The organism is Kitasatospora sp. NPDC042419 (genome assembly GCF_056437345.1).
Genome location: NZ_JBWKAW010000014.1, coordinates 1 through 57,671 on the forward strand (window position 1 = coordinate 1; position 57,671 = coordinate 57,671).

Below are 57,671 nucleotides of genomic sequence, written 5' to 3' on the forward strand. Positions count from 1 at the left end.
TTGCTGGGGGGGGGGGGGGCGTGTTGTAGGGTGGGGGGCGTCCGGGGCCGCGGGCGCCGGCGCGGCGCCTGCTCGCCCCGGGCGGGCCGGGGGGGCCCCCGACGCCCGCCCCGAAGGGCGGAGGATCCGGACCGTCCGGTTGACGCCCGGTCAGGGCGCCGCCCGGGGCGGCCGGTCGTTACGACTGGTCAGCGGCCGAGTCGGCCGCGCACCATGCCCAGCATGGCGTTCAGCTCCTCGATCCGCAGCCGCTTCGCGATCAGCACGAAGACGGCCAGCTGGAGGCCGCCGGCCAGGACGACGGTGAGAATACTGCCCGCCCAGCCGTCGAGCACCTGCTGGACCGCCAGACTGACGCCGAGGCCGACCAGGGCGCCCGGAACGCAGGCCGCGGTCAGGCGGGTGTAGGTCCGGCTGATCCGCTTGGTGTCCAGGCCGCCGATCTTCTTCTTCAGCTTGGGCACCGCCACCATCACCCCGATGGCGTAGGCGAGGCCGTAGCCGAAGGCCATGCCGACCACCGTCCACTCGGCGGGCAGGGCGAACCAGCAGACCAGCGAGAAGCCGGCCTGGCAGACCGCCACCCAGACGGTGTTGGAGAACGGCGTGCGGGTGTCCTCGTAGGCGTAGAAGCCGCGCAGCATCACGTACTGCGCCGAGTACGGGATCAGGCCGAGGGCGAAGGCGGAGAGCATCAGACCGACGTTGGTCGCGCTGTCCAGCGCCGCCTCGCCGCCGCCCACCGCGTAGATCGCCCGGCCGATCGCCGGACCCAGCGCCAGGAAGAGGAAGGCGCCGGGGACGACCGCCACCGCGGTGGTGCGCAGGCCGTACGAGATGTCGTCGCGGACGGCGCCGGCGTCCTCGTCGGCGGCCGCCCGGGAGAGCCGGGGGAGGACCGCGCTCATGATCGAGACGGTGATGACGGCCTGCGGGAGCTGCCAGATCAGCAGGGCGTTGGAGAACGCGGAGAGGCCGACGCCGTTGTGGCCGCCCTTCTCGGCGGCGCTGCCGGCGGCGGTGGCCAGCTGGGTGATGACCAGGTAGCCGGCCTGGTTGGCGAGGACGAAGAAGAACGTCCACTTGGCCAGCCGGGCCGCCTTGCCGAGGCCGTGCCCGCGCCAGTCGAAGCGCGGCCGGTAGCGGAAGTCCGCCGCCCGCAGGTACGGGATCATCGCCAGCGCCTGGACGACCAGGCCGACCAGGGTGCCGATGCCGAGCAGCCGGACGCCCTCGGGGCTGATCGTCTCCGGGGTGACGTGGGTGGTGCCGAAGCCGCCGTAGACCCAGATGTAGGCACCGAAGGTGAAGATCACCACGACGTTGTTGAGGACCGGCGTCCACATCATCGCGCCGAACCGGCCGCGGGCGTTGAGGATCTGGCCCATCACGACGTGGATGCCCATGAAGAAGATGGTCGGCAGGCAGTACCGGGCCAGGGCCACGGTGGTGTCCGCGCGGGCCGGGTTGACCATCATCGGGTGCGAGATGACCTGGACCAGCAGCGGCGCCCCGGCCACGGCCAGCAGGACCACCAGGCCGAGCCCGACCATCACCAGGGTGAGCAGCCGGCTGGCGTAGGCGGTGCCGCCGTCCGCGTCGTTCTTCATGCTGCGGACCAGCTGCGGCACGAAGACGGCGTTCAGCGCGCCGCCGCCGATCAGGATGTAGAGCAGGGTCGGCAGGGTGTACGCGGCGTTGTACGAGTCACCCATCACGCCGACGCCGATCGCCGCCGTGATCACCATGGTGCGGACGAAGCCGGTGCCCCGGGAGACCAGGGTGCCGGCCGCCATGATCGCGCTGGAGTTCAGCAGCGAGGCGACCTTGCCGCCGCCGGCCGCCGGCGCCGGGGCGGGCGGCGCGGTGCCGGCGCGCTCCTCGGCGACGATGTCCGCCAGCGGCTCCACCGCGGGCGGCAGCTGCACCGCCGCCACCTGCATGGTGGCCTCCTCCTCGGAGAGCGGCGGGTCGAACTCGATCGGCGGCACGAAGGGGCGCGGCCCGTCCGGGCCGTTCCCGTAGCCCTGGCCGTGACCGTGGCCCTGGCTGTGACCCTGGCCGTGGCCGTGCGGCGCCTGCGGAACCTGCCCCGGGTACGCGCCGGCCGGGGGGTACGGCGCGGGCGGGGCGAACGGACCGGGCGCGGCGGGCGGCTGGGCGGCCGCCGGGCGGGCCGGGGGGTGCGGGGTCTGGGGGTGGACCGGGGACTGCTGGGCCGGCGGGCGGGGTGCCTCGGCGGTCACCTGGTTGCCGCCGAACAGCCCGTCCACCCCGACGTACTCGGTGGACTCCGAGTCCCAGGACGAGTGCGCGGGGCCCGGCTGCCACTGCGGCCGGCCGTCCCACGCGTCGGGAGCCGGTGCGGCGGGCGCGGCCGGTGCGGGCTGCTCCCAGCCCTGCCGGCCCTCCTGCCAGCCCGCCTGTGCCGGGGTGTCCCAGCCGGGCTGCACCGGCGGCACGGGAGGGGTGAACGGGGCCGGCGGCACCGGGGTCGGGTAGTCGCCGCCCTGCGGCGGCAGCTGCGGCGGCACGTCGTACGCCGCGGCCGGCTGCTGTGGTGCGGCGGGCCGGGCGGCCCGCAGGCCGTACGGGTCCTGGTCGCCCGGCCGGTCCTGGTACGCGTCGGCCGCGTACGGGTCCTGGGCGTAGGTGTCGGCCACGTACCAGTCGCCGGACGGCGACTCGGCGCCCGGACGGCCCTCTCCGCGGCCCGGAGGCCGCTCATCGCTGCGCCCGGTCATGTCACCTCTTCGCTGTCGTGGGGGAGGCCGCCCCGGAGTCGGGCGGTATCGGCGGTGTCAAGGACCAACCTTCTCATCACTGGTGGCCTGATCCCGGCCATCTGCGGTGCTGCCGCGCGGTGTCTGCGCCGCTCCTCCACGTTCCGGGTGCTCCGGGTGTTCCGGCTGCGTCGGGCGTTCCGAAGGGGCCACTGGGCCGGAGCCCTCCGGGCGCCCGGTGCCGGCGCCGTCGTCCGCGCCCGCCGGGCCGTCCGCCGTGCCGTCCGCCGGGGCCGTGCCGTCCGCCGGGGCGGGGGCGAGCGGGGCGTCCCCGACCGGCTCGTCGCCGTCGCCGTCGGCGGCCCGGCGCTTGCGCTGGCGGAAGAACCGCAGCGCGGCCAGCAGGAGCAGCACCAGGCCGCCGCCGAAGACGTACAGCACGCCGTTGGTCACCGAGGTGACCTCCACGGTGAACTGCACCGGGTCGCCGTACGGCTGCGGGTTCGGGCCGGTGGTGAAGAGCTGGGCGGTCATGCTCACCGGCCCGTTGTTGTGCGCCTCGGCCGGGAACCGCAGGGTGACGCTCTGCGAGGCGGGCAGCACCAGCTCCTCGGTCGGCACCTCGACCCTGAGCCGGTTGGCCTGGCTCGGGACGAGCACCAGCTTCAGGTTGGTGACCGTCTGGGTCAGGTCGTTGCGGACGCTGACCTGCAGCACGCCGGTGTCCCCGGCGAAGGTGATGACCCGCTTCGGCGGCACCTTCACGGCGTCGGTCAGTTCCTTGAGGTAGTGGGCCACGCCGTCCCGGTAGACGCCGCCGGCCGGGGCCTCCGAGCGCCACTCCGTGGACAGCGAGCGGACCATGGCCGCGCTGAACGGCCCGCGCACCCGCTGCGGCAGGGTCAGCACCCGCATCAGCGTGTCCAGGTCCGTCTGGATCCGGGTGGTGGCGGTCAGGTCGACGGCGGTCAGCTCGGAGTCACGCGTCCGGGCCGGGTAGTCGGCGGGCGCCGGGACGCTCGTGTTGGCCTTCGGGTCCGGTGCGAGCTGGGCCAGCGCGTCCAGCTTGACCGGCTCCACCCACTTCCCCTCGTGGGCCGCCTGGAGCGCGCCGGCCAGCACCTTGGCGGTCGTGGCGGTCAGGTCGCGCGGCGGCATCACCAGCAGGCCCCGCGGGTTCTGCGGCTCCTGCCGGGAGATCACGAAGGTCTCGGAGAGGAACCGCTGGACCGCCTGGGTCTGCGCCTGCGGGGTGACCAGGTCCTTCTCGAACAGCGCCGAGATCTTCTCGTCGGCGACCAGCGCCGTCTGCCCGTTGCCGAGCGGACGGGCGGCCGACGGCGTGTACTTCAGCGCGTCGGACTCGGGCATGCTCGCGCCGTTCACCAGCACCAGGTTGCTGCCGGTCTGCTGGGTGACGGCCGCGATCCGCTGGTCCAGGTAGCCCTGGTACGGCCAGGCGACGTCCGCGCGGGTGTCCACCGAGAGCCGGCCCTCGACGGTCAGCCGGCCGGCCGTGGCCGCCTTGCCGAGCGCCGTGTCGATGCCGTCCAGCTCGGGCGCGTTGTGGGCGATCGAGGCGACGTCCGGGTCGGCGTACGGCAGCGCCACCACCTGGCTGCCCGGCTTGGCGACGGCGGCCCGCAGCTTCTCCAGCCAGGCCGTGGCGGCGGCCGTTCCCGCGCCGATGGTGGTGTTGTCGTCCTTGGCCGCGTTGCCCGCCGTCCCGGGCTTCTGCACCCGGTACTGCTTGGTCATCGCGAACGCGGTGTCCAGCAGGTCCGGGTCGACCACCCAGGTCAGCCCCGGCAGCGTGGCACCGGTCTCGACCAGCGCGTACAGCCGCCCGCCCGGGGCGAACTCGGCGGCCAGGCTGTCGTCCCGCAGCACCGAGACGGTCTGGTCGTTCTCGGAGTAGGTCTGCGCGGCCAGCACCGGCGCGTGCACCAGCGGCCACAGGGTGGTGACCTTCGACGGCTGGGCGTCGGCCGGCGTCGGGTCGTAGGGCAGGAAGGTGCGGGCGATGCCCAGCGGGCGGTCGCGCTGGTTGTCGGCGGTCGAGCCCCAGACGTCCACCGCGAGCTCGTACACGCCCTCGGTGGAGAACTGCAGGTCGGCCACCGCGACGCTCAGCGTGTACGGCTGGCTCTGGCCCGGGCCGAGCTCGTTCAGCGCGTACTGCGGGCTGTCCAGCGAGATGCCGTCCGCGCCGACGGGGACGGTCCGGGCGGCCACCACGTCCAGGTCGCTGCGGGTGGTCAGCGGCTTGTTCGACCAGGGCTTGCGGACCGCGGCGTGGGCCGACTTGAGCACCGACTTGCCGCCGTTGGTGACGTGGCCGGCGATCGTCACGGTGCCGTTCTGGACGGCCACCGGCTTGTTCACCGACTCGATGGTCAGCATCACCGGGTAGTCGGCGGAGACCGCCGACTCGGTGGCCGGTCGCGAGCCGCCGGCCGGGCTCGCCGTCGCCGGGACGCCGGACAGCACCGGGACGAGCACCAGCGCGGCGCCGGCCGCGGCGGCCAGCCGCCTGGCGGCCGCCCCCAGCCGGGACACGCCCCCGCCCGCAACCCGGCCGGCGGTCCTGGCTCGCTCGCTTCGCTCGCTCATGCGCCCACCTCGCTGCGCTCGGCGGTCGCTTCGCGAAACGCGCCCCCACTCCTGGCTCGCTCGCTTCGCTCGCTCATGCGCCCACCTCGCTGCGCTCGGCGGTCGCTTCGCGAAACGCGCCCCTATCCCTGGCTCGCTCGCTTCGCTCGCTCACGCGCTTCGCCCTCGCCGTTCTCGATCGCTCGCTGCTTTGATGCCGTGCCGTGCCGTGCTGCTGCGGATGTCCCGCCGGCCGTAGGGGTCAGCCGTGGGGATCAGCCGTGAAGAAAAGGCGGTCGTCCGTCGTCCGGTCGGCCGTGCTGGCACGCCGCACCGCGGCCCGTTGCCGGCGCCCGAGACTCGTTCCACCGGCATGGTAACGATGTGGCGAGGGGTGCGGTGTTGCGGGCCTCGGGGTGAGGCGACGGAAACGCGCGGGCGGCGGGGCCTCCGGGCCACGTACCCTTGTGAGCCGTGTCCACTGCCAATGAGCCCACCGCCCACCAGTCCGGCGCCCATCATTCCAGCACCGCCGTGCAGGCCGTCGCCGGCCTGAGCGAGGCGCAGACCCTCGGTCTGCAGGAACTGCTGCGGGTCTCCCCGGTCGCCGACGAGATCGCCCGCCGATTCCAGGCGGCCGGTCACCGGCTCGCGCTGGTCGGCGGCTCGGTGCGTGACGCCCTGCTCGGCCGGCTCGGCAACGACCTCGACTTCACCACCGACGCCCGCCCGCACCAGGTCCTCAAGCTGGTCAAGGGCTGGGCGGACGCGGTCTGGGACGTCGGCATCGCCTTCGGCACGGTCGGCGCGCGCAAGGACACCCCGGAGGGGTCCTTCCTGATCGAGATCACCACGTACCGCTCCGAGGCGTACGACCGCACCTCCCGCAAGCCCGAGGTGACCTACGGCGACACCATCGAGGAGGACCTGGTCCGCCGCGACTTCACGGTCAACGCGATGGCCGTCGACCTGCCCGGCCGCGGCTTCGTCGACCCGCACCGCGGCCTGGAGGACCTGGAGGCCCGGGTGCTGCGCACCCCGGCCACCCCCGAGGAGTCCTTCTCCGACGACCCGCTGCGGATGATGCGGGCCGCCCGCTTCGCCGCCCAGCTGGACTTCGAACCGGCCCCCGAGGTGATCGCGGCGATGACCGCGATGGCCGAGCGGATCACCATCGTCTCCGCCGAGCGGGTCCAGGCCGAGCTGAACAAGCTGCTGCTCGCCGCCCACCCGGTGAAGGGCCTGCGGCTGCTGGTCGACACCGGGCTGGCCGACCACGTGCTGCCCGAGCTGCCGGCGCTCCGGCTGGAGCGCGACGAGCACCACCGGCACAAGGACGTCTACGAGCACTCGCTGACCGTCCTGGAGCAGGCCGTCGACCTGGAGCAGGACGGCCCGGACCTCACCCTGCGGCTGGCCGCGCTGCTGCACGACATCGGCAAGCCGCGCACCCGCCGCTTCGAGTCGGACGGCCGGGTCTCCTTCCACCACCACGAGGTGGTCGGCGCCAAGATGACCCGCAAGCGGATGCGGGACCTGAAGTACTCGAAGGAGCTCACCGAGGACGTCTCGCGCCTCGTCGAGCTGCACCTGAGGTTCCACGGTTACGGCGGCGGCGAGTGGACCGACTCGGCGGTGCGCCGCTACGTCACCGACGCCGGTCCGCTGCTGGAGCGGCTGCACAAGCTGACCCGCTCCGACTGCACCACCCGGAACCGGAAGAAGGCGGCCGCGCTCTCCCGCACCTACGACGGCCTGGAGACGCGGATCGGCGAGCTGAAGGCACGCGAGGAGCTGGACGCCGTGCGCCCCGCGCTGGACGGCAACCAGATCATGGAGCTGCTCGGTCTGAAGCCCGGTCCGTGGGTCGGCAAGGCGTACAAGCACATGCTGGAGCTCCGGCTGGAGCACGGGCCGATGGAGCACGACGAGGCGGTCGCCGCGCTGCGCACCTGGTGGGACGACCAGCAGGACGCCGCGCGGTAGCGGCCGCAGGACGGCAGGACGGCAGGACGGCAGCGGCGACGGCAGGGGGCCGGCGCCGCTGCCGTCGTCCAGCCGGAGAGCGCCCCGGAGGGCGCCCCGGGGAGGTGCCGGGGCACCCCCGCCGGGTCGCCGCGGGCGTCAGAGCTTCTTGAGGCAGAGGACGAAGCTGAGCGCCGGCGTGGTGGACTCGCGGGTGTAGGTGCTCTCGGCACCGGCGACGTTCTCGCAGGCCTTGTCGTCGTCGCTGGTGGCGTACACCTTCTTGAGCACCTTGTACTGGGCCCGCGAGTCCGTGCAGGGGAGCATCGTGATCCGCGGGTTGGCGTCGTGGGTGGCCGAGGTGCCGTTCTCGTTGCGCAGGCAGTCGCCGGCCTTGGCGGAGTCGATGTCACCGGCGGCCTTGGTCGGCGTCGGCATCGTCACGGTGGGGGCCGGGACGGGGACGGCCGGGGGCAGCGAGAAGGACGGCGAGAGGGGCGGGATCGTCGGGACCGTCGGGGCCGCGTAGGTCGGCTCGGGCAGCACCAGCGGCGGACGGTACGGGTCGCGGTCGTGCCGGCTGCCGACGAGTGCCCCGGTGGCGATCAGGATGATCATCGTGCCGATCGAGAGCACCGGCAGCAGCAGCATCAGCATGTGCGGCCGCTTGGTCAGCGGGACACCCGGGTCGAGCTGCGGGCCGTGGGTGCCGGGCACCGGCGGCGGCAGGTCCTTGATCTTGTTGTGGGCGGCCAGGTTCCGCAGCAGGGTGACCACCGTGAAGATCCCGGACAGGTAGCTCCACCAGCCCTGCACCAGGGTGCGGGCGGACATGTCGCGGACCACGGCGGTGCCGCAGGTGCGGCAGAACGGTCCCGGCTGCTTCAGGAACCGCATGATGATGATGATGCCCTGGTGGCCGCGGACGGTGGTGTCGACGGCCGGGTACCCGCCGCAGAACCGGCAGACCGGACCGCCCTGCGGGGCGTACCCGTAGGCCTGGCCCGGGCCCGGCTGCGGGCCCTGGGCCGCCGGCCCGGCGGGGTAGCCGTAGCCGGGCGGCGGCGGGGGCGGCGGGGCCGGGTAGCCATAACCGGGCGGGTTCGGTGCGGCGGGCGGCGGGGCCGGCTGGCCCGCGTACGGGTTGCCGGCGTACGGGTTGGAACCGCCGGCGGGCGGCGGCGCGCCGTACGGCATCTGGGGCGGAACGGACAACGGGATCCCCCGGAAAGGTCGAGGTGGCGTGCGGTCAGGACTTCTTGACCGGCGGGGCGCCGGTGAGCGGGCCGAGGCAGAGCACGTACCGCTTCTTGTTCCAGCGGCGGCCGCTCTTGCCCGAGACGGTGCTGGTGGTGCCGACGGTTTCCCGGCACCGGGTGGTGTCCGTGGTGGACTCGAACTTGGCCAGCACCTTGTAGTTCGCCTTGCCGTCGGTGCACTTGACCACGGAGACGTCGCGGGAGCCGGCGGCCTTGACGCAGTCGCCGGCCTTGGCGCTGCTGACGCTCGGGCCGGTGACGAAGTAGCCGACGATCAGGGCGATCACGCCCAGGACGATGCCGACCGCCTTCAGCCGGGCCTTGCCGCGGCCCTTGCCGGCCGGTTCGCCGGGCGGCGGTGACACCGGCGGGTAGCCGTGCTGCGGCGCCTGGCCGTAGGGGGCCGGCTGGTACGGCTGCTGGGCGTACGGCGGCTGGGCCTGCGGGTGCTGCTGGTACGGCGGCTGGGCCTGCGGGCCGGGCGGGTAGCCGCCCTGGGGGTGGCCGCCCTGCGGGTACGGGGGCGCGGGCTGGGCCGGCGGCGCGGCCGGGTAGCCGTAGCCGGGCGGCGGTGCGCCGTAGCCGGCGGGCACCGGCTGGGGCGGGTACGGCTGGGGGGCCGGTGCGCCGTACGGCTGCGCCGGCGGATGGCCGTACTGCTGCGGTGGCCCGTACGGGCCGGGCGGTGTGCTCATCAGATTGTCCCCCGAGACAGAGTGCTGTGGCTCCGACAGATCTGACGTACCTTAGCGACTCGCGCCGACGGGGCCCGGCCGCAGGGGGCCGCGGTGCTCAGGACGCCTGGTCACCGGGGAGCGGGCCGGTCCGCCGCGCCGTGCGCAGGTAGAGGACGGCGGCCAGCGCGTACACCGCGGACACCCCCAGGACGACCGCGACCGACCGGCCGGAGAGCGGCAGCACCAGTGCGGTCACCAGCGCGGCGGCCACGAAGGCGACGTTGAAGAGCACGTCGTAGATGGCGAAGACCCGGCCGCGGTACTCGTCCTCGACCGATTCCTGGACCACGGTGTCGGCGCAGATCTTGGTGCCCTGGGTGACCACGCCGAGCAGCAGCGCGGCGATCAGGCAGGGCACCAGGGAGAAGTTGAGGCCCAGCGCCGGGACGAAGACCACCGGAGCCGCCAGGCAGAGCGTCATCCAGCCGGCCAGCCCGAGCCGGCGGGTGCACCACGGGCTGATCACCGCCGCGATGAAGAACCCGGCGGCCGAGAGGCCGACCGCCTGGCCCAGGGTGACCAGCCCGGCCGCGCTGTCCGCGGGGTCGTTGAAGGTGTACCGGGCGAGCATCACCACGACGACGATCAGCACGCCGTAGCAGAACCGGGCCGCGGTGACGGCGGCCAGCGCGTGCGCCGCCGGGCGGCAGTCCCGCACCAGGTGGGTGACGGCCGCGCGCAGCTCGCGGGCCGCCTGGGCCAGCGCGCGGCCCAGCGCCGGACGGCCGGCGTGGTGCTCGGGGCCGAGCAGGTCCTTGTCCATCCGGAGCGCCGCCACCGCCGCCGACAGGTAGAGCAGCGCGGCGACGCAGACCAGGGCGGCGTCGGCCCGGGGGCCGGGGGGCAGCACCTGGTGGAGCAGGAAGCCCACCCCGCCGCCGGAGGCCGCGGCGACCGTGCCCAGGGTGGGGGAGAGGGCGTTGGCGGTGACCAGCTGCTCGGGGCCCACCACCCGGGGCAGTGCGGCGGAGAGGCCGGCCAGGATGAACCGGTTGAGCGCGGTGACCAGCAGGGCGGAGGCGAAGAAGAGCCAGGTCGGGGCCTGGGCCAGCAGCAGGGCGCCGGTGACCAGGCCGAGCCCGAACCGGGCCAGGTTGCCGACGTACAGCACCTGGCGGCGGCGCCAGCGGTCCAGCAGCACGCCGGCGAACGGGCCGATCACGGAGAACGGCAGCAGCATCACGGCCAGCACCGAGGCGATGTCGGCGGGGGAGGACTGCTTCTCCGGGGAGAACACCACGTAGGCGGCGAGCGAGACCTGGAAGACGCCGTCGGAGAGCTGGGAGAGGACGCGGGCGGTCAGCAGCCGGCGGAAGTCGCGCCCGCGGAGCAGGTCGAGGAGCGTGGCGCGGTGCGCGGTCTGGTGGGTGCTGCCGTTCTCCGTGATCGCCACCTGCCCAGGGTGCCATGGAACCGGTCTGTGTTTCATGTGAAACATTGGCCGGGAAAAGGTGAACGGGCCCACGGTAGTTGACCGTGGGCCCGTTCAGGTGCGGACGGGCGACCGGTTCAGCGACCGGTCACCGCGAACTCCGCTGAGCTCAGCGCTCGACCTCGCCGCGGATGAACTTCTCGACGTTCTCCTTGGCCTCGTCGTCGAAGTACTGGACCGGCGGGGACTTCATGAAGTACGAGGAGGCCGAGAGGATCGGGCCGCCGATGCCGCGGTCCTTGGCGATCTTCGCGGCGCGGACGGCGTCGATGATGACACCGGCGGAGTTCGGGGAGTCCCAGACCTCCAGCTTGTACTCCAGGTTCAGCGGGACGTCGCCGAACGCACGACCCTCCAGACGGACGTACGCCCACTTGCGGTCGTCCAGCCAGGCCACGTAGTCCGACGGGCCGATGTGGACGTTCTTGGCGCCCAGCTCGCGGTCGCGGATCTGCGAGGTGACGGCCTGGGTCTTGGAGATCTTCTTGGACTCCAGGCGCTCGCGCTCGAGCATGTTCTTGAAGTCCATGTTGCCGCCGACGTTCAGCTGCATGGTGCGCTCGAGGATGACACCGCGGTCCTCGAACAGCTTGGCCATCACGCGGTGCGTGATGGTCGCGCCGACCTGGGACTTGATGTCGTCACCGACGATCGGCACGCCGGCCTCGGTGAACTTGTCCGCCCACTCCTTGGTGCCGGCGATGAACACCGGGAGGGCGTTCACGAAGGCGACCTTGGCGTCGATGGCGCACTGGGCGTAGAACTTCGCCGCGACCTCGGAACCGACGGGCAGGTAGCACACCAGGACGTCGACCTGGCGGTCCTTGAGGACCTGGACGACGTCGACCGGAGCCTCGTCGGACTCCTCGATGGTCTCCCGGTAGTACTTGCCCAGGCCGTCGTGGGTGTGACCACGCTGGACGGTGACGCCGGTCGGCGGCACGTCGCAGATCTTGATGGTGTTGTTCTCACTGCTGCCGATGGCGTCGGCCAGGTCGAAGCCGACCTTCTTGGCGTCGACGTCGAAGGCGGCGACGAACTCCACGTCACGGACGTGGTACTCGCCGAACTGGACGTGCATCAGCCCGGGGACCTTGCCGGCCGGGTCGGCGTCCTTGTAGTACTCGACACCCTGCACCAGCGACGCGGCGCAGTTGCCGACGCCCACGATGGCTACGCGAACCGAACCCATTTCCGGTTGCTCCCTGTGATCTCATGAGCGCCGCCGGAGATCGGCGGAACTCGACCTGCTTCTTCGATGACTGCTTGACGGGCGCGAGGCGCCCACTCCTGCCGCGCGCGGCACAGGGCTGACGCGGTGTCAGCGCTCCTGCTCGGAGCGCCCCGGGCGGTCGTACGGTGGCCCGGGCGGGTCCGAGGACCCGTCCTCCTGGCCACGGCCGTCCGAAGTCTTGGGTACTGCGGGGCCGGTCCCGTCGGTGGACGGTCCGGTGCGGCCGGTGCGGTTGGCCCGCTCGGTCTCGATCAGCTCGTTGAGCCAGCGGACCTCGCGTTCCACCGACTCCAGTCCGTGCCGCTGCAGCTCGACGGTGTAGTCGTCGAACCGCTCGCGGGCGCGGGCCAGCGAGTTGCGCATCCGCTCCAGGCGCTCTTCCAGACGGCTGCGGCGGCCCTCCAGGACGCGCATCCGCACGGCCCGGTCGGTCTGGCCGAAGAAGGCGAAGTGCACACCGAAGTGCTCGTCCTCCCAGGCGTCCGGACCGGACTCGGCGAGCAGTTCCTCGAACCGCTCCTTGCCCTCGGGGGAGAGCCGGTAGACGATCTTGGACCGCTTGCCGTTGAGCGCGGTGGCCGGGACGTACTCGACGTCCGGGTTGTCCTCGGCGAGGAAGCCCTGGGCCACCAGGCTCTTCAGACAGGGGTAGAGCGTCCCGTAGGAGAACGCGCGGAACGAGCCGAGTAGGACGTTGAGCCGCTTGCGCAGCTCGTACCCGTGCATCGGGGCGTCGTGGAGCAGGCCGAGGACGGCGAACTCCAGCACTCCTGAGCGCCTGCCCACAGCTGTCGTCCTCCCTTCCCCGGCTGGTCCGCGACCCGTCGTCTCCGGCGGTATGCCGCTCCGATGTATCGGCTCGATATATCGAGAACAGTAAGCCTGGGTCCCCGAACGGGCAAGAGGGGCGCGCGTGAATGTGATCACAAGGCGACGCGCGGGTGTCCTTGGCAACGGGCGTGTAATGATCTGCAGTCGTTTTGCGGGTATTGGCGACTGATGCCCGATTAGTTCGGATTCAGTGCTGCGTACGCTGTCGCGTGTGCACGAGGACCACCTCCGGGGTTAGGGCGGTTGCGGGCATCGGACGTGAACCCTGCCTTCAGGCTCGACCGGCCTGGCGAGGAGTACCTGGAACATGAGCGAACGACGGCGGAGGTCGCCTGGCGGCGGGCAGCCTCCGGGCGGCGACAACGGACGCCCGAGCGGAGCCGGGCCCGACGAGGTCGCCTCGGAGGGCCTCGGCCGACGGCGCCCGCCCGGCATGCGGGAGACCGCCCAGCAGCCCCGGATGACCCGGGCCGAGATGCGCAAGGCGGGCCAGAAGGGCGGCGGCCGGCGCGGCGGTGCGGCCGGTTCCGGCCCCGCCGCGGGCGGTTCCGGCGGTGCACCCGGCAAGAAACGGTTCATCGACTACCCCCGCTTCGGCAAGCAGGGCTTCCGTCGCTGGCTGCCGTCCTGGCGGCTCTGGCTCAGTGCGTTCCTGATCGCCTTCGCGGCCTGTGTCGGCGGCATCTTCATCGTCTACCAGACCACGAAGATCCCGCCGCTCAACGCCCTGGTGAACGATCAGAACAACATCTACTACTGGGCCGACGGCACCGAGATGGTCCGCAAGGGCGAGACCAACCGGCAGATCGTCGAACTCACCGACATCTCGCCCAACCTGCAGAACGCGGTCATCGCGGCGGAGAACGCCACCTTCCGCACGGACAGCGGCATCGACCCCAAGGGCATGATGCGCGCCGTCCTCAACATGGCGCAGGGCGGCGAGACGCAGGGCGCGTCCACGATCACCCAGCAGTACGTCAAGAACGCCTACCTGACGCAGGAGCAGACCCTCTCCCGCAAGGTGAAGGAGTTCTTCATCACCCTGAAGATCAATCAGGACCAGTCGAAGGAAGAGATCCTCAAGGGGTACCTCAACACCAGCTGGTTCGGTCGCGGCGCGACCGGCGCGCAGGCGGCGGCCCAGGCGTACTACGGCGTCAACGCCAAGGACCTGGACCTCTGCCAGAGCGCGATGCTGGCGGGCCTGCTCAAGGGCGCCTCGTACTACGACCCGACGATCAAGGCCAACCAGGCCCGCGCCGAGGAGCGCTGGCAGTGGATCCTGAACCGGATGGTGGAGACCAAGAACACCACCCCCGAGGAGCGTGCCAAGTGCACGACCTTCCCCGCCCCGATCAAGCAGGTTCCGCCGGCCAACATGAACGGCCAGATCAGCTACCTGGTCGAGACCGCCAACAAGTTCGTCACGGTCAAGGACCCGACGATCGACCAGCGGGCGATCGAGAAGGGCGGCTTCAAGATCTACACGACCTTCGAGAAGGACAAGGTCGAAGCCCTCAAGAAGGCCGTGGACGACGTCAAGTCCGAGACGCTGAACCCGCAGAAGCGCCCCGACAACGACAACTTCGTCCAGTTCGGCGCGGCCAGCGTCCGGCCCGGTGACGGCGCGATCGTCGCCATCTACGGCGGCGACGGCGTCGAGAACGGGCACCACGACAACAACGCCGACGCCCAGGGCGTCCAGGTCGGCTCGACCTTCAAGCCCTTCGTGCTGGCCGCCGCCATGCAGACCGGCGTGCTGACCCAGACCGACGACAAGGGCAAGCCGAAGCGGATCAACGCCGACAGCCGCTACCTCTCCGACGACATGTCGGAGATCCGCAAGGTGGACGGCTCACTGGTGATGGGCGACAACGGCAAGCCGTACCGGCAGAAGAACGAGGAGAAGGGCAAGCGCGGCTACGTCTCGCTGCGGCAGGCCATGCAGTACTCGTACAACGTGCCCTTCGTCCAGCTGAACCAGGACGTCGGCGGCCAGAACGTGGCCGCGACCGCCGAGGCGATGGGGATCCGCAAGGAGAACCTGGCCGCCGAGGCGAACACCACGACCTTCCCGCTCGGCGTCTCCACCATCAGCCCGATCCGGATGGCCGACGCCTACGCGACCCTCGCCGCCAGCGGGAAGCAGGCGGACCCGTACTCGGTCACCAAGGTCCTGCTGGACGGCAAGGAGCGCCCGGGCTTCGGCAAGCACGAGACCAAGCAGGGGCTGGAGGCGGTCGTCGCCGACAACGTCACCGACGTGCTGGTGAACGTGGCGAAGAACGGTACCGGCAAGAACTCCAACGCGCTCGGCCGCCCGGTGGCCGGCAAGACCGGTACCACCGACCAGAACAAGTCGGCCTGGTGGGTCGGCTACACCCCGCAGCTGTCCACCAGCGTGGCGATGTGGCGCGAGGACCCGACCCAGCACGAGCGGCTCTCGCTCAACGGCACCGGCGGCAAGGACTCGGTGCACGGTGGTGACACCCCGACCGACGTCTTCACCCGGTACATGAAGGCGGCGCTGGCCAACGAGAAGAAGCTGGACTTCCCGGCCCCGCAGCCGGTCGGCTCCCAGGTCGACTCCTCGGGCGCGCCCAGCACGGCGACGGCCACGCCGACGCCGACCACGACCGAGACCATGCCGACCGTCCCGCCGGACCCGAACGCCCAGCAGCCGACCCAGCCGCCGGCCACCCAGGACCCGGTCTGCGTCCCCGGCGTGGACTGCCCGGGCACGGTGCCGGTCCCCCCGGCCCCGACCAAGACCAACCCGGCGACCACCGGCGGCGGTGGCGGCAACACCGGCGGCGGCAACACCGGTGGCAACACCGGCGGTGGCGGCACCACCGGTGGCGGTGGCAACACCGGCGGTGCCGGCGGCGTCTCGCCGACCTGCATCATCGGCAACATCGGCTGCACCACGCCCTCGACGGCGCCGCCGAGCCCGTCCACCGAGCCGGGCGGCGGTGCGGGCGGGGCCACCGGCGGCACCAGCCCCAAGCCGACGTCCAAGCCGCCGACCTCGCCGTCGGCGCCGCCGACCGGCAACTCGGTCGTGCCGTAGCGCGTCCGCGCCCCGAACGGCGGTGGCGGCCCTCCCCGGAGGGCCGCCACCGCCGTTTCGCCGTATTCGGCGCGATTCGTCACGCCCCCGGGGCCCGTCGGCGGGGCCGTGGCGGGGGCATCCTCGTCCGGGCGGGACAGGTGCGGCAGGATGTCCGCCATGACGTCCAGCGCTCGTGACGAATCCGTCGGCCAGACCGGGCCCCTCGACGCCGCCGGGCCGGCCTCCGGGGCACCGGCGACCGGGGCCGGAACCCCGACCGCGACGGCGGCCGGCACCGCGGTCGACACCGTGGCCGACGCCGGGCCGGAGGCCGGGGCCGGGCAGGTCGTGGCCAACACCGTGGTCGTACCGGCGGACGAGGATCCGGTGGCGGCGGCCGGCAGCGAGGTGATCGGCGGCCCGCCCGGGAAGCGCGCGCTGCTCGGCGTCTCCTGGTGGATCCCGGCGCGCTTCCTGGCGCTGGTGGTGATCGTGGTCTCGGTGCTCGGCATGGCGCAGAAGCTGCCCTGCTACAACGCCGCCTGGTTCCAGCCGGGTTCGCCGCAGTACGTGCACGCCTGCTACAGCGACATCCCGCACCTGTTCTCCGGACGGGGCTTCGCGTCCGGCCTGCACCCCTACGTGGACCGGATCCCGGGCACCACCGGGGACCTGCAGTTCCTCGAATACCCGGTGCTGACCGGTCTGTTCATGCAGGTCGCGGCCTGGCTGACGCCCGGCGGCGGCGCGCTCCCGGACCAGGAGCGGTGGTTCTGGATGATCAACGCGGGCCTGCTGATGGCCTGCGCCGTGGTCGCCGTGGTGGCGCTCTCGCGCACCCACCGGCGCCGCCCCTGGGACGCCCTGATGTTCGCGCTCGCCCCCGTCCTGCTGCTCAACGCCACCGTCAACTGGGACCTGCTGGCGGTCGCGCTGGCCGCCGTCGCGATGGCCTGGTGGGCCGGCTCGCGGCCGGTCCTGGCCGGGGTGTTCATCGGCCTGGCCACCGCCGCCAAGCTCTACCCGCTGCTGCTGCTCGGCCCGCTGCTGGTGCTCTGCTGGCGGGCCGGCCGGTGGCGCGACCTCCGCGGCCTGCTGGGCGGCGCGGTCGGTGCCTGGGTGCTGGTCAACCTGCCGATCATGATCGCGAGCTGGCAGGGCTGGTCGACCTTCTACGTCTTCAGCAAGCACCGCAAGGAGGACTACGGCTCGCTCTGGCTGGTCCTGATGCAGAACCGCGGCGTCGGCCTGGAGAACCTCGACACCTTCATCGCGATCCTGATGGTGCTGAGCTGCGCGGGGATAGCGTGGCTCGGCCTCGCGGCGCCCCGCCGGCCGCGGGTCGCCCAGCTGGCCTTCCTGGTGGTGGCCGCGTTCGTGGTGTTCAACAAGGTGTACTCGCCGCAGTACGTGCTCTGGCTGCTGCCGCTCGCGGTGCTGGCCCGGCCGCGCTGGCGGGACTTCCTGATCTGGCAGGCCTGCGAGGTGCTCTACACCCTGGGCATCTGGTCCCACCTGGGCTTCGTCACCGGGCCCAAGCAGCACGGGATCGGCGAGTCCTGGTACCACTTCGCGATCGTGCTGCACCTGCTGGGCACGCTCTACCTGGTCGGCGTGGTGATCCGGGACGTCCTGCTGCCGGACCGCGACCCGGTGCGCTGGGACGGCAGTGACGACCCGTCCGGCGGGGTGCTCGACCACGCCCCGGACGTCTTCGTGCTCGGCGCCGCCCGGCAGCTGCGCGAGGAGGCGAGCTACGCCGGGTACGCGCCGGCCGGCCCCGAGATCTGGCTCACCGAGCCGCCCGCCCCGGAGCCGGCCGAGAAGGTCTGACGACCGCCGGCGGCCGGTGGCGGACGACCGCCCGCCGGCCGCCGGTGCCGGTCAGCGGTCCACCACGCGGTCGAAGTGCGTGGTGGTGTGCCGCACCTGGAGACCGAGCTCGTCGCCGACCGCCGGCGGCTTGGTCTCGCCGTCCAGCAGCAGCAGGGAGACCTGCATGTGCGGCGGCTCGGCGAACCAGAGCTGCTTGCCCGCCCAGTTGTAGGGCGACTTGGTCTTGTTGACGGTCGCCAGGCCGGCCCGGGCGATGCCCTTGGCCCGCGAGGACATGCCCTGCACGTACTTGGGCGCCTCCAGCCCGATGCCGTGCGCGGTGCCGCCGGCGACCACCAGCAGGTGGCCGTCGGCCGGCGCCGGGTGCTGGCGGTAGCCGTAGCGGTCGCCCTTGGCGACCGGGGTGACGTCCAGCACCGTCGCCCGGACCTCCAGCGCACCGTGGTCGCCGAGCCAGAGCCGGGTGCCGATCCGGGCCCGGAACACGGTGTCCGGGAAGCGCTGGGCCAGCTGCTCCATGCCGGCCGCGCCGAGGTGGCTGACGTAGACGGTGTGCACCGGCACCCCGGCGGCCCGGGCGGTCTCCACCCAGTACGCGACCTCCTCGACGGGGCTGGAGCCGTCCGGCCGGTCCATCGGCAGGTGCAGTGCGAGGCCCTCGAAGGAGACGCCGTCCAGCTCGGCGGCGACCAGCGGGAGGTCGGCCGCCGAGACGCCGTGCCGGCGCATGGTGGTCATGCACTCCACGACCACCCGGGCGCCGTGCAGCGCGCGCACCCCGTCGACGCTGGCCACCGTCCGGATCACCCGGGCGTGCGGCAGCGGCAGCGCCTCCTCGCCGACCCGGTACGGGGTGAGCACCAGGAGCTCGCCGCCGTACCAGTCGGCCGCGTCGGCCGCCTCGTAGGCGGTGCCGACCGCCAGCATGCCGGTTCCGAGCAGGGTCGCCTCCTCGGCCAGGCGGTGGTTGCCCAGCCCGTAGCCGTTGCCCTTCGCCACCGGCACCAGGCCGGGGAACTCGGCCAGGACGGAGCGCTGGTGGGTGCGCCAGCGTTCGGTGTCGAGGTAGAGCGACAGCGTCATCGGGTCATCTCCCAGAGGGTGTTGGGCACGGGCGGCTCGGCGGCGACTGCGCTGCTGCTCAGCGGCGCGACATGTAGAGGTCGAGTGCCTTGTGCAGCAGCTTGTTGAGCGGGTAGTCCCACTCGCCGAGGTACTCGGCGGCCTGGCCGCCGGTGCCGACCTTGAACTGGATCAGGCCGAACAGGTGGTCGTTCTCGTCCAGGGTGTCCGAGATGCCGCGCAGGTCGTACACCCCGCCGCCGAGCGCGTACGAGTCGCGCATCATCCGCCACTGGATCGCGTTGGACGGCTTGACCTCGCGCTTGTGGTTGGCGGAGGCGCCGTAGGAGTACCAGACGTGCTCGCCGACCACCAGCATCGTGGTCGCGGCCAGCGGCTCGCCCTCGTGGTAGGCGATGTAGAGCCGCATCCGGTTCGGGTCCTCGGCGGTGAGGGCCTTCCACATCCGCTGGAAGTAGGACAGCGGGCGCGGGGTGAACCGGTCGCGCTCGGCGGTCACCAGGTACAGCTGGTGGAAGATCGGCAGCTCGTCGTAGCCGCCCTGGATCACCTCGACGCCGCTCTTCTCGGCCTTCTTGATGTTGCGGCGCCAGAGCTGGTTGAAGCCCTTCTGGATGTCGTCCAGCGAGCGGTTGGCCAGCGGCACCTGGAAGACGTAGCGCGGCTGGACGTCGCCGAAGCCGGCGCCGCCGTCCTCGCCCTGGAGCCAGCCGGCCTTGCGCAGCCGGTCGGCCACCTCGAAGGCGCGCGGCTCGTACCAGTCGGCCTCGACGTCGCGCAGGCGCTTGGCCTCCTTGACGGCGATGGCCTCCTTGATGGTGGGCGCGTTCCAGCGGCGGATGACCACCGGCGGGCCCATCTTCACCGAGAAGGCGCCCTGCGACTTCAGGTGGGCCAGCATCGGCTGCAGCCAGCGGTCGAGGTCGCGGTCGAACCAGTCGATCACCGGGCCCTCGGGCAGGTAGGCGAGGTACCGCTTGACCTTGGGCAGCTGCCGGTAGAGCACCAGGCCGGCGCCGACGAGCTGGTTGGACTGGTCGAACCAGCCGATCGACTCGGAGCGCCACTCGGCCTTCACGTCGCCCCAGGACGGCACCTGCATGTGGCTGGCCGAGGCGCGGCTCCTGATGAAGGCGAGGTGCTCCTCGCGGGTGATCGTCCTCAGGCGCAGGCTCATGCTCGGTGCTCCTCGTCGGTCGGGCTGCAGTGGGCCCTGGTTTCTCGGGGTGACCTTATCGTCCGGGGCCCCCGGGGCTGTGGGCGCGGCGGCGCCCCCGTCTCGTACCGGTCTGCCTTAGGTAGGTACGCGACGGGGGCGCCGAGGGTTCCTCGCGCGGGGCGGCTAACCCCACAGGCCTCCGCGGGCCATTCCGAGGTAGAAGCCGACCGCCGAGGCGCCGAGCCCGACCATGAGGATGAAGCGCTCCGCCGTGGTGACGGAGATGAACACCCCCAGCAGGCCGGCGGCGATCCCGAACAGGCCGGTCCACGAGGTGAGCAGATGCAGGTTGTGGAAGAACGAGGTGATGAAGGCGATGACGCCGAGGACGGCGGTGGCGCCCACGAGGGCGTTCTCCCGCGGGTGCGGGTGGCCGTCGGTGTTGAGGGTGAGAGGGGGCATCCGGTGGATGGTCTGGGCCATGAGTCCCACCTCCTGGCGAGGAGACGAACGGGCAGGAAACCCGTTCCGTCCAGATTGCGGCGGTTGGGCGGGTCTCACAACCCCTATGCATTTTGTTCGGCCGTCCGGGTGCAGGTAGGCTGTGCCGTCTGCACTGGTGTAGTTGTGCCTTCCTCTGCCCTCTTACGGGTGAGCGGAGTGAGGTTGTCGGACCCGGCCGCTACGGTGGGCCGGTGTCGTCACTGCTCCGGTGCCGACGCTGCACAACCCTCCTGCCACGGAGAGACCGTGGCCGCTGAGTCCAAAGGAGGTGGGTTACTCATGCGTCACTACGAGCTGATGGTCATCCTCGACCCGTCGGTCGAGGAGCGCGCTGTCTCCCCCCTGATCGAGAGCTTCCTCGCCGTCGTCCGCAACGGCGGTGGCAAGGTCGAGAAGGTCGACACCTGGGGTCGCCGCCGTCTGGCTTACGAGATCAACAAGCAGTCCGAGGGCATCTACTCGGTCATCGACCTGCAGGCCACGCCTGCGGTCGTCAAGGAGCTCGACCGCCAGCTTGGCCTGAGCGAGTCGGTTCTGCGGACCAAGGTCCTGCGCCCGGACACCCACTGAGCCACCTCTGAGGCCTTCGGGTCTCGGGTAGCTCGCGACCGTTGTTTCACGTGAAACAGCGGTGAACGGACATCTTCCCGAGAGGTCATCACCACCATGGCAGGCGAGACCGTCATCACCCTCGTCGGCAATCTCGTCGACGACCCCGAGCTGCGCTTCACCCCGTCGGGTGCGGCGGTCGCGAAGTTCCGTATCGCGTCCACCCCCCGCACCTTCGACCGTCAGACGAACGAGTGGAAGGACGGCGAGAGCCTCTTCCTCACGTGCAACGTCTGGCGGCAGCCGGCGGAGAACGTGGCCGAGTCGCTGCAGCGCGGCATGCGCGTCATCGTGCAGGGCCGACTGCGCCAGCGGTCTTACGAGACCAAGGAAGGCGAGAAGCGGACGGTCTTCGAGGTCGAGGTCGACGAGGTCGGTCCGAGCCTGCGCTCGGCGACCGCGAAGGTCACCCGGGCCAACCGGTCCGGCGCTCCCGGCGGCGGCGGCTTCGGCGGCGGCCAGCAGGGCGGCGGCCAGGGCGGTGGCAACTGGGGCGGCGGTGGCGGCCAGCAGGGCGGCGGCTGGGGTGGAAACTCCGGCGGCGGCCAGTCCGGTCCCTCCGACGACCCGTGGGCGTCCAGCGCTCCCTCTGGTGGCAACAACCAGGGTGGCGGCGGCTGGGGTGCCCCGGCCGGTGGCGGCTTCTCGGAAGAGCCCCCGTTCTAAGAGCTGACAGATTTCGTGCGGCCGGGCCGCCGGCGTCCTCGGACGCCCGCCCGGCCGTGAACCCCAAATGGAGCACACAATGGCGAAGCCGCCTGCTCGCAAGCCGAAGAAGAAGGTTTGCGTCTTCTGCAAGGACAAGGTCAACTACGTTGACTACAAGGACACGAACCTGCTGCGGAAGTTCATCTCCGACCGTGGCAAGATCCGTGCCCGCCGGGTCACCGGCAACTGCACCCAGCACCAGCGTGACGTCGCCACGGCCGTGAAGAACAGCCGTGAGATGGCGCTGCTGCCCTACACCAGCACCGCGCGCTAAGAGAGGGTGACCAAGTAATGAAGATCATCCTCACGCACGAGGTGCCGGGTCTCGGCTCCGCCGGCGAGGTCGTCGAGGTCAAGGACGGCTACGCCCGCAACTACCTGGTCCCGCGTGGCTACGCCATCCGCTGGACCAAGGGCGGTCAGAAGGACGTCGACGCGATCCGTCGCGCCCGCAAGATCCACGAGATCCAGACCCTTGAGGCCGCCAACGAGGTCAAGGGCAAGCTCGAGGGCGTCCAGGTCAAGCTGGCCGTTCGCTCGGGCGAGGCCGGCCGTCTGTTCGGCTCGGTGACCCAGGCCGACGTCGTCGAGGCCATCAAGGCCGCCGGCGGCCCGGTGGTGGACAAGCGCGCCGTCGCGATCGCCTCGCCGATCAAGACCGTGGGCACCCACAAGGTCTCGGTCAAGCTGCACTCGGACGTCCAGGCCAACCTCGACGTCGCCGTCGTCGCCGCCTGAACCCGGTAGCGACAGCTCCGTAGCAGTGGCCCGAGGGCCGGTCTCCCCCGCGTGGGGAGACCGGCCCTCGGTCGTTCCCCGGCGTGCTCCCGGCCGGCCCGGGGAGGGCCTGCGGGCCGTTCCCCGCCGGGCCCCGGTCAGCTCCGGACCGCTCCGGTGACCAGCCACCGGCCGCTCAGCGCCCGCCGGGCGAGGAAGCCGCCGCGGACCAGCATGAACAGGTTCATCGCCCACCAGAGCCCGGCCAGGCCGGTGCCGGAGGCCGGTACCGCGAGGGCGACCGGCGCGAAGACCGCCAGGGTGCCGAGCATCGCCCAGGCCAGGTAGGGGCCGTCGCCGGCGCCCATCAGCACCCCGTCCAGGACGAAGACCAGGCCGGCGACCGGCTGGCAGAGCGCGAGCAGCAGCAGGGCGGTGTCCAACTGGGCCCGCACCGACGGGTCCGGGGTGAACAGCGGCACGTACAGCGGCCGGGCGATCACCACCAGCAGGCCCAGCACCACGCCGGCGCCGACGCCCCACTCGATCATCCGCCGGGTGGCCGCCCTGGCCCCGGGGACGTCCCCGGCGCCCAGGTAGCGGCCGATGATGGCCTGGCCGGCGATCGCGATCGCGTCCAGCGCGAAGGCGATCAGGAGGAACACCGTCATGGCGATCTGGTGCGCCGCCATCCGGTCGTCGCCGAGCCCGGCGGCGACCGCGGTGGCGATCATCAGGATGGCGCGCAGGCTCAGGGTGCGGACCATCAGCGGGCCGCCGGCCCTCGCGCTCGCCCGGATCCCGGCCGCGTCCGGCCGCAGCGCGGCCTGCTCGCGACGGGCGCCGCGCACCACCACGTAGAGGTAGGCGGCGGCCATCCCGGTCTGCGCCAGGACGGTGCCCCAGGCGGAGCCGGCCACGCCGAGACCGGCGCCGTACACCAGGAGGGCGTTCAGGCCGAGGTTCGCGGTGAACCCGGCGACGGCGACCAGCAGCGGTGTCCGGGTGTCCTGGAGGCCGCGCAGCACGCCGGTGGCGGCCATCACCATCAGGACGGCCGGGATGCCGAGCGCGCTGATCCGCAGGTAGGTCACCGCGTACGGCGCGGCCGTCGGGGAGGCGCCCAGCAGCTCCGCCATCCACGGGGCGAGCAGCAGGGTCAGGACGGCCACCCCGGCCGAGAGCGCCAGCGCCAGCCATATGCCGTCGATGCCCTGCTGGATCGCGGCCCGGCGGTCCCCGGCGCCGATCCGGCGGGCGACCGCGGCGGTGGTGGCGTAGGCGAGGAAGACGAAGACCCCGGTGGCGGTGGTGAGCGCGGCCGAGGCGACGCCGACACCGGCCAGCTGCGCGGTTCCGAGGTGGCCCACGATGGCCGAGTCGGCCATCAGGAAGAGCGGCTCGGCGACCAGGGCGCCGAAGGCCGGGACGGCCAGGGCGAGGATTTCCCGGTCGTGCCGGCGGCGGTCGGTGGTGAGGGTCATGGGGTCAAGGCTACTCATCCACAGGTAAGAGTCACCAGGGTATTTCATCGCTTACTCGGAAGTGTGAGCGACCGGGGCGTCCGCGTCTGTGTCCACCGCCACCCGGCTGCGTGTGAAGAATTTCTCATGCACAGCCCCGGGACGGGGGAATCGCAGGTCAGCGAGTTGACGGTGGATCGATGGTCTGGTTATCCACAGGGCTTTCCACAGGGGCGTCCACAGGTTTGCGGCACTTCTCCACAGCCGTGGGCCGCTCGTCCACACCCCCTGTGGATAACCGCCTTGGCTGAAGGGCTCCCGGCGCCTTAGCGTGGGCCCTCCGCCCGACACTCCCACCCGCTCCGGCGTCCGATTTGTCGGTGCGGTGGCGTAGAAATGCGGTGGCACGGAAACCAGGCTCCGCCGCAGCAGGCCACCGGCAAGGACCGCTCCAACTCGCACCACTCGCTGATCGGGGAACACGCGTGACCGGCCCCCAGTACGACGACCACGACGCCCCGCCGCCGGAGGACGACTGGCAGACCGCCGACGACCCCTTCCCCGTCGGCGCCTTCGCCGACGCCCCGTTCCCGGACGGCCCCGGCGACCGGCTGCCGGTCTCCCGCGCGCACGGCGGCGGGCAGGGCCAGGGCGGTTCCGGCGGCTTCCAGAAGGGCGGCAAGGGCGGCTCCGGCGGTGGCGGGGGCTTCCAGCGGGACGGCGGCAAGCGGCGCCAGGGCGGCGAGGACGAACGCGGCGAGGGCGGCCTCGACGGCTTCGAGCGCGTCCCCCCGCAGGACCTCGCGGCCGAGCAGTCCGTCCTCGGCGGCATGCTGCTGTCCAAGGACGCCATCGCCGACGTGGTCGAGGTGCTCAAGCCGGCCGACTACTACCGGCCCGCGCACGAGCTGATCCACGGCGCCATCCTCGACCTCTACGCCCGCGGCGAGCCGGCCGACCCGATCACCGTGGCCGGCGAGCTGACCAAGCGCGGCGAGCTCCAGCGGGTCGGCGGCCCCGGCTACCTGCACACCCTGGTCAACTCCGTCCCGACCGCCGCCAACGCCGAGTACTACGCCGAGATCGTCCACGAGCGCGCGGTGCTGCGCCGGCTGGTCGAGGCCGGTACCCGGATCGCCGGCATGGGCTACGCCGCCGAGGGCGACGTCGACGAGATCGTCAACGCGGCCCAGGCGGAGATCTACGCCGTCACCGAGCAGCGCACCAACGAGGACTACGCGCCGCTCGCCGACATCATGGAGGGCGCCCTCGACGAGATCGAGTCGATCGGCTCCCGCAACGGCCAGATGTCCGGCGTCCCGACCGGCTTCGCCGACTTCGACGCCCTGACCAACGGTCTGCACCCCGGCCAGATGATCGTCATCGCGGCCCGCCCCGCGATGGGCAAGTCCACCCTGGCGCTGGACTTCGCCCGGGCCTGCTCGATCCACCACAAGCTGCCGAGCGTGATCTTCTCGCTCGAAATGGGCCGCAACGAGATCGCCATGCGCCTGCTCTCCGCCGAGGCCCGGGTGGCGCTGCACCACATGCGCTCCGGCTCCATGACGGACGACGACTGGACCAGGGTCGCCCGCCGGATGCCGGACGTCAGCGAGGCACCGCTCTTCATCGACGACTCGCCGAACCTGTCGATGATGGAGATCCGCGCCAAGTGCCGCCGGCTCAAGCAGCGCAACGACATCAAGCTCGTCGTCATCGACTACCTCCAGCTGATGCAGTCCGGCGGTTCCCGCCGGGCCGAGAACCGCCAGCAGGAGGTCTCCGACATGTCGCGAAACCTGAAGCTGTTGGCCAAGGAGCTGGAGGTCCCGGTGATCGCGCTCTCCCAGCTGAACCGTGGCCCCGAGCAGCGCACCGACAAGCGGCCGATGGTCTCCGACCTGCGTGAGTCCGGCTCGATCGAGCAGGACGCCGACATGGTCATCCTGCTCCACCGCGAGGACGCCTACGAGAAGGAGTCCCCGCGTGCCGGCGAGGCCGACCTGATCGTCGCCAAGCACCGAAACGGCCCCACCGCCACCATCACCGTGGCCTTCCAGGGCCACTACTCCCGCTTCGTCGACATGACCCGGGACTGACCCGGGGCTGGTGTGGGGTCCCAGATCCCCTGTCCTTTTCCCACCGGTGATGTCCATCGTGTGGCCAATAGGACAGGGGTATGGGATTCATGCCTCGTCAGCGAGTAGTTCCCCTCTTCGTGTACAAGAACCGCCCCGGCTGTCGTCTGTGTACGTGGCCGGGGCAGAACCCCGGCGTTCGGCGGCCCGCAGGGCCGCCTGGGAAAGCGCGGGGTTGGTGGTCCGATGGGTACAGCAGTGGCCACGCCGGTACGGCTGAGCGTCCGACGTGGTGACGAGGCAGTGGCGGAGAACCTGGACTGGCAGTCGGTGCCGCTCGGGGTCTTGCGGGAGGCCCGGCCGTGGCGGACGTTCCGGTGGTACAAGGGGCAGCAGCACTACTCGGGCACGTACTGGTCGGCGACCATGGGCGACCACGTGATCTACGAGTCCCGGCTGGAGCTGGGGAGACTGCTGTTCGCCGACTTCGACCCGCAGGTGCGGCACATCGTCGCCCAGCCCTTCCTGCTCAAGGCCGAAGTCGATGGCAAGGTCCGCAAGCACATCCCGGACTACCTGCTGCTGACGGACAACGGCCCGCTGGTCGTAGACGTCAAGCCACGCCACCGGCTTGAGAAGCCGGAGGTCGCCTTCACCTTTGCCTGGACGCGGGAGGCGGTCACGTCGCGCGGGTGGCGGTACGAGGTGTGGAGCGAGCCGGAACCGCAAGCGCTGGAGAACATCCGATTCCTCGCCGGCTACCGTCGTGACTGGCTTTTCGACTCCGACCTGGTAGCTGCACTGCGGGCCGCAGACCTTGACGGGATGTCGCTGGGTGAGGTCTTCCGGTTGCTGCCGGAACGCCCCCGGCCGTTGGTGAAGTCGGCAGCACTTCACCTGCTGTGGTCCGGACATGTGACGACCGCCCTGGACCGGCCGCTGAGCGCCGGACACGTGCTGCGGAGGGCCGCATGAGCGGGGCAGGGACGAAGCTGGGGGTCGGGACGCACTTCCGGCTGGACGGCGAAACGGTCGAGGTCGTGGAGTTCGCCAGCCTGGCCACGGGCCTGGAGGTCATCCTCAAGGACGGGCGCGACCGGCTGTCCCGGATGTCGCTGCGCGGGCTGCTGACCTCCGATCGCGCCGACCTGATCCACGACAGGTCAGGCCCGTCGTCCGCAGATGATGGAGATCTCGCGGCAGTGGTGCTGAACCGACTGACGAAGGACGAGAAGAAGGATGTCCTGGAGCGGGCTGAGCATGTCCGGGAGATGTTGACGGGCTACCGATCCGGCAGCGAGGACCTCGCCCAGGCTGATGAGCCGCGCCCTCAGTATGTCCCTGGCCTGCCTTTGACGGCCCGGTATGAGGCCAAGGCAATGGAGCTGGGGGTGGCCGAGCGGACAGTGCGCCGATGGGCCCAGGCCTTTCGGGAGTTCGGCGAGGCGGGACTGGTGCCGAAGAATGTGCAGGAGCGCGGCGTCCTTGGCAATGCCGATCATCGCTGGGTTGAGACCGCGGTGGAGGTGTTGAAGGAGTACGAGGAGGAGTCTCGGCCGTCGGTGAAGGTGGTGCTGGAAGAGGTCGAGGCCCGCGTCAAGACCAAGTTCAAGCTCATCAAGGTCCCGGTGCCGCCCCGGACTACGGCCTACCGGTGGATGCAGGAACTGGAGCGGCGCCATCCGACCTTCCGGCTGAGTACCCAGCGCAACCGGGACATCGCCGCCCGGCCGAGAGGGGTCTACGGGAAGCTACGTCCTACGCGGCCGGGCGAGTACGTGCTGATGGACACCACGCGGCTGGATGTCTTCGCGCTCGACCCGGTGACGCTGCGATGGATGCAGGCGGAGCTGACCGTCGCGATGGACTGGTACACCCGCTGCATCATCGGCCTGCGGGTGACCCCGGTGTCAACGAAAGCGATCGACGCGGCGGCCGTGCTCTACCAGGCATACCGTCCCCGACCCGTCCCGGAGAACTGGCCGAGAGAGGCGGCCTGGCCCGAACACGGCATTCCGCGCGGAGTGCTGGTGGAGGCCGAGGCCGTGCACGGGCCTGTCACCGGGGTCTGGGGGCCGAAGGTGGCGCCGGAGACGTTGATCGTCGACCACGGCAAGATCTACCTGTCGGCGCATCTGACCAGCGTCTGCCGCCGGATGGGGATCTCGGTGCAGCCGGCGAGGCTGCGTACGGGCCGGGACAAGGGACCGGTGGAGCGATTCTTTCGGACCCTCAGGGAAGACCTGCTCCAGAGGCTGCCCGGCTACAAGGGACCCAACATCCACTCGCGCGGCTTGAACCCGGAGAAGGACGCCTTCTTCTTCCACCACGAGCTTGAAGCGATCATCCGCGAGTGGATCGCGGTGGACTATCACCGCACGCCGCATGAAGGACTGCTCGACCCCCACCTGCCGAAGGTGGAACTGTCGCCAGCGGTGATGTTCGAGCACGGTCTCGCGCGGGCGGGTTACATCGAGGTGCCCCGCGATCCGCATCTCGCCTTCGAGTTCCTCGACGTCACGATGCGCACGGTTCAGCCCTACGGCGTCGAGATCAACGGCCGCCGATACAACGGTGGTTGCCTCGACGGGCTGCGGGACATGGCCAGCTCTGGCATCGACCTGGACAAGCGGCGGCTGCCATTCTTCGCAGACCCCGACGACGCCACCCGGATCCACTTCCGGGACCATGAACGTGCCTGGCACACCCTTGAGTGGGAGCACACCCCCGGCCTGACCATGCCGTTGAGCGAGGAAGCGCTGCAGTTCGCCCGGCGCCTGGCGGCGAAGGAATACACCTATCCCGACGACCGGCTGGCCATCGCTCTGCTGCTGAAGCGATGGAACCTCGGACTGGGTACTTCCCTGGTCGAGCGGCGGATGGCCCTGCGGCTCTCCCGGGAACAAGTTGCCCTGGAATTTCCCGAGCCGAAAGCCGACACCGTCAGCGCCCTGCCCTCGGTCGCACGTTTGATGTCCCTTCCCGACCAGCCCGCGCCTCCGGCGATCGAGGCCACTCAAGTCCAGGAACCGGAGTCGGGCGACGACGACGCCGACGGCCTGGAGGAGCTCGAAGAGGAACTCGACTTCTACGCAACCGCCTTGAAGGACATCGACGACGATGACTAGGCCGCCCTGGGCACAGGCCGAGGAAGCCGATCTGCGCTCCCGGCTGGACCATCTCACGCTGACCCGCAAGGAAGGCTTCGCCCGCCTCGCGGAGGCCCCGCGCCGGATCCGCCCGGAGCTTCTGTCCCGCAAGCAGCTGAAGGATCTGGTGGAGGAAGCGCTGGCCGAGTACAACCGCGCCCGCCGAAAGTGGCACGCGAACCTCGGCCCGCTGGGAACCCCGCAGATGAAGGCCCTGCACGAAGACCTCTGGGACATCTTCGACAGCAACGACCAGGACAGTGACCAGGTCAAGGGCGGGATCGCCCTCGATGCCTTTCCCGGACTAGGCAAGACGACTGCCGTGCTCGCCTTCGCCCGCAAGCTCCACCGCCGCATCATCCGCGAGGAAGGCAAGTTCACCGATGACGGACACGAACGCTGGCCTGTCTGCCGAGTCGGTCTGACCAGCAACACCGGGATGCGCGACTTCAACCGGGCCATCTTGGAGTACTTCGGGCATCCCGGCCGGCACCGCGGCACAGCTGCCGACTTCGGCTATCGCGCCCTCGACTGCGTCCTGTCCGGGGAGACGAAGCTGCTGATCGTGGACGACCTGCACTTCCTGAAGTGGCAGAACAAGAACGGGATCGAGGTCAGCAACCACTTCAAGTACATCGCCAACGAGTTCCCGGTGACCCTCTTGATGGTCGGTGTCGGTCTGGAGAAGCGGGGCCTGTTCAGCGAGGGAGCCACCTACGAGGACGCGGTCCTTGCCCAGACCGGACGCCGCACGACTCGCCTGGGCATGGAACCGTTCGACATCAAGACCGAACAAGGGCGTCTCGGATGGCGCGACACCCTCCTCGCGATCGAGGAACGCGTCATCCTCGTGAACAAGTACCCCGGCATGATCGCTGACGACATGTCGGACTACCTCTTCGCCCGCAGCACCGGACACATCGGATCGCTCATGACGCTGATCAACCGTGGCTGTCAGCGAGCCGTACGCACCGGCGCCGAGCGGCTGGACGAAGACCTGCTGAGCAGTGTCAAGAACGACGCGGCTGCTGAGGAAGCCCGCCGGGAGCTGGAGCTGGCCTTCGAGACCGGCAAGCTGACCAGCCGCCTCAAGCCCCGCCCCAGGACGGCTGCATGACAGACATGCTGCGGACTCTGCCGATCCGGGTCGCACCGCTTCCTGGTGAGGCCCTGGACTCCTGGCTAGAGGCGACCGCCCGACGCCTGCACACTCCCCTCGGCGACCTGACTCGTGCTACCGGGCTGCCGCGGGGCCAGGTGGATTGGACGGTCCTGCTTCAGCCGCAGCAGGCCGCAGCGGTCTCGGCCACGACCGGACTGGCCGACGCACGCATTCACTCGATGACGTTGCGGCACTACGACCAGCGGGCACTGACGATCGATACCGAGCGGCGCCGCGTTCGCATCACCGCGCTCTGGGGCCGCGGCAGCGGATCCCGGTTCTGCCCGGACTGCCTCTCCGAGCACGACGGACGTTGGATGCTGTCCTGGCGGCTGGGCTGGTCCTTCGCCTGCCTGCGTCACCGACGGCTACTGGCGGACTGCTGCCCGCACTGCGGGCGCATCCCTCGGCGCCGCCCCCGAGGCCCGCGTTCCATCCCCGACCCCGGCCGCTGCGGCAACACCCCCACCGGACCCGGCCGGTCCGTCACCAGCGGCTGCGGCTTCGACTTGGCGGATGCCGACACCCTTCGCCTGGACGAGGATCATCCCGCGCTCGCCGCGCAGGCCCTGATGCTGGACGTGATCGAGAAGAGCACGGCCACCTTCGGCACCTATGCGCTCGCTCCCCAGCCAGCACCCGCGGCACTGGCCGATATCCGGGCTGTCTGCGGACGCCTACTGTCCTGCCTCCCCGGCCAGGACCTCGCCCAGTGGGTGCCCGACGACATCGCCAACGCCCACCTCAACCCCGGCCCGGGCTGCACCCTCGCCGCCCGGGCAGAACAACGGCCCGGCTTCATGTCGCCACCGCGGGCCGTCACCGCCGCGACAGCCGTCACCGCCGCCCTGCGCGTGCTGAATCAGCCGGACATCCACCAAGCCGGAGCGGCCCTGCGTCCGCTACTCGAAGTCATCCGCGACGACGAGGCGCAAGTCAGCCCCACCACGATCTGGCAGTGGGGACGCAGCCTGAGCCCGGTCCTCACAGCCGTTCACCTCGCCGGGCTGGCCCCCTCATGCCGTCCCAGCGATCATCTGAGGCACCGCCTGCCGGCGCAGATACCCCGTCTTCCCGCGAGAACGAACACGGACATCACGCTGCGGAGCCGGAAGATCCCCAGCATGTTCTGGAACCCGTGGACCGTCCGGCTGGCCCCGCCCGAAGGCACGTTCGCGCGCATCCTGGCCCCGGCGCTGGCCGCCAGCCTTCTGACCGTCGATAGCCGCATCGACTTCGACACGGCCACACGCCGGCTCGGCAACGTGATCGAAGGCCACGATCTCTCCAGAGTTCTGCAACGACTGGACAACCACCCGGGCTGGGCCGACCTCGTCACCGCCCTGGTCCGCCTGGCCGATCACCTCGATGCCGTCGATGTCCCCATCGACTATGCACGCCGCCGCGGCCTGGACTACTCCGACCTGCTGCCGACCGAGCACTGGGCGGCAATCTGCCGCCGCACCGACACCCCGCCCGGCGGCGCTCTCCGCCAGCGGATCATGCGCTGCTATCTGTTCCAGCAGATCAGCGGCCTGCCGATCGAAGCCGCCCCCGGACACCCCGGAACCATCAGGGGCGAGTTCCGTGCCGAATACGCCCGCCGCACCGCCCTACGCACCCCAGAACTGGCCCAGGCCCTCCACGAGGAGGCACAGGCATTCCTGGCTTCCCGCCGAATCGACGACGAACCCGTCACCTGGCAGCCGCCCACCAGCCTGATGGACGGGCTCAACCTCCCCGGCCCGGACCCCGACCGCGTCGACATCCACCTCCTGCACAAGCTCGTCCGCCAGAGTGAGCACCCCGCCCAACACATCGCCCTAATCCTCGACACCAGTGTCGAAGCCGTCCGGCACCTGCTCGACCAGCACCCCGCCCCCGCGATCCCGGAGACGAAAGCCCAGGCCAGAGCCGCTGGCAGAGCCTTTAAGAAGGCGATGGAGGACCTGCCCAAGGCCGAACTGGCCCGTCTCTACCTCGGCGAACACTGCTCTCTCCAGCAGATCGCCGAGCTCACCGGTATCTCCCGCGGCTTGCTTGCCCGACTCGCCAGCCAGTACGGCATCCCCCTGCGACGCGGCGGTCTCCAGGAATACAAGCGCCATGCGGAGGTCGAGGCCGATTGGCTCTTCGAGCAGTACGTTCGCCGCCGGCGGACTCTGCGAGACCTCGCCCGGGAGAAGGGCATGAGCCCGGCTCACATGAACCGCTGGGCGAAAAGCCACAACCTCCCGCTGCGGCGGCGGGGTGGGGCCTCTCACAACGCCACCCTCCGTGCGGCGGAGCGCGCCACACAAGCGCCGGCCTTCCTTCGTGACGCCCTGACCAGTACATATGCATGGGACCGGTTGGAGCGGTTCATCGCCGCACTGTCCCACGACACCATGCAGAAAGCAGCCGAAGCTCTCGGCATCAGCCAGTCCACTCTGGTCACCCAGATCAACCGGCTCGAGCGGGACCTCGGCAAGCCCCTGATCGAACGAGCTCAACGAGGCCAGCCGATGCGTCCCACCGCGTTCGGCACCAAGATCGTGGCTGCTGTCCGAGCCCTGAACACCTACGGCGAAGACGTCTGACTGGAGGAAGAGGTCAGATTTCGTGGCCAAATCTCATGGTCGATGGCCAAGCGATGGCAGATCTGACACGAGTTTGAGATTGGCGAGGTCAGGCCCTTTACTCATATGGCTGAGCGGGGTCTGACGCCGCCCTGCTACGGAATCTGCGTCGACGACTGGCCGGAGCCTGGGGAGGCGTTCAAGGCTCACCGGCGGCTCCGTGCGGTCAACGGCGGCAGCGACGACGAACAGGAGGCGTGATGCAGAGCAGTGCGGAGAACATCGATGTTGTGCTCAGGATCGTGGACACCATGGTCGCCTACCGGAAGGCGCACGGATGCCTACCTGCCGACATGGACGGCCTTGAGAACATGGCCGTGGCGATCGTCGAGGCCCTGGAGCGCGACGACTTCCGCATCGTGGACGTTTTGAGCGGCAGCCGGACCGAGGCGCCCACACCCGAACCGGCCTGACGGCACGGCAGCGGGGCGCCATCCACTCCGGGGCCGGCGCCTCGCTTGCGTTCTGCACTCCGTCAGCTGGTGGTTAGCCAGCGAGCTGACGAGCCAGCAAGCCAGCTGCCCCGAGGATTCGGACACGATCGTGAGACTGGACCGCTGGCCAAGCCGTGAGACACGACGACAACTACCAGGTCACGGCACCGCCACTGGCCATGAGCGGCGAGACCCTACAGCTGGCGCGGGACTGGCGCGGGACTGGCTCGGCCGCGTCGCGGCCGCCGGCCCCGGAGGAGGGGCCCTGCTCCGGAAGCGGGGCCCTGTGTGGAGCCGGCCGCGACGGGCGACTAGTGTCCCCGGCGTGATGATACGAAGAAGACGCCTGGTGCCGGAGGGCGAGGGCAAGACACTCCAGGCGGGGAGCGGGGCCCGGCTCGGCTGGCTCGACGCGCTTCGCGGCATCGCCGCGCTGATGGTGGCCCTCCACCACTTCGAGGTGGTCAACATCCTGCCGTTCGGCATCGGCGGGATGATCTGGTGGCACTTCGACCTCGGGCTCTACGGGGTCATGCTGTTCTTCATCGTGAGCGGCTACATCATCCCGGCCTCGCTCGAACGGCGGGGTGATGTCAGGGCGTTCTGGATCGGCCGGCTCTTCCGGATCTATCCGGCACTGATCATCGGGATCGCCTTCGCGATCATGATCCTGCCCGAGGACGACGGCGCGGTGACGATCTTCCGGATCGGCCACAACCTGATCGCCCTGGTCGCCAACGGGACGATGCTCCAGGACTTCCTGGGCGTGTACAACGGCATGGCCGTGACCTGGACCCTCTGCTACGAGATGGTCTTCTACTTCGTGGTCACCGCGCTGTTCACCCTCAACTGGCACCGCAAGAGCGGCGCGATCTCGGTCGGACTCGCCGCGGTGGCGCTGGTCTTCGGCACCTCGATCGCCACCATGCAGCTCACCCGGAACATCGACGAGGTGCGCAACCTCGTCGCGGCGGCCGCCCTGATCATGGTGATGGGCCTGGCCTGCATGCTCAGCGGCAACGCGGTGCTGACCCGTACCGGTGCGGTCCTGGTGGCCGGCCTCGGTGTCGTGCTGGTGGTCAACAACAGCCGGGCGCCGGCCTTCGAGACCTGGATGATCTTCGCCACGATGTTCGCCGGCACCGTGGTGTACCGGGCCGAACGCGGGCAGATGGAGCGGCTCCCGGCCGCGTTCTGCCTCGGTTTCGTGATCGTCGCGGGCGCGGCCGTCGGGTGGATGTACAACAAGGGCGGCATGGAGTCGAGCACCTGGACGGCCGGCTGGGTCTCCTGGACCGCCTCGTACCTGGGCGCCTGGCTCAGCTTCGGCATCGGGATGGCGCTGCGCAACCGCAGGTTCCCGAAGGTGCTGACCTGGCTCGGCGCGATCAGCTTCTCGGTCTACCTGCTGCACAACCCGATCCTGCACACCCTCAAGTACCTGCTGGGCGTGCCCCCGCTGCCGGAGACGGGCGCCGGCCAGCTGCTCTGGACCGCGGAGTTCCTGGGCGCCACCCTGCTGGTGAGCTACCTGCTGTACCGGCTGGTCGAGATCCCGTTCCAGAACCTGGGCCGGCGCGTGACCAAGGCGGTGAGCGCCCGCTGGCCCGCGCAGCCGGTCGGGGCGGCGGGCGGGACGCTCCCGCCGGGCGGCCCGGCCGAGCCGGCGGGTGGAACGGCCGCGACGGTAGCGGAGCCGGCACCGGAACCGGTGGCCGCCGGGGCGGACCGCGGCCGGTAGCCGGACCGCGGAGCCGCGGAGGAACCGCGGACGGGACGACGGCCCCGGGCCGGGAGACGGGAACCTTCCCGCCCCCGGCCCGGGGCCGTCGGCGTCAGAGCGTGACCGTGGCGCGGAAGACGGTGGCGCCGCCGCCGGTGCCGGTGATGCGGGTGGTGGTGCCGTCGGCCGGGACGAAGACGGACTCGCCGCGGGCGAGGTCCAGGACGCCGCCGTCGGCGGCGGTCAGCCGGGCGGCGCCGGCGGTGCAGAGCAGGATCTGCGGGGCGCGGCCGTCCACCTCCCGCTCGCGGCCGTCCAGCGTGAACCGGGAGAGCCGGAACTCGTCGATCGGGACGGGGTAGAGCTCCTCGCCGGGCGTCCCGTCGACCGGGACGGGCAGCAGCGGTTCCGGCGCGCAGGAGGCGAACTCCACCACCCTGAGCAGCTCCGGCACGTCGATGTGCTTGGGGGTGAGCCCCGCGCGCAGCACGTTGTCCGAGTTGGCCTGCAGCTCCACGCAGACGCCGTGCAGGTAGGCGTGCGGCACGCCGGCGCCGAGGTAGAGCGCCTGGCCGGCCCGGAGCCGGACGTGGTTGAGCAGCAGGCCGGCGATCAGGCCGCGGTCCCCGGGGAAGTCCCGGCTGATCCGGGTGTACGGCGCGTACGGGCCGTCCGGGTCCTCGGCGGCGGCCTTGTCGACCGCCTCGGCGGTGTCCCGGACCGCGGCCTCGGCGGTCGGGCCGTCCAGGCTGAGGGCGGCGGCCAGGGCGCTGCTGAGCGCCTCGGACTCGTCCGCGGCCCCCAGCAGGGCGATCAGCGGCGCCAGCGCGGGCACGTCCAGCCCGGCCAGCAGCACGGCCGCCTCGGCCGGCCTGCGGAAGCCGCACAGGCCGTCGAACTCGCCCAGCGCGCAGATGAGTTCGGGCTTGTGGTTGGCGTCCCGGTAGTTGCGGTGCGGGGCGTCCAGCGGGATGCCCAGGGCGTTCTCGGCGGCGTACCCGGCCCGCGCCTGGTCGAGCGAGGGGTGGGCCTGGATGGAGATCGGGATGCCGGGGGCGAGGACCTTGAGCAGGAACGGCAGGGTGGGCCCGAACCGGGCCACCGAGGCGGCGCCCAGCTCGCGCTCCGGGTCGGCGGCGATCAGCTCGTCCAGCCGGCGCGGCCCGTCGCCCCGGTCGGCCCGGGAGGGGTCGCCGGGGTGGGCGCCCATCCAGAGCTCGGCCTGCGGTTCACCGGTCGGCTCCTGCCCGAGCAGCTCGGGGAGCGCGCTGACCGATCCCCAGGCGTACGGGCGGACGGTGTTGACGAGCTTGTCCATGGGCGCGGTCCTGCTCCTTTGCTGCAGTGGCTGGTGGGCCGTGTCGCCGGTCGGCGGTCACCGGGCGGTCGGATGGTCCGGGCAAAGGCCGGGCATCGACCCTAGCCGACCGGCACCGCCCCCGGGGAAACGGCAGGTGGGGGGCGGGGAGCGCCGCGGACGGAGGGGTGGTCCGAGGACGCGGTAGTAGGATGCCAGGACCCAGTGTTTTCCACAGTGGTCTCCAGGTCGGCGGGGCGCCGCCGGGGACCGCGTCTTCTGATGAGTGCGGGCAACGGTGACTGGCACTTCCCGCCACCGGCCGAGAGGTTAGTACGTGACCGTCAACCAGCAGCGTTTTGCTGATCTCGGCAGGGTGCTGGTGATCATCCCGACGTTCAACGAGGCGGAGAACGTCGAGAAGATCGTCGGCCGGGTGCGCGCCGCCGTCCCCGAGGTCCACGTCCTGGTCGCCGACGACAACAGTCCGGACGGTACCGGGGAGCTCGCCGACAAGCTGGCCGCCGAGGACCAGCACGTGCACGTCATGCACCGGAAGGGCAAGGAGGGGCTGGGCGCCGCCTACCTGGCCGGCTTCCGCTGGGGCATCGACCAGGGCTACGACGTACTGGTCGAGATGGACGCCGACGGCTCGCACCGGCCCGAGGAGCTGGACCGGCTGCTCACCGCACTGCGCGGCGCCGACCTGGTGCTGGGCTCGCGCTGGGTGCCCGGCGGCCGGGTGGTGAACTGGCCGAAGTCCCGCCTGCTGCTCTCCCGCGGCGGCTCGACCTACTCGCGGCTGATGCTCGGCGTGCCGATCCAGGACGTCACCGGCGGCTACCGGGCGTTCCGCCGGGAGACCCTGCTGGGCCTGGGCATGGACGAGGTGGCCTCCGCCGGGTACTGCTTCCAGGTCGACCTGGCGTGGCGGACGGTGAAGGCCGGGTTCAAGGTGGCCGAGGTGCCGATCACCTTCGTCGAGCGGGAGCTGGGCGCGTCCAAGATGAGCCGGCACATCGTGGTCGAGGCGCTCTGGCGGGTCACCGCCTGGGGTGTCGCCGACCGGGTGGCCCGGATGACCGGCGGGAAGGCCTGAGCCGGCCTCCGGCGCCCGCGGGGCCGTGCTAGGGCCTGCCAGGGCCCGGGAACCGGGTCGGACCCGGACCCGCGATCGGGAAGGCGTGCCCCGCCGGGCGCGCCTTCCGCGCTTTCGGCGCGCCTTCCGCGCTTTCGGCGCGCCGTACTCCCATGCTGTAGGGCGCGGGGACCGGCCGACGGCCGTTCGACCCGCCACCCGCCGGCCGGGACCGCGGACCGGACCCCGCGCCGTACTCCCATGCTGTAGGGCGCGGGGACCGGCCGACGGCCGTTCGACCCGCCACCCGCCGGCCGGGACCGCGGACCGGACCCGCGCCGGAACCGCCGGCCGGGACCGCAGAGCAGGACCGCCCACACGACACCCGACCAGAGGGAGCAGCCAGTGACGTCGTCCCCGCCCGAGGAGAACGCCGCCCCGGTGGAGGCGGCCGCCCCGGTGGGCGCGGCCGACGGAGCCGCCGCCGAGCCGCCGGCCCGGCCGCTGGAGACCGCCGTCTTCACCGGCCCCGAGTCGGCCTTCTTCGCCACCTCCACGCTGATCCTCGGCGAGCGCACCGCGATCCTGGTCGACGCCCAGCTCACCCGCAGCGCCGGCCGCGAGCTGGCCGAGTGGGTGGCCGGCAAGGGCCGCCGGCTGCTCGCCATCGTGGTCACCCACCACCACCCCGACCACTACTTCGGTGCCGAGGAGGTGCTCCGGCTCTTCCCCGAGGCCCAGCTGCTGGCCGCGCCCCCGGTGGTGGACGGCATCCTGCGCACCGCCGCGGCCAAGGTCGCCCAGTGGAAGCCGGTCTTCGGGGACGACATCCCGGACCACCCGCTGGTGCCGGCCCCGCTGCTGCCCCAGCCGCTGATGGTCGACCGGCAGGTGATCCGGGTGCTGCTGCTCGGCCAGGGCGACTGCGACGGCTCCACGGTGGTCCACGTGCCGAGCACCGGCACCGTGGTCGGCGGTGACTTCGTCTACAACGGCACCCACGTCTGGACCGCCGACACCACGCCGGAGCAGCGCACCGAGTGGACGCGCAACCTCGGCCGGATCGCCGAACTCGGTGCCGAGCGGGTGATCGCCGGGCACCGGGCGCCCGGGCAGGGCGACGACGCGGCCAGGGTGCTCGCGTTCACCGGCGAGTACCTGCAGGACTTCGACCGGCTGCTGGCCGAGTTCCCGGACGACCCGGAGGCGCTGGCAGCCGCGGTGAACGAGAGGTACGGGGAGCTGACCCTGCCGGCCGTACTGGAGCTGAGCGCCGCCGCCAACACGGCGCGGGCGGCGGCGGCCGCGGCGGCCGCAGTGGAGCCGGGGGAGCCGGGGGAGGCGGACGCGCCGGAGGAGTCCGGTGCCCGGCCGGACGGTCCCGCGAAGGACTCCGGGAACGGGGCGGGCGGGGCCTGACCGGCCCGGCGGATACTGGCGGCATGACGCCGTACGACGTGATCGTCCCGGCCGGCGGCGCCGCCCGCAGGCTCGGCGGGGCGGACAAGCCCGGCCTGACCGTGGGGGAGACCACCCTGCTGGACCGGGTGCTCGCCGCCTGCGCCGGGGCCCGCACCACCGTGGTGGTCGGCCCGGCCCGGCCCACCGCCCGCCCCGGCGTCCGGTGGACCCGGGAGCGACCGCCCGGCGGCGGGCCGGTGGCCGCCGTCGCCGCGGGCCTGGCCGAGACCACCGCCGACCTGGTGCTGCTGTTCGCCGCCGACCTGCCGTTCCTCGACGAGCGGACCGTCCACAGGCTGGCCGCCGCGCTCGACGACGCCGGCCCGGACACCGAGGCGGTCGTCCTGGTCGACGCCGGGGGCCGCGACCAGCCGCTCGCCGCCGCCTACCGGTCGGCCGCCCTGGAGGCCGCACTGGCCGCCGCCGGCGACCCCGCCGGGCTGCCGCTGCGCCGCCTGACCGGAGGCCTGCGCACCCTCCGGCTGGCCGACACCGACGACGTCACCTACGACTGCGACACCTGGGAGGACCTCGCCCGGGCCCGCGAACGGGACGCCCCCTGACCTCCGCTCACGGCCGCCCGCACCGCGTCGTGAGCGAAACGACGCGCGCCGCTCACCGGGCAAACATGCCGGGGAAACCGCCGATCAGGCAGCATGGGGCCCATGGAGCGCACGCTGGATGACTGGATCGCCGAGGTCCGGGCCGAGCTGGACATCGACCTGGACGTCGACGTCCACGGACTGCTCGACCTGGCCCGGGTGGTCGCCCACGGGGTGGCCCGGCCCGCCGCGCCGCTGACCGCCTTCCTGATCGGCTACGCGGCGGCCCAGCGGGGCGGCGGCCCCGAGGCCGTCGCCGAGGCGGCCCGGCGGACCGCCGCCCTCGCCGAACGGTGGACGGCGCAGGACGCCGCGCCGGGGCAGCCGTGAGCGCGGTGGAGGAACTCGCCGTGCTCGACCAGCCGCCGGCCCCCGCCCGTCCGACGAGCTGGGCGCGGGCCCGCGAGACCGCCCGCCGGGCAGGCCGGACCGCGCTGCCGCCGCTGCGCCTGCCGCTGGGCGAGGCGCTCGACCACACCCTCGCCGAGCCGCTCGCCGCGCTCACCGACCTGCCCGCCTTCGACACCTCGGCGATGGACGGCTGGGCCGTCGCCGGCCCCGGCCCCTGGCGGGTCGCCGGCCGCCAGCTGGCCGGGCGGCCGGCCACCGGACCGCTGGCCGACGGCGCCGCCGTGGAGATCGCCACCGGTGCCCAGCTGCCGCCCGGGGCCACCGCCGTACTCCGCCGTGAGCACGGCGAGCCGGCGGGGACGCTGCTGCACGACCGCACCCCCGGCTCGCTGACCACCGGCCAGGACGTCCGCCCGCGCGGCCAGGAGTGCCGGCTGGGCGAGCCGCTGCTCCCGGCCGGCACCCCGGTCGGCCCGGCCGTGCTGGGCCTGGCCGCCGCCTGCGGCCACGACCTGCTGGCCGTCCGCCGCCGTCCGGTGGTCGAACTGCTGGTGCTCGGCGACGAACTGCTCGACTCCGGGCTGCCCCGGCCCGGGCTGGTCCGGGACGCGCTCGGCCCGCTGCTGCCGCCGTGGCTGCGCGCGGCCGGCGCCGAGACCGGTGAACCGCGCGCCGTCCGCGACGACTTCGGCCTGCTGCGGGACGCCCTGCGGCACTCCACCGCCGACGTGGTGGTCACCACCGGAGGGACGGCCGCCGGCCCGGTGGACTTCCTGCACCGGGCGCTCGCCGAGGTCGGCGCCCGGCTGCTGGTGGACGGGGTCGCCGTCCGCCCGGGCCACCCGATGCTGCTCGCCGAACTGCCCGGCGGCCGCCACCTGGTGGGCCTGCCCGGCAATCCGCTGGCCGCGGTGGCGGGGACGGTCACGCTCGCCCTGCCGCTGCTGCACGGGCTGGCCGGCCGGTCCACCGCCCGCCCGGTCCTGGCGGCCGCCGTCGACGCCCTGCCCGGGCACCCGGTGGACACCCGGCTGCTGCCGGTCCGGCGCACCGACCGGGGCGTCGTCCAACTTCCCTACGACGGACCGGCGATGCTCCGCGGTCTGGCCCGGGCCGATGCGCTCGCGGTGGTGCCGCCCGGCGGCGCGGCGCCCGGCGAGCCGGTCGAGCTGCTGGAGGCACCGTGAGCATCCGACGCAGGCGCGAGCGGTTCCCCGGTCCGCTCACTCCAGGGACGGAGCCCTGGGCGGACGCCGGGATCGTGCTGCCGGCCCGGCGGTCGGCGCCGGCCGTCCGGCAGGTCGGCTTCCGGCTGCTGATCGCGCTGGCCGTGCTGGTGGCCACCACGCTGATCGTCTGGGTGGACCGCGACGGCTACAACGACAACGCCGGGGGCGGGTTGAGCTTCGTCGACGCGGCGTACTACGCCACCGTGACGCTCTCCACCACCGGGTACGGGGACATCACCCCGTACAGCGAGGGCGCCCGGCTCACCAACATCTTCGTGATCACGCCGCTCCGGGTGCTCTTCCTGATCATCCTGGTCGGCACCACCCTTGAGGTGCTCACCGAACGCACCCGTCAGCAGTGGCGGTTGAACCGCTGGAGGTCCACCGTGCGCGAGCACACCGTCGTGATCGGCTACGGCACCAAGGGCCGCAGCGCGGTCGACACGCTGCTCGGCCAGGGGGTGCGCAAGGACGAGATCGTGGTGGTCGACCCGCAGCGCAAGGTGATCGACCAGGCCGCCCAGCACGGACTGGTCGGCGTGGTCGGCGACGCCACCCGGGCCGACACCCTGATCCGGGCCGGACTGCCCACGGCCTCCCGGGTGGTGGTCGCGCCGGAGCGGGACGACACCGCCGCCCTGGTCACCCTGACGGCTCGTCAGCTCACCAGGTCGGCCACCATCGTCGCCGCCGTCCGGGAGGACGAGAACGCGCCGCTGCTCCGCCAGAGCGGCGCGAACGTCGTGGTCACCAGCTCCAGTTCGGCCGGCCGGCTGCTCGGGATGTCGATGCTCAGCCCGCACGCCGGCGAGGTCATGGAGGACCTGCTGACCTACGGCAACGGCCTGGACGTGTACGAGCGCCCGGTCACCCGGGCCGAGGCCGGGCACAGCCCGCGCGAGTGCGAGGACCTGGTGGTGGCGGTGGTCCGCGGCAGCCGGGTGATCAACTACACCGAGCCGGAGGCGCGGACGCTCCAGCTCACCGACCGGGTGATCGTCATCAAGGGTCCCGGCGGCGCGTAGGGTCGGGCAGCATGAGTGATCGACCGCAGCTCCCGTTCGGCACGTTCGAGTCCGTCACGCCCGCCCTGGAGGCGGGTGGACTACTGGCCGGCCCGGTGGCGGACGCCCTGAAGAACTGGGACGACCGGGAGGCTGCCCGGTCCGTGCTCTACGTGGACACCGACCCGGAGAAGGCCGACACCGCCGTCTTCTGCGAGACCTACGGCGTACCGCTGGAGGCCTCGGCGAACTGCGTGGTGGTCGCCGCCAAGCGCGGCGGTGAGACCACCCTGGCGGCCTGCCTGGCGCTGGCGACCACCCGGGTGGACGTCAACCGGGCCGTCCGCAGGCACCTGGAGGCCCGCAAGGCGTCGTTCGCGCCGATGGACGCGGCCGTCGCCGGGAGCGGCATGGAGTACGGCGGCATCACGCCGGTCGGCCTGCCCGCCGACTGGCCGCTGCTGGTCGACGAGGCGGTGGCCGCGACGCCGTACGTGCTGGTGGGCAGCGGGCGGCGGCGGGGCAAGCTGATCCTGCCGGGCCGGGTGCTGGCCGCGCTGCCGGGCGCCGTGGTGCTCCCGGAACTGGCCGGATAGGGCGTGTCCCGGGCCGGTCCGCGCGGGGTGGCGCGGAGTAGCGTCGGGATCATGCATGCGATGACGATTCCTGAGCCCGGCGGACCCGACGCGCTGGTCTGGGCCGAGGTGCCGGATCCGGTGCCCGGTGAGGGCGAGGTCCTGGTCGAGGTGGCGGCGACCGCCGTCAACCGCGCCGACCTGCTCCAGCGGCAGGGCCTCTACAACCCGCCGCCCGGCAGCTCGCCCCACCCCGGTCTGGAGTGCGCGGGGCGGATCACCGCCCTGGGCCCCGGGGTGGCCGGGTGGGCGGTCGGCGACGAGGTCTGCGCGCTGCTGGTCGGCGGCGGGTACGCGGAGCGGGTGGCCGTCCCGGTCGGGCAGCTGCTGCCGGTGCCGAAGGGGCTGACCCCGGAGCAGGCCGCCGCGCTGCCCGAGGTCGTCTGCACGGTCTGGTCCAACGTCTTCCTCACCGCCCACCTGCGGCCGGGCGAGACCGTGCTGCTGCACGGCGGCGCCAGCGGCATCGGCACGATGGCGATCCAGCTGGCCAAGGCGGTCGGCGCGCGGGTGGCGGTGACGGCGGGCAGCGCCGAGAAGCTGGCCCGGTGCGCGGAGCTGGGCGCCGACATCCTGATCGACTACCGGGAGCAGGACTTCGTCGAGGTGCTCCGGGAGGCCACCGGCGGGGTCGGCGCGGACGTGATCCTGGACATCATGGGCGCCAAGTACCTGCAGCGGAACGTGGACGCGCTGGCGGTCAACGGCCGGCTGGTGATCATCGGGCTGCAGGGCGGGGTGCAGGGCGAGCTCAACCTCAACACGCTGCTGCGCAAGCGCGGTGCGGTGATCGCCACCAACCTGCGGGGGCGGCCGCTCGCCGAGAAGGCGGCGATCGTGGCGGCCGTGCGGGAGCACGTCTGGCCCCTGGTCGAGTCGGGGGTGGTGAAGCCGGTGGTCGACCGGGTGCTGCCGCTGGCCGACGCGGCCGCCGCGCACCGGGCGCTGGAGGCCGGCGAACAGGTCGGCAAGGTGGTGCTGCGGGTCTGAGGCGGATGCCGGCCGGGGCGCAGGGCCGGAGCCGCAGGGCCGCAGGCGGGCCGGAGCGGGCAGGGGTACGGCGGGGTGATTGGGCGGCCCGGATGCGATCGTCCGAAATGCCCTGAATGCCGGATTGTGTGAGTCTGGTCGAGAGCTGTCCCGCCGCCGATCCCGCCCCGCGCGGTCGGCCGTCGCGGAAGGACCTCGACCGTGGCCGCACCTTCGCACGCGTTCCTCGGGCCGTTGCCCGCAGCGTTGTCGCACCGCCGTTCCCGCCGCGCCGGGCGCATCCGCGCCCGGCGCGCCGAGCGGTGCTCGCGGCGGCTGCTGGTGGTGGCGGTACTCGGCCTCGCCGTACCGCTGGCTGCCCCGGCGGCGGTCGCCGTCCCCGCCGGGCCCGGTACCTCCGCCGCGCGCGCCGCCGTGACACCGACCGCCGCCGTGCCGCCGACCGTCCCCGTGCCGCCGACCGTCCCCGTGGCGCCAGCCGTCCCCGTGGCGCCGTCCGCCTCCGCCGAGGAGGACGGGCCCGTCGAGGCGGACGGACCCACCGAGACCGAGGGGCCCACCGGGGCCGACGGTCCGGGCGTGCCGTCGGAGCCGGGCGCGCTCCCGACCCGGGGCGGGTCGGGGCGCTCCGGATCGCCCTCCCCGGTCCCGGCGGAACCGTCCGCCGCGTCCACCGCCGGGGCCACCGCCGCGACCAGCGCCCCGGTCGCCGCCGTGACCTCGTCCGGAGCCTCCGCCGGGCCCGCACCGGCCGCGTCCGGGCCGGTCTCCACGGCACCCGCCGCCTCCGCGCCGGCCGTTCCGGAACCCGCCCACGCCGCCTCCCCGGAGCCGCAGCCGCAGCCGCAGTCCCAGCCGGGCCCGGAGCCGCAGTCGCAGCCGGGACCGGAGCCGGCCGCCTCCGGTCCCGCGCCCTCGGCCGCGCCGAGCACGCCGCCCGCCCCCGCGGCGTCCGCGAGCGCCGTCACGACCACGGTCGCCGACGGCCTCACCCCCGCCGCCGTGGCGCCGCCGCAGGACCAGGGCGTCCACCCCCGGCCCGCCGGCGGCGGGCTCCGGGCCGACCGGGTCCACGGGTGGTACCGGCACGGTCCGGGACCGGCGCCCGAACGGGTGCGGTCCGCTCCGGAGCGCGGCCGGGAGCAGTCCGTCGAGCAGGCCCCCGACCGGCCGGTCGAGGCCGAGTCGGCCGAGGCCGGGGGCCCGGCCGATTCCGCCGACACCACGGGGAGCTCGGCGCTGGCGCTGGGCCGGCCCGACCCGCAGGCCGTGGCGGCGCCGGCCGTGCTGCCCGCCCGCTGGCGCGACGCCTCCACGCTCCAGCTGCCGCTCGGAGCCGGCCTCGGGCTGATCGGGTGCGGACTGGGCCTGATCGGCATCCGGCTGCGCAGGGGCTGAGCGGCGGCCACCGGGCGGGCAGCTGCCCGCCCGGTGGCCGCCGGGTGCGCCGGGTCCCCGGCACGTCCGGATCCCCGGGCGAACTGAGTATTCGTACGGATACCGGCACCCCGCCCACGGGGCGTAGCGTCATGGGTGGGAAGGCGGCGGCGCCGGCGCGGCGGCCGGTGCCGGACCGGGGGCGGTGCGGTCGGGGCCCTCCACCCGACCAACCCCAGTGAGGGAGAATGTGGTTCATGACGAATCCGATGAACGAGCGCTCGTCCCAGGAGCTCTACCAGGGCATGGGCGGGCAGTCGCAGGACGGCCAGAAGGTGCTGATCGTCGGACCGGACGGGCTGCCGGTGGGCCAGGGGATGGCCGGCTCGCTGGGCGACGACGGTGACGGCCCGCGTGAACTGCCGGTGACCGAGATGGTCGAGCAGCCCGCCAAGGTCATGCGGATCGGCAGCATGATCAAGCAGCTGCTGGAGGAGGTCCGGGCCGCTCCCCTCGACGAGGCCAGCCGGGCCCGGCTGAAGGACATCCACGCCAGTTCGATCAAGGAGCTTGAGCTCGGTCTGGCGCCCGAGCTGGTCGCCGAGCTGGAACGGCTCTCGCTGCCGTTCACCGAGGACTCGATCCCGACCGAGGCCGAGCTGCGGATCGCGCAGGCACAGCTGGTGGGGTGGCTGGAGGGCCTGTTCCACGGCATCCAGACGGCCCTGTTCGCGCAGCAGATGGCGGCGCGGGCGCAGCTGGAGCAGATGCGTCGGGCGCTGCCGCCCGGTCTGCACGGCGGCGAGCCGGAGGGCGACGAGCCGGGCGAGGGCCGCGGCATCCGTTCCGGCCCGTACCTGTAGAACGCGGGGAGACCGCAGGACCGGGGCGGCACCACGGCGCGGAGCGCCGCAGGGCCGTCCCGGGAATCACCGGGGGACCACCGCGGCACCACTGCGGGACCACCGGGGGACCACCGCGGGACCGGCGGGCCGCGGCACCGCCCAGGCCGTCACGGCATCGGGCGTACCACGACGACCCGGTGTCGAACGCACTACCGGCCGGTCCCGGGTCCCAGACCGGACACAGTGTCGGCCCTGGGCCGATCACCGGCGCCGCGAGCCGATACCCTGGGCCCCTGTCGCAGGCCGGGCGAGCGCCGCGACAGGGGTAGGGCAGGCCAGCGGGCCGGGCCCGGACACGTACGGACGAGACCGAACGTCACGGCCGCGGCGGCACCGCCGCGCCGAGGGGGAGCAGAGGACCATGAGCGAGCACGGCAACGCGGAGGTCGAGGGCTACTCCCTGGGCAACGGCCGGTACGTGCTGCAGCGGGTGCTGGGCGAGGGCGGCATGGCCTCCGTGCACCTCGCCTACGACAACGTGCTGAAGCGGTCGGTGGCGCTGAAGAGCATGCACGCCGAGCTCGGCCGGGACGAGTCGTTCAAGGAGCGGTTCCGCCGTGAGGCGCAGGCCGTGGCCCGGCTGGAGCACGAGAACATCGTCCGGGTCTACGACACCGGTGAGGACGTCGCCCCCGACGGCTCCACCACGCCGTACATCGTGATGCAGCTGGTCGACGGCAAGGGCCTGCGGGACGCGATCAACGAGGCGGTCGCCCAGCACGGCGCGATGCCGGTCGAGGAGGCGCTGCGGGTCACCGTCGGCGTGCTGAACGCCCTGGAGGCCTCGCACGACCAGGGCCTGGTGCACCGTGACATCAAGCCCGGCAACGTCATGTTCGACCGCAAGGGCGTCGTCAAGGTCATGGACTTCGGCATCGCCCGGGCGCTGGAGACCGGCGTCACGTCGATGACCCAGACCGGCATGGTGGTCGGCACCCCGCAGTACCTCTCGCCCGAGCAGGCGCTGGGCAAGCCGGTGGACGCCCGCTCCGACCTCTACTCGGTCGGGGTGATGCTCTTCGAGATGATCACCGGTCAGCTGGTCTTCGACGGCGACTCGGCGTTCTCGATCGCCTACAAGCACGTCCAGGAGGAGCCGCCGGCGCCGTCCACGCTCAACCGGGCGCTCAACCCGGCGGTCGACGAGTTCGTCGCCACCGCGCTGCGGAAGGACCCGGCGCACCGGTTCCCGAGCGCGGCCGCGATGCGGGACGAGGCCGAGCGGCTGATCGCGGCGGCCAAGGGCGGCGGCAGCCCCCTGGCGGCCAGCTCCCCGCTGGTGATCACCGACGGTCCGCGTTCGGTGCACGCCGCTCCGCCGGCGCCGCAGGCCCCGCAGACGCCGCAGCCGTTCCACCAGCCGCAGCCGCAGGCCTACCAGACGCCGCCGCCGGCGTTCCAGACTCCGCAGCCGCCGTTCCCGCAGCAGGCGCACACCCCGCCGCCGCAGCCGCAGGCCTACCAGACGCCGCCGCCGGCGTTCCAGACGCCGCAGCCGTTCCCGCAGGCGCACACCCCGCCGCCGCAGCCGATGCCGCCGTTCCAGCCGGCCCCCGCGTCGAACAGCGGCGGCTGCTCCACGGCCGCGGTGATCATCGGCATCATCGTCGGGGTGATCGTGCTGGCGGTCATCATCATCGCGATCGTGGTCAACCGGGCCAACAACGGCTCCGGCTCCGGGTCGACCTCGCGCAGCTCGGAGCGGACCGCGACCGTGCTCCACGCGGACGGTCCGGCCGACCGGAATGGCCTGCTCTGACGCGTTCCGTCCGGATCGGGCGTGCTACGGGGGCAGGTCGGAAGCGGTAGCGTTCGGGGACACGAGGCGACAGGGCACCGCGATCCGAGCGAAGGCCCGGGGCGAGGAGCGATGGCACAGACGCAGCAACCGGACGACGACGGGGGGGCCTGGGCGCCCGGTGCGGCCGGCGGGGCCCCGAGGACGCCGGACACCGGTAGCGACGCCGCCACCTCCGCGCTCCCGCCGTTCGGTGGCCCGCAGACGCCGGGCCGTGGCACCGCCGCCCCGCTGGGGACGGTCGGCGACGGCCGCTACCGGCTGACCCACCGGCTCGGCCGGGGCGGCATGGCCGAGGTGCTCGCAGCCCAGGACGTCCGGCTCGGCCGGACCGTGGCGGTCAAGCTGCTCCGCGGCGAGCTCGCCCAGGACGAGATCGCCCGGCTCCGTTTCACCCGCGAGGCGCACGCCGTCGCGGCGCTCAACCACCACGCGATCGTCTCGGTGTACGACACCGGCGAGGAGTACGTCGGCGAGGAGTCGACGCCGTACATCGTGATGGAGCTGGTCGAGGGCCGGACCGTCCGCGAGCTCCTGGTGGACGAGGCGGAGCCGCCGGTCGACCAGGCGCTGCTCATCATCGCCGGGGTGCTGGAGGCGCTCGCCTACAGCCACCGGCACGGCATCGTGCACCGTGACATCAAGCCGGCCAACGTGATCATCACGACCACCGGCGCGGTCAAGGTGATGGACTTCGGCATCGCCCGCGCGCTGACCGGCACCGCCTCCACCATGACCCAGACCGGCATGGTCATGGGCACCCCGCAGTACCTCTCGCCCGAGCAGGCGCTCGGCAAGCCCGTCGACCACCGCTCCGACCTGTACGCGGCCGGCTGCATGCTCTACGAGCTGCTGACGCTGCGCCCGCCGTTCACCGGCGACACCCCGCTCTCGGTGGTCTACCAGCACGTCCAGGACATGCCGGTGCCGCCCTCGCAGGCGAACCCGCGGGTGCCGGCGGCGCTCGATCCGCTGGTGCTGCGCTCGCTCGCCAAGAACCCGGACGACCGCTTCCAGGACGCCGACGAGTTCCGCGCGCACCTGGAGCACGCGCTGCGCGAGCTGCACGGCGGCACGGGTGCCTGGGCGGCCGGTTCCGCGGCCGCCGGGCTGGCCGCGGCCGGGCAGGGCCACGGCGTGCCGATGACCGGCACGGACGAGACCGCGGTGCTCGGGGCGGGCATCCCCGGCGACCCGACGGCGATGCTGCCGTACCAGGTGCCGGGCGGCCCGCAGACCCCGTCCGCGCCCTACCCGGCGGTCGGCGGACCGTACGGCGGCGGTGGTGACGGGACCGGTGGCGGCGGTGGCGGTGACGGGCACGGACACGGGCGCGGCGACTCCGGTCGGCGCGGGCCGTGGCGCTGGGTCGCCGGCCTCGCGGCGGTGATCGTCGCGTCCGGTGTCGGCATCGCGCTGGCGCTCAGCGGCGCGGACGACGGCAAGGGCGGCGACCCGGGCGACACCACGCCGCCGCCCGGTGTGGTGTCGACCTCGCCGGAGGCCACCACGCCCACCACGGGCGGCTCCGTGACCACGGCCCCGACCACCCAGAACACCCGGCGCCCGCAGCAGCCGACCGACAACGGCAACACCAGCAACGGCGGCAACCAGAGCCAGCCGCCGGCCACCTCGGGCGGCAAGCACTCGCTGTCGCCGACCCCGAGCATGACCGGCAGCAAGCCGCCGACGGCCAGCACGACGCCGACCGGGACGGCGACCACCCCGCCCCCCACCGCCCCGACCACCGGGACGGGCGGCAGCGGGACGACCGCTCCGACCACGGCCCCGCCGGCGACCCAGCAGCCGGTGCCGACGACCCCGCCGGCCACGCAGCCGGCGGGCAACACCTCGCCGAAGCCGCCGGTCACGCCGCCGGTCACGCCGCCGCCGGCCGGCTGAGCCGCCGGGTCAGTTGGCGAAGGCGTCCAGGACCTGCTCGTACTCCTGGCACCACCACGCCAACTGGCCCGCCGAGGCGGGGTAGAGCGGGTCGGCCCGGTGGTCGGCCCGCTGGTAGCGCCACTGGAGCATCCAGAAGTCGTTCAGCCGCTCCCACCAGACCCGGTGCACGGCGGCGGCCAGGTGCTCGGCGGTGGCGGCCCCGGTGGCCCGGTACGACTGCGAGTAGTGCCGGACGCGGACGAGGTCCAGCACGCCGGTGGCCCGGTCGTTGAAGACCAGGGTGGCCGCGCGGACGGCCTCCTCGGCGCGCGGTTGGAGCCCGAGCTTGTCCCAGTCCAGGACTGCTGAGATCCGGTCGCCGTCGTGCAGCAGGTTGAGCCCGTGGAAGTCGCCGTGCGTCCAGCCGGTGGGCGGGGCGGTCTGCGGGACGGGCCGGCGGTGCGCGTGGTCGACGAGCAGCTCCAGCCGTTCGGTGAGCCGCCGCTCGACCAGGGCGTCCAGCTCGCCGTACGGGCGGTGCTCGCGGGCGTGCGACCGGAGTTCGCGGGCGAGCACGGAGCTGTCGAGGGGGTCGGCGCTGCGGTAGCCGGAGGGCTGGTCGACGGGGGCGCAGACGTCGTCGAGGGCGCCGTGCAGTCGGCCGAGCAGCGCGCCGAGGTCGTCGCACTGCGGCACGGAGAGCTCCGTACCGTGTCGGTGTCGGCCATCCACCCAGGGGAAGAGCGCGAACAGCCGGCCGCCGAACGCGGCCACGGTGCCGGTCCGTTCGGCGAGGGTGAGCGGGGGCGTGACGGGCAGCCCCAGGGTGGCGAGCGCGGCCATGGCGCGGTGGTGGCCGGTGACCGCCTCGCGGCCGGCGGTCGCGGCGTCGACGTAGCACTTCAGGAAGTAGGTGCCGGCCTCGGTGGTGACGCGGTAGCCCCGGTTCAGCAGGCCTTCGGCGACGGGTTCGGCGGTGAGCAGGCGGCCCACCCGGTAGCGGCGGAGGATCTCGGCGAGGGCTGCGTGCGGAACGGGCGGGCTGAGGGTTCCTATCGGCGGGGCCGAGAGGTCGGGGCGGGCTGGTGCACAGGCAAGGGTCTGGCTGAAAGTCACAGCCAGAGGTTAGGGCCCCCCGGCGGGGGTCCTTGACAAGTCGTCAGATATGTGCACCTGCCGGATCAGTGCTGGTGGTCCGCCTGGTGCCGTGCGACGAAGGCGGCCGCCTGGGTCCGCCGCTCCATCCCCATCTTGGCGAGCAGACTGGAGACGTAGTTCTTCACCGTCTTTTCCGCGAGGTGCAACTCGTTCCCGATCTGACGATTGGTCATCCCTTCGCCGATCAGGTCCAGAATGCGGCGCTCCTGCTTGGTGAGCTGGGCGAGTCGTTCGTCCTCCTTCTCGCCGCCGTCCCGGAGCCGGGCCAGCACCCTGCTGGTGGCCACCGGGTCGAGCAGCGACTTCCCGGCCGCGACGTCCCGCACGGCGGTGATCAGGTCGGTGCCGCGGATCGCCTTCAGCACGTAGCCGGAGGCCCCGGCCATGATCGAGTCGAACAGCGCCTCGTCGTCGGAGAAGGAGGTCAGCATCAGGCACTTGATCTCCGGCATCCGGGAGCGGATCTCCCGGCAGACCTCGACGCCGTTGCCATCCGGCAGCCGGACGTCGAGGACCGCGACGTCGGGGTGGACGGCCGGGATCCGGGTGAGGGCCTCGGCGGCGGTGCCGGCCTCGCCGACCACCTCGATGTCGTCCTCGACCGAGAGGAGTTCGTGGACGCCCCGCCGGACCACCTCGTGGTCGTCGAGCAGGAATACCCTGATTTGTCCGTTATCAGTCACTCGCAAAGCCTCCCATATCACCGTACGGAAGACCTATCGCCCGCACCAGGGCAGGGGTGCGATCCGGCCAGAGCGGGAGAAAGCGATGCCGGTAACCCCCTTACGCAGGAGCTCTCGCCCGGATAACGTGCGCAGGTGTCCTGAAGGCGACCGAATTGAGAGCTGCGCCACACCCGCAGTTGTCGGCACCCAACAACTAGGACGTCCTAGCGCAGACGCGCCGGGGGCGGACGCTGGGTAACGTTCTCGTGAGGGCGCCGTCGGAAGAGGAACACCACCTGCCCCGCAGTAGGTGCGCACACCCACGCGCGCCCCGCGGAGCGGTGACCGGACCGGTCACCGGCGACCCCGGGCGGCCGGACAGACCGAGGAGTGAACGTGACCGTCAAAAGCACGGCGAGGGCCCGCAAGAAGGCGGCCCCCGGCGTCCCTGAGACCCTCCGCGCCACGGGTACGGACGCCCAGCCGGAGCTCGTGCAGCTGCTCACCCCGGAAGGAGAGCGGGTCGAGCACCCGGACTACCCGCTCACCGTGGAGCCGGACGAGCTTCGCGCCCTCTACCGTGACCTGGTGCTGGTGCGCCGGTTCGACGCCGAGGCCACCTCCCTGCAGCGGCAGGGCGAGCTGGGCCTGTGGGCCTCGCTGCTCGGCCAGGAGGCCGCGCAGGTCGGTTCCGGGCGCGCGATGCGCCCCGGCGACTACGCCTTCCCGACCTACCGCGAGCACGGCGTCGCCTGGTGCCGCGACGTCGACCCGCTGAACCTGCTCGGCATGTTCCGCGGCGTGAACCACGGCGGCTGGGACCCGAACGAGAAGAACTTCCACCTCTACACCATCGTGATCGGCGCGCAGACCCTGCACGCCACCGGCTACGCGATGGGCATCACCAAGGACGGCTCCGACGACGCGGTCATCGCGTACTTCGGCGACGGTGCCTCCAGCCAGGGCGACGTCAACGAGGCCTTCACCTTCGCCTCGGTCTACAACGCGCCGGTGGTGTTCTTCTGCCAGAACAACCAGTGGGCGATCTCCGAGCCCACCACCACCCAGACCAAGATCCCGCTGTACCGCCGCGCCTCCGGCTTCGGCTTCCCGGGCGTCCGGGTCGACGGCAACGACGTGCTGGCCTGCCTGGCCGTCACCCGCTGGGCGCTGGAGCACGCGCGCAGCGGCAACGGCCCGGTCCTGATCGAGGCGTTCACCTACCGGATGGGCGCGCACACCACCTCCGACGACCCCACCCGCTACCGGCTCACCGAGGAGACCGAGGCCTGGAAGGCCAAGGACCCGATCAGCCGGCTGAAGGCCCACCTGGAGAAGCAGGGCCTCGCCGACGAGGAGTTCTTCGCCTCGGTCGACGCCGAGAGCGAGCAGCTCGGGCTGCGGGTGCGCGAGGGCGTGCGCAGCATGCCGGACCCGGACCCGACCCTGATCTTCGACCACGTCTACGCCGAGCCGCACACGCTGGTCGATGAGGAACGGGCCGGGTACGTCGAGTACGCGGCCTCCTTCGAGGCGGGGGAGAACCTCTGATGGCCGGTCAGCTCAGCATCGCCAAGGCGCTCAACGACGCCCTGCGGAAGTCGCTGGAGAACGACCCGAAGACCGTCCTGATGGGCGAGGACATCGGCAAGCTCGGCGGCGTCTTCCGGATCACCGACGGCCTGCAGAAGGACTTCGGCGAGGGCCGGGTGATCGACACCCCGCTCGCCGAGTCCGGCATCGTCGGCACCGCGATCGGCCTGGCCCTGCGCGGCTACCGCCCGGTGGTCGAGATCCAGTTCGACGGCTTCGTCTACCCGGCCTTCGACCAGATCGTCTCCCAGCTGGCCAAGATGCACGCCCGCGCGCTCGGGCACGTCAAGATGCCGGTCACCGTCCGCATCCCGTACGCGGGCGGCATCGGCGCGGTCGAGCACCACAGCGAGTCGCACGAGGCCTACTTCGCGCACACCGCCGGCCTGCGCGTGGTCTCCCCCTCGAACGCGCACGACGCGCACTGGATGCTGCGCCAGGCCATCGAGTCGGACGACCCGGTGATCTTCCTGGAGCCCAAGCGCCGCTACTGGGACAAGGGCGAGGTCGGCGAGGCCGCCGACCTGGGGCTGCACGACGCCCGGATCGTCCGTCCCGGCACCGACGCCACGCTGATCGCCTACGGGCCGATGGTCAAGGTCTGCCTGGAGGCCGCCGCGGCCGCCGAGGAGGACGGCCGCCGGCTGGAGGTCGTCGACCTGCGCTCGCTCTCCCCGGTGGACTTCGCCGCCCTGGAGGAGTCGGTCAAGCGCACCGGGCGCGGCATCGTGGTGCACGAGGCGCCGGTCTTCCTGGGCATGGGCGCCGAGCTGGCCGCCCGCCTCACGGAGCGCTGCTTCTACCACCTGGAGGCGCCGATCCTGCGGGTCGGCGGCTACCACGCGCCCTATCCGCCGTCCCGGGTCGAGGAGGCGTTCCTGCCCGACCTGGACCGCGTGCTCGACGCCGTCGACCGCGCGTTCGCCTACTGAGCGGGGAGCGAAGATGACCACCGAAGTTCGCTCGCTCCGCGAGTTCAAGATGCCCGACGTCGGCGAGGGCCTCACCGAGGCCGAGATCCTCAGCTGGTACGTCAAGCCCGGCGACACCGTGACGGACGGCCAGGTCGTCTGCGAGGTGGAGACCGCCAAGGCCGCCGTGGAGCTGCCGATCCCGTTCAACGGGGTCGTCGAGCAGCTGTTCTTCCCGGAGGGCGCGACCGTCGACGTCGGCACCGTGATCATCTCGGTCGCGGTGGCCGGGGAGGCGGGGGCTCCCGCGCCCGCTGCCGCCGCTCCGGCGGTTCCGGCCGCTGCGCCGGCCCCGGCCGCCGAGGCCGAGCCCGAGCGGCGCGAGGTGCTGGTCGGGTACGGTCCGCGGACCGGCGTCGCCCAGCGCCGGGCCCGTCGCACCACCGTGGTGGCGACCGCCGTCGCCACGGCGCCGGCCCCCGTCGCGGCTCCGGCCCCCGTCGTGGTGCCCGCGCCCGCGCCGGCACCCGAGCCGTCCGCCGCCGTCACCGGTGACCGCCCGCTGGCCAAGCCGCCGGTGCGCAAGCTCGCCAAGGACCTCGGGATCGACCTGCGGGCCGTCACCCCGACCGGCCCCGACGGCGTCATCACCCGCGAGGACCTGCACGCCCACGCGGCGGCGGCGACCGCTCCGGCAGCGGCCCCGGCCGAGGTCCCCGCGGAGGCCGCGCCCACCGAGCCGGCCGTCCCCGCACAGGTGGCCGTCCCGGCCGCGGGCGACGTCCGGGTGCCGATCAAGGGCGTCCGCAAGGCGACCGCGCAGGCGATGGTGGCCTCGGCCTTCACCGCCCCGCACGTCACCGAGTTCGTGCAGGTCGACGTCACCCGCACGATGAAGTTCGTCCGCCGGCTCAAGGAGAGCGGCGAGCTGGGCCGGGACGTCCGGGTCAGCCCGCTGCTGCTGGTCGCCAAGGCGCTGCTCACCGCGATCAAGCGCCACCCGGAGATCAACGCCCAGTGGGACGAGGCGGCCCAGGAGATCGTGATCAAGGGCCAGGTGAACCTCGGCATCGCCGCGGCCACCCCGCGCGGCCTGATCGTCCCCAACATCAAGGACGCGGGCGGCAAGACGCTCGCGGGCCTGGCGGTCTCGCTCGGCGAGCTGATCGACACCGCCCGTCAGGGGAAGACCTCGCCGAACGACATGCAGGGCGGCACGGTCACGATCACCAACGTCGGCGTCTTCGGCGTCGACACCGGCACCCCGATCCTCAACCCGGGGGAGGCGGCGATCCTCGCCTTCGGCGCGGTCCGGGAACTGCCCTGGGTGCACAAGGGCAAGGTGGTCCCGCGGCAGGTGACCACGCTGGCGCTCTCCTTCGACCACCGCCTGGTGGACGGGGAGCTGGGCTCCAAGGTGCTCGCCGACGTGGCGGGCGTCCTGGAGTACCCGAAGCGCCTGATCACCTGGGGCTGAGCCCCCGGTAAGGACATGGAAGGGCCCTGCCTCCGCACCGCCGTGCGGAGGCAGGGCCCTTCCGGTTTCCCGGGCGTCGGCCGCGGCCGGTCAGCGACGACCGGTGCGCAGCCGGCGCACGGAGACCAGGACGCCCGCGCCGGTGGCGGCGAGGCCCGCGGCGAGGGCGGCGAGCAGGCCGTTGGGGGTGCCGGCGCCGGTCTGGGCGAGCTCGGGGGTGCCGGCCGGCGCGGTGGTGGCGGGTGCGGCGGTGGGCGCGGCCGTCGGGGACGTCGGGGCCGCGGGGGCGGCGGGCACGGCCGCGGGAGCCTTGGCGGTGGGCTCGGTGCTCGGGGAGGCGGTCGGGGAGGCGGTCGGGGCCTGCGCGGCGGCGGCCGGCTTGGCGGCGGGCTTCGCGGGGGTGGGCTTCGCGGGAGCGGGCGTGGCCGTGGCGGCCGGCTTGGCGGCGGGCTTCGCGGGGGTCGGCTTCGCCGGAGCGGTCGGGGCCGGCGCGGTGGAACGGGCCACCTTCACGGTGCGGCTGCCCGCGGACGCCGCGGGGAAGCCCGGTGCCTTGGCACCCACGCTGACCTCGATCTCGGTCAGGTCCTTCGGGGCGTTCGCGGACAGGCTGATCCGGAACATGAAGTTCTCCTCCCGGCCGTCGCCGACCGTCCGGCTCGTCAGGGCGGAGTCGACCGTGTAGATCACCGGGTCGCAGCTGTGCCGCAGCGCGACGCGCTTCCAGACGCCCTTCTCGGCGACCTCGACGACGAAGTCCGACGGCCGGAGGTTGGTGGTGCCCGAGACCGGGTTGTACAGGCCGAGCACCGGCACGACGCGCTCGTACGGCGCGCCGGTGAAGTTGCTGATCCAGGTGTTGACCTCCAGCTTGGCACCGCCCGGGGTGATGGTTCGGGCGTTCGAGGCCAGGTGGAAGGCGGCGATGAGGCTGCCGTCGTGCGCGGCGGCCGGTGCCGCGGGGGCCGCCGGGGCGGCGGCCCGGGCCTGCTGACCGTCCCCGCAGGCCCAGGAGGTGTCGGCGGTCACCAGCTGGACCGAGCCGGCGAGGACGGCGGTGGCGGCGAGGGTGGCGAGGCGGCGGCCGGAGAGCGAACGGGCGTTCTTCGCGAATGCGGTGATAACGGACTTGCTCATGACGTGTCTCCCCAGGGGCCTGGTGATGCGGGTGTGTGAGGTGAAGGTGACCGGCCGTCCGCTTCTGCTGAGCGGCAGCGCCCCCCGGCCCTTGCCGGTCTCGCTCTCCGTGCCTTCATCCGTATAGACGTCCATCCCCGCCGGGGGTTGCAGGTGGGTTCAGAAGTTTTTTCGGAACGCTCCGAGCCACCCGGGGGACAGGAGCCTCCGGGATACTGCCGGGATGGCAGAGGAGCTGATAACCCGTTCGGCCGACGGTCGTACCGACCGCCCCGGGGAGCGCCGCTCGCTGCGCCGGGACGCCTCCGTCCCGGCGCTGCTGGCCGGACTGGTGTGCATCGTGGTGTCGTTCTCCGGACCGCTGGTCGTGGTGCTGGCGGCGGCCGCGGCCGGGCGGCTGGACCAGGCACAGACCGCCTCCTGGATCTGGGCGGTGGCCGTCGGCAGCGGGCTGACCTGCCTGCTGCTCAGCTGGTGGACCAGGACACCGGTGATCACCGCCTGGTCGACGCCCGGCGCCGCCCTGCTCGTGACCAGCCTCGGTGACTACCCCTACCGGGAGGCGGTCGGCGCGTTCCTGGTGAGCGCGGTGGTGGTGGCGCTGTTCGGGGTCACCGGGCTGTTCGGCCGGCTGATCGCCGCCGTCCCGGCCGGGATCGTCAACGCGATGCTGGCGGGCATCCTCTTCTCCTTCGGCGCCGGGATCTTCGGTGCCGTGAAGGGCGCGCCCGTCCTGGTGCTCGGCAGCCTCGCGGCCTTCCTGCTCGCCAAGCGGCTGTCCCCGCGGTACGCCGTCCCGGCCGCGCTGCTGGTCGGCGGGGTGCTGGCGGCCGTCACCGTCGGGCTTCCGCTGGAGGCCGGCCCGGGCGGGCCGACCCGGCCGGTGTTCACCGTGCCCGCGTTCGCCGGCCCGGCCATGGTGGGCCTGGCGCTGCCGCTCACCGTCGTCGCGCTGGCCTCGCAGAACGCGCCCGGCCTCGGGGTGATGCGGGCCTTCGGCTACCGGCCGGACGACCGGCTGCTGATCGGGGCCACCGGCGGGGTCTCCGCC

Annotated in this window: 44 protein-coding genes and 1 pseudogene (1 of these 45 running past the window's edge); 30 read left to right on the top strand and 15 right to left on the bottom strand. The window is 72.5% G+C overall.

Annotation, left to right across the window (positions count from 1 at the left end; all coding sequences use genetic code 11):
• Nucleotides 1–188: 188 nt before the first annotated feature.
• Together murJ and AC067J_RS24505 are read right to left on the bottom strand one after the other, a co-directional pair.
• Nucleotides 189–2,744, bottom strand: coding sequence for a murein biosynthesis integral membrane protein MurJ (gene murJ / locus AC067J_RS24500; protein WP_478302533.1), 2,556 nt, complete (start codon nucleotides 2,742–2,744; stop codon nucleotides 189–191).
• 57 nt (nucleotides 2,745–2,801) lie between these two features.
• The gene (locus AC067J_RS24505; protein ID WP_478302534.1) at nucleotides 2,802–5,336 is read right to left on the bottom strand and encodes a hypothetical protein; all 2,535 of its coding nucleotides are present in this window, start codon (nucleotides 5,334–5,336) and stop codon (nucleotides 2,802–2,804) included.
• A 513-nt stretch (nucleotides 5,337–5,849) separates the two neighbouring features.
• Here AC067J_RS24505 and AC067J_RS24510 point away from each other — a divergent pair.
• Nucleotides 5,850–7,301, top strand: coding sequence for a CCA tRNA nucleotidyltransferase (locus tag AC067J_RS24510; RefSeq protein WP_478302846.1), 1,452 nt, complete (start codon nucleotides 5,850–5,852; stop codon nucleotides 7,299–7,301).
• A 138-nt stretch (nucleotides 7,302–7,439) separates the two neighbouring features.
• Here AC067J_RS24510 and AC067J_RS24515 read toward each other — a convergent pair whose 3' ends face one another.
• From AC067J_RS24515 to AC067J_RS24535, 5 genes are all read right to left on the bottom strand, one after another.
• Nucleotides 7,440–8,495, bottom strand: a complete 1,056-nt coding sequence (locus AC067J_RS24515) for an LppU/SCO3897 family protein (protein WP_478302536.1) — start codon at nucleotides 8,493–8,495, stop codon at nucleotides 7,440–7,442.
• Between the two features lie 34 nt (nucleotides 8,496–8,529).
• Nucleotides 8,530–9,234 (bottom strand): LppU/SCO3897 family protein, encoded by a 705-nt coding sequence (locus AC067J_RS24520; protein ID WP_478302538.1) that lies wholly within the window; start codon nucleotides 9,232–9,234, stop codon nucleotides 8,530–8,532.
• 97 nt (nucleotides 9,235–9,331) lie between these two features.
• Nucleotides 9,332–10,669, bottom strand: coding sequence for an MFS transporter (locus AC067J_RS24525; RefSeq protein WP_478302540.1), 1,338 nt, complete (start codon nucleotides 10,667–10,669; stop codon nucleotides 9,332–9,334).
• 148 nt (nucleotides 10,670–10,817) lie between these two features.
• Nucleotides 10,818–11,900, bottom strand: coding sequence for an inositol-3-phosphate synthase (locus AC067J_RS24530; RefSeq protein ID WP_478302541.1), 1,083 nt, complete (start codon nucleotides 11,898–11,900; stop codon nucleotides 10,818–10,820).
• A 129-nt stretch (nucleotides 11,901–12,029) separates the two neighbouring features.
• Nucleotides 12,030–12,728, bottom strand: a complete 699-nt coding sequence (locus AC067J_RS24535) for a PadR family transcriptional regulator (RefSeq protein WP_478302543.1) — start codon at nucleotides 12,726–12,728, stop codon at nucleotides 12,030–12,032.
• Nucleotides 12,729–13,080: 352 nt separating this feature from the next.
• Here AC067J_RS24535 and AC067J_RS24540 point away from each other — a divergent pair, with 352 nt between their 5' ends.
• Nucleotides 13,081–15,843: a transglycosylase domain-containing protein gene (locus AC067J_RS24540; RefSeq protein ID WP_478302545.1), complete on the top strand. Its 2,763-nt coding sequence runs from the start codon at nucleotides 13,081–13,083 to the stop codon at nucleotides 15,841–15,843.
• A gap of 159 nt (nucleotides 15,844–16,002) precedes the next feature.
• The gene (locus tag AC067J_RS24545; protein WP_478302546.1) at nucleotides 16,003–17,658 is read left to right on the top strand and encodes a glycosyltransferase family 87 protein; all 1,656 of its coding nucleotides are present in this window, start codon (nucleotides 16,003–16,005) and stop codon (nucleotides 17,656–17,658) included.
• 51 nt (nucleotides 17,659–17,709) lie between these two features.
• On the opposite strand, the gene AC067J_RS24550 is transcribed toward AC067J_RS24545, so the two are convergent.
• The 3 genes from AC067J_RS24550 to AC067J_RS24560 form a co-directional block, all read right to left on the bottom strand.
• Nucleotides 17,710–18,744, bottom strand: coding sequence for an alanine racemase (locus AC067J_RS24550; RefSeq protein ID WP_478302548.1), 1,035 nt, complete (start codon nucleotides 18,742–18,744; stop codon nucleotides 17,710–17,712).
• Between the two features lie 58 nt (nucleotides 18,745–18,802).
• Entirely contained in the window at nucleotides 18,803–19,921 is a 1,119-nt protein-coding gene (locus AC067J_RS24555; protein WP_327679012.1) for a lipid II:glycine glycyltransferase FemX, read from the bottom strand.
• Between the two features lie 165 nt (nucleotides 19,922–20,086).
• Entirely contained in the window at nucleotides 20,087–20,386 is a 300-nt protein-coding gene (locus tag AC067J_RS24560) for a hypothetical protein (RefSeq protein ID WP_478302550.1), read from the bottom strand.
• Nucleotides 20,387–20,686: 300 nt separating this feature from the next.
• On the opposite strand from AC067J_RS24560, the gene rpsF reads away from it, so the two are divergent.
• The 4 genes from rpsF to rplI all read left to right on the top strand — a co-directional run bounded on the left by rpsF (nucleotide 20,687) and on the right by rplI (nucleotide 22,462).
• Nucleotides 20,687–20,977, top strand: a complete 291-nt coding sequence (rpsF, locus tag AC067J_RS24565; RefSeq protein WP_327679008.1) for a 30S ribosomal protein S6 — start codon at nucleotides 20,687–20,689, stop codon at nucleotides 20,975–20,977.
• Nucleotides 20,978–21,073: 96 nt separating this feature from the next.
• A complete protein-coding gene (locus AC067J_RS24570) occupies nucleotides 21,074–21,682 on the top strand; it encodes a single-stranded DNA-binding protein (protein ID WP_478302552.1) in 609 nt (202 codons plus the stop codon).
• A 79-nt stretch (nucleotides 21,683–21,761) separates the two neighbouring features.
• Complete coding sequence (rpsR, locus tag AC067J_RS24575) at nucleotides 21,762–21,998, top strand: 30S ribosomal protein S18 (RefSeq protein WP_030304537.1); 237 nt, start codon at nucleotides 21,762–21,764, stop codon at nucleotides 21,996–21,998.
• Between the two features lie 17 nt (nucleotides 21,999–22,015).
• Nucleotides 22,016–22,462 (top strand): 50S ribosomal protein L9, encoded by a 447-nt coding sequence (gene rplI / locus AC067J_RS24580; RefSeq protein WP_327679004.1) that lies wholly within the window; start codon nucleotides 22,016–22,018, stop codon nucleotides 22,460–22,462.
• A gap of 137 nt (nucleotides 22,463–22,599) precedes the next feature.
• Here rplI and AC067J_RS24585 read toward each other — a convergent pair whose 3' ends face one another.
• A complete protein-coding gene (locus tag AC067J_RS24585; RefSeq protein WP_478302555.1) occupies nucleotides 22,600–23,925 on the bottom strand; it encodes an MATE family efflux transporter in 1,326 nt (441 codons plus the stop codon).
• A gap of 590 nt (nucleotides 23,926–24,515) precedes the next feature.
• Between AC067J_RS24585 and dnaB the strand changes: the two genes are divergently transcribed.
• The 8 genes from dnaB (at nucleotide 24,516) to AC067J_RS24625 (ending at nucleotide 35,086) form a co-directional block, all read left to right on the top strand.
• Nucleotides 24,516–26,003 (top strand): replicative DNA helicase, encoded by a 1,488-nt coding sequence (gene dnaB, locus AC067J_RS24590; RefSeq protein WP_478302848.1) that lies wholly within the window; start codon nucleotides 24,516–24,518, stop codon nucleotides 26,001–26,003.
• A 282-nt stretch (nucleotides 26,004–26,285) separates the two neighbouring features.
• Nucleotides 26,286–26,957, top strand: coding sequence for a TnsA-like heteromeric transposase endonuclease subunit (locus tag AC067J_RS24595; RefSeq protein ID WP_478302557.1), 672 nt, complete (start codon nucleotides 26,286–26,288; stop codon nucleotides 26,955–26,957).
• Nucleotides 26,954–29,110, top strand: coding sequence for a transposase (locus AC067J_RS24600; protein ID WP_478302559.1), 2,157 nt, complete (start codon nucleotides 26,954–26,956; stop codon nucleotides 29,108–29,110). The genes AC067J_RS24595 and AC067J_RS24600 overlap by 4 nt, the downstream gene beginning before the upstream one ends.
• Nucleotides 29,103–30,248: an ATP-binding protein gene (locus AC067J_RS24605; RefSeq protein WP_478302561.1), complete on the top strand. Its 1,146-nt coding sequence runs from the start codon at nucleotides 29,103–29,105 to the stop codon at nucleotides 30,246–30,248. Before AC067J_RS24600 ends, AC067J_RS24605 begins: the two co-directional genes overlap by 8 nt.
• A complete protein-coding gene (locus AC067J_RS24610; RefSeq protein ID WP_478302563.1) occupies nucleotides 30,245–32,872 on the top strand; it encodes a TniQ family protein in 2,628 nt (875 codons plus the stop codon). The genes AC067J_RS24605 and AC067J_RS24610 overlap by 4 nt, the downstream gene beginning before the upstream one ends.
• 105 nt (nucleotides 32,873–32,977) lie before the next feature.
• On the top strand, nucleotides 32,978–33,112 hold the full coding sequence (locus AC067J_RS24615; protein WP_478302565.1) for a hypothetical protein: 135 nt from the start codon (nucleotides 32,978–32,980) through the stop codon (nucleotides 33,110–33,112).
• The gene (locus AC067J_RS24620; RefSeq protein WP_478302567.1) at nucleotides 33,112–33,324 is read left to right on the top strand and encodes a hypothetical protein; all 213 of its coding nucleotides are present in this window, start codon (nucleotides 33,112–33,114) and stop codon (nucleotides 33,322–33,324) included. The genes AC067J_RS24615 and AC067J_RS24620 overlap by 1 nt, the downstream gene beginning before the upstream one ends.
• 349 nt (nucleotides 33,325–33,673) lie before the next feature.
• Nucleotides 33,674–35,086: an acyltransferase family protein gene (locus AC067J_RS24625; RefSeq protein ID WP_478302850.1), complete on the top strand. Its 1,413-nt coding sequence runs from the start codon at nucleotides 33,674–33,676 to the stop codon at nucleotides 35,084–35,086.
• Nucleotides 35,087–35,180: 94 nt separating this feature from the next.
• On the opposite strand, the gene manA is transcribed toward AC067J_RS24625, so the two are convergent.
• Complete coding sequence (gene manA, locus AC067J_RS24630; RefSeq protein WP_478302569.1) at nucleotides 35,181–36,386, bottom strand: mannose-6-phosphate isomerase, class I; 1,206 nt, start codon at nucleotides 36,384–36,386, stop codon at nucleotides 35,181–35,183.
• 316 nt (nucleotides 36,387–36,702) lie between these two features.
• Here manA and AC067J_RS24635 point away from each other — a divergent pair, with 316 nt between their 5' ends.
• The 11 genes and pseudogenes from AC067J_RS24635 (at nucleotide 36,703) to AC067J_RS24685 (ending at nucleotide 49,697) form a co-directional block, all read left to right on the top strand.
• Complete coding sequence (locus tag AC067J_RS24635; RefSeq protein WP_478302570.1) at nucleotides 36,703–37,464, top strand: polyprenol monophosphomannose synthase; 762 nt, start codon at nucleotides 36,703–36,705, stop codon at nucleotides 37,462–37,464.
• Between the two features lie 384 nt (nucleotides 37,465–37,848).
• Nucleotides 37,849–38,862: an MBL fold metallo-hydrolase gene (locus AC067J_RS24640; RefSeq protein ID WP_478302571.1), complete on the top strand. Its 1,014-nt coding sequence runs from the start codon at nucleotides 37,849–37,851 to the stop codon at nucleotides 38,860–38,862.
• Between the two features lie 23 nt (nucleotides 38,863–38,885).
• Nucleotides 38,886–39,836: pseudogene (locus AC067J_RS24645) on the top strand (NTP transferase domain-containing protein).
• Nucleotides 39,833–41,044 carry a molybdopterin molybdotransferase MoeA gene (locus AC067J_RS24650; RefSeq protein ID WP_478302573.1) on the top strand — a complete coding sequence of 404 codons (1,212 nt, stop codon included), beginning with the start codon at nucleotides 39,833–39,835 and terminating at the stop codon, nucleotides 41,042–41,044. Before AC067J_RS24645 ends, AC067J_RS24650 begins: the two are co-directional and overlap by 4 nt.
• A 2-nt stretch (nucleotides 41,045–41,046) precedes the next feature.
• Nucleotides 41,047–42,111, top strand: coding sequence for a potassium channel family protein (locus AC067J_RS24655; protein ID WP_478302852.1), 1,065 nt, complete (start codon nucleotides 41,047–41,049; stop codon nucleotides 42,109–42,111).
• Between the two features lie 11 nt (nucleotides 42,112–42,122).
• Nucleotides 42,123–42,686: a YbaK/EbsC family protein gene (locus AC067J_RS24660; RefSeq protein WP_478302575.1), complete on the top strand. Its 564-nt coding sequence runs from the start codon at nucleotides 42,123–42,125 to the stop codon at nucleotides 42,684–42,686.
• Nucleotides 42,687–42,737: 51 nt separating this feature from the next.
• Nucleotides 42,738–43,715 (top strand): NAD(P)H-quinone oxidoreductase, encoded by a 978-nt coding sequence (locus AC067J_RS24665; protein ID WP_478302577.1) that lies wholly within the window; start codon nucleotides 42,738–42,740, stop codon nucleotides 43,713–43,715.
• A gap of 201 nt (nucleotides 43,716–43,916) precedes the next feature.
• Nucleotides 43,917–45,113, top strand: a complete 1,197-nt coding sequence (locus AC067J_RS24670) for a hypothetical protein (protein ID WP_478302579.1) — start codon at nucleotides 43,917–43,919, stop codon at nucleotides 45,111–45,113.
• A gap of 236 nt (nucleotides 45,114–45,349) precedes the next feature.
• The gene (locus AC067J_RS24675) at nucleotides 45,350–45,955 is read left to right on the top strand and encodes a bacterial proteasome activator family protein (RefSeq protein WP_478302581.1); all 606 of its coding nucleotides are present in this window, start codon (nucleotides 45,350–45,352) and stop codon (nucleotides 45,953–45,955) included.
• 403 nt (nucleotides 45,956–46,358) lie between these two features.
• Nucleotides 46,359–47,756 carry a protein kinase domain-containing protein gene (locus AC067J_RS24680; RefSeq protein WP_478302583.1) on the top strand — a complete coding sequence of 466 codons (1,398 nt, stop codon included), beginning with the start codon at nucleotides 46,359–46,361 and terminating at the stop codon, nucleotides 47,754–47,756.
• 111 nt (nucleotides 47,757–47,867) lie between these two features.
• Nucleotides 47,868–49,697, top strand: a complete 1,830-nt coding sequence (locus AC067J_RS24685; protein ID WP_478302585.1) for a protein kinase domain-containing protein — start codon at nucleotides 47,868–47,870, stop codon at nucleotides 49,695–49,697.
• Between the two features lie 9 nt (nucleotides 49,698–49,706).
• Here AC067J_RS24685 and AC067J_RS24690 read toward each other — a convergent pair whose 3' ends face one another.
• Nucleotides 49,707–50,795 (bottom strand): phosphotransferase, encoded by a 1,089-nt coding sequence (locus AC067J_RS24690; RefSeq protein ID WP_478302587.1) that lies wholly within the window; start codon nucleotides 50,793–50,795, stop codon nucleotides 49,707–49,709.
• A 65-nt stretch (nucleotides 50,796–50,860) separates the two neighbouring features.
• Complete coding sequence (locus AC067J_RS24695; RefSeq protein ID WP_327678979.1) at nucleotides 50,861–51,520, bottom strand: response regulator transcription factor; 660 nt, start codon at nucleotides 51,518–51,520, stop codon at nucleotides 50,861–50,863.
• A 378-nt stretch (nucleotides 51,521–51,898) separates the two neighbouring features.
• Here AC067J_RS24695 and pdhA point away from each other — a divergent pair, with 378 nt between their 5' ends.
• From pdhA to AC067J_RS24710, 3 genes are read left to right on the top strand one after another with little or no spacing between them, the layout of a single operon-like run.
• Nucleotides 51,899–53,053 (top strand): pyruvate dehydrogenase (acetyl-transferring) E1 component subunit alpha, encoded by a 1,155-nt coding sequence (gene pdhA / locus AC067J_RS24700; RefSeq protein WP_478302589.1) that lies wholly within the window; start codon nucleotides 51,899–51,901, stop codon nucleotides 53,051–53,053.
• Nucleotides 53,053–54,027 (top strand): alpha-ketoacid dehydrogenase subunit beta, encoded by a 975-nt coding sequence (locus AC067J_RS24705; protein WP_478302591.1) that lies wholly within the window; start codon nucleotides 53,053–53,055, stop codon nucleotides 54,025–54,027. The genes pdhA and AC067J_RS24705 overlap by 1 nt, the downstream gene beginning before the upstream one ends.
• A gap of 13 nt (nucleotides 54,028–54,040) precedes the next feature.
• Nucleotides 54,041–55,483, top strand: a complete 1,443-nt coding sequence (locus AC067J_RS24710; protein ID WP_478302593.1) for a dihydrolipoamide acetyltransferase family protein — start codon at nucleotides 54,041–54,043, stop codon at nucleotides 55,481–55,483.
• 90 nt (nucleotides 55,484–55,573) lie between these two features.
• Here the strand turns inward: AC067J_RS24710 and AC067J_RS24715 are convergent, their stop codons facing one another.
• Nucleotides 55,574–56,620, bottom strand: a complete 1,047-nt coding sequence (locus AC067J_RS24715) for a hypothetical protein (protein WP_478302595.1) — start codon at nucleotides 56,618–56,620, stop codon at nucleotides 55,574–55,576.
• A 223-nt stretch (nucleotides 56,621–56,843) separates the two neighbouring features.
• Here AC067J_RS24715 and AC067J_RS24720 point away from each other — a divergent pair, with 223 nt between their 5' ends.
• Nucleotides 56,844–57,671, top strand: the 5' portion of a protein-coding gene (locus tag AC067J_RS24720; protein ID WP_478302597.1) for a benzoate/H(+) symporter BenE family transporter. It continues 408 nt past the right edge of the window; 828 of the gene's 1,236 nt are visible here — the first part of the coding sequence; its start codon is at nucleotides 56,844–56,846; its stop codon lies beyond the right edge, outside the window.

Bases quoted from the DNA above. Each gene is read 5' to 3' on its own strand.
- murJ (WP_478302533.1), bottom strand. From the start codon at position 2,744: ATGACCGGGCGCAGCGATGAGCGGCCTCCGGGCCGCGGAGAGGGCCGT.
- AC067J_RS24505 (WP_478302534.1), bottom strand. From the start codon at position 5,336: ATGAGCGAGCGAAGCGAGCGAGCCAGGACCGCCGGCCGGGTTGCGGGC.
- AC067J_RS24520 (WP_478302538.1), bottom strand. From the start codon at position 9,234: ATGAGCACACCGCCCGGCCCGTACGGGCCACCGCAGCAGTACGGCCAT.
- AC067J_RS24530 (WP_478302541.1), bottom strand. From the start codon at position 11,900: ATGGGTTCGGTTCGCGTAGCCATCGTGGGCGTCGGCAACTGCGCCGCG.
- AC067J_RS24540 (WP_478302545.1), top strand. From the start codon at position 13,081: ATGAGCGAACGACGGCGGAGGTCGCCTGGCGGCGGGCAGCCTCCGGGC.
- AC067J_RS24545 (WP_478302546.1), top strand. From the start codon at position 16,003: ATGACGTCCAGCGCTCGTGACGAATCCGTCGGCCAGACCGGGCCCCTC.
- AC067J_RS24550 (WP_478302548.1), bottom strand. From the start codon at position 18,744: ATGACGCTGTCGCTCTACCTCGACACCGAACGCTGGCGCACCCACCAG.
- AC067J_RS24555 (WP_327679012.1), bottom strand. From the start codon at position 19,921: ATGAGCCTGCGCCTGAGGACGATCACCCGCGAGGAGCACCTCGCCTTC.
- AC067J_RS24560 (WP_478302550.1), bottom strand. From the start codon at position 20,386: ATGGCCCAGACCATCCACCGGATGCCCCCTCTCACCCTCAACACCGAC.
- rpsF (WP_327679008.1), top strand. From the start codon at position 20,687: ATGCGTCACTACGAGCTGATGGTCATCCTCGACCCGTCGGTCGAGGAG.
- AC067J_RS24570 (WP_478302552.1), top strand. From the start codon at position 21,074: ATGGCAGGCGAGACCGTCATCACCCTCGTCGGCAATCTCGTCGACGAC.
- rpsR (WP_030304537.1), top strand. From the start codon at position 21,762: ATGGCGAAGCCGCCTGCTCGCAAGCCGAAGAAGAAGGTTTGCGTCTTC.
- rplI (WP_327679004.1), top strand. From the start codon at position 22,016: ATGAAGATCATCCTCACGCACGAGGTGCCGGGTCTCGGCTCCGCCGGC.
- AC067J_RS24585 (WP_478302555.1), bottom strand. From the start codon at position 23,925: ATGACCCTCACCACCGACCGCCGCCGGCACGACCGGGAAATCCTCGCC.
- AC067J_RS24600 (WP_478302559.1), top strand. From the start codon at position 26,954: ATGAGCGGGGCAGGGACGAAGCTGGGGGTCGGGACGCACTTCCGGCTG.
- AC067J_RS24605 (WP_478302561.1), top strand. From the start codon at position 29,103: ATGACTAGGCCGCCCTGGGCACAGGCCGAGGAAGCCGATCTGCGCTCC.
- AC067J_RS24610 (WP_478302563.1), top strand. From the start codon at position 30,245: ATGACAGACATGCTGCGGACTCTGCCGATCCGGGTCGCACCGCTTCCT.
- AC067J_RS24615 (WP_478302565.1), top strand. From the start codon at position 32,978: ATGGCTGAGCGGGGTCTGACGCCGCCCTGCTACGGAATCTGCGTCGAC.
- AC067J_RS24620 (WP_478302567.1), top strand. From the start codon at position 33,112: ATGCAGAGCAGTGCGGAGAACATCGATGTTGTGCTCAGGATCGTGGAC.
- AC067J_RS24625 (WP_478302850.1), top strand. From the start codon at position 33,674: ATGATACGAAGAAGACGCCTGGTGCCGGAGGGCGAGGGCAAGACACTC.
- manA (WP_478302569.1), bottom strand. From the start codon at position 36,386: ATGGACAAGCTCGTCAACACCGTCCGCCCGTACGCCTGGGGATCGGTC.
- AC067J_RS24660 (WP_478302575.1), top strand. From the start codon at position 42,123: ATGAGTGATCGACCGCAGCTCCCGTTCGGCACGTTCGAGTCCGTCACG.
- AC067J_RS24665 (WP_478302577.1), top strand. From the start codon at position 42,738: ATGCATGCGATGACGATTCCTGAGCCCGGCGGACCCGACGCGCTGGTC.
- AC067J_RS24675 (WP_478302581.1), top strand. From the start codon at position 45,350: ATGACGAATCCGATGAACGAGCGCTCGTCCCAGGAGCTCTACCAGGGC.
- AC067J_RS24680 (WP_478302583.1), top strand. From the start codon at position 46,359: ATGAGCGAGCACGGCAACGCGGAGGTCGAGGGCTACTCCCTGGGCAAC.
- AC067J_RS24685 (WP_478302585.1), top strand. From the start codon at position 47,868: ATGGCACAGACGCAGCAACCGGACGACGACGGGGGGGCCTGGGCGCCC.
- AC067J_RS24705 (WP_478302591.1), top strand. From the start codon at position 53,053: ATGGCCGGTCAGCTCAGCATCGCCAAGGCGCTCAACGACGCCCTGCGG.
- AC067J_RS24710 (WP_478302593.1), top strand. From the start codon at position 54,041: ATGACCACCGAAGTTCGCTCGCTCCGCGAGTTCAAGATGCCCGACGTC.
- AC067J_RS24715 (WP_478302595.1), bottom strand. From the start codon at position 56,620: ATGAGCAAGTCCGTTATCACCGCATTCGCGAAGAACGCCCGTTCGCTC.